This window comes from Pseudomonas sp. K2I15, from assembly GCF_002204795.1.
In the GTDB taxonomy this organism is placed as follows: Bacteria; Pseudomonadota; Gammaproteobacteria; order Pseudomonadales; family Pseudomonadaceae; genus Aquipseudomonas.
This window is the reverse complement of the sequence record NZ_NIXO01000012.1, coordinates 1-56,980: the sequence shown is the minus strand read 5'-3', so window position 1 is coordinate 56,980 and position 56,980 is coordinate 1. Positions and strand designations below refer to the sequence as shown.

At 61.1% G+C, this 56,980-nt stretch carries 52 protein-coding genes (1 of these 52 cut by a window edge); 36 read left to right on the top strand and 16 right to left on the bottom strand.

Annotated elements, in window-relative coordinates:
• On the top strand, window positions 1-238 hold the 3' portion of the coding sequence (locus CEC48_RS10340) for a DUF3509 domain-containing protein (protein ID WP_088423650.1). It extends 47 nt beyond the left edge of the window; the window shows 238 of its 285 coding nt (coding positions 48-285); the start codon falls outside the window, past its left edge; the stop codon is at window positions 236-238.
• A 171-nt stretch (window positions 239-409) separates the two neighbouring features.
• On the opposite strand, the gene CEC48_RS10335 is transcribed toward CEC48_RS10340, so the two are convergent.
• Together CEC48_RS10335 and CEC48_RS10330 are read right to left on the bottom strand one after the other, a co-directional pair.
• On the bottom strand, window positions 410-1,288 hold the full coding sequence (locus CEC48_RS10335) for a TIGR02285 family protein (RefSeq protein ID WP_088423649.1): 879 nt from the start codon (window positions 1,286-1,288) through the stop codon (window positions 410-412).
• Complete coding sequence (locus tag CEC48_RS10330; protein ID WP_088423648.1) at window positions 1,288-2,487, bottom strand: CaiB/BaiF CoA-transferase family protein; 1,200 nt, start codon at window positions 2,485-2,487, stop codon at window positions 1,288-1,290. The genes CEC48_RS10335 and CEC48_RS10330 overlap by 1 nt, the downstream gene beginning before the upstream one ends.
• A gap of 149 nt (window positions 2,488-2,636) precedes the next feature.
• Between CEC48_RS10330 and CEC48_RS10325 the strand changes: the two genes are divergently transcribed.
• From CEC48_RS10325 to CEC48_RS10305, 5 genes are all read left to right on the top strand, one after another.
• Window positions 2,637-3,179 (top strand): YaeQ family protein, encoded by a 543-nt coding sequence (locus CEC48_RS10325; RefSeq protein WP_088423647.1) that lies wholly within the window; start codon window positions 2,637-2,639, stop codon window positions 3,177-3,179.
• Window positions 3,180-3,365: 186 nt separating this feature from the next.
• Window positions 3,366-5,075 (top strand): single-stranded-DNA-specific exonuclease RecJ, encoded by a 1,710-nt coding sequence (gene recJ / locus CEC48_RS10320; protein ID WP_088423646.1) that lies wholly within the window; start codon window positions 3,366-3,368, stop codon window positions 5,073-5,075.
• Window positions 5,076-5,226: 151 nt separating this feature from the next.
• Window positions 5,227-6,333, top strand: coding sequence for an NADH:flavin oxidoreductase/NADH oxidase (locus CEC48_RS10315; RefSeq protein ID WP_088423645.1), 1,107 nt, complete (start codon window positions 5,227-5,229; stop codon window positions 6,331-6,333).
• 81 nt (window positions 6,334-6,414) lie between these two features.
• Complete coding sequence (locus CEC48_RS10310) at window positions 6,415-6,900, top strand: ATP-binding protein (RefSeq protein ID WP_088423644.1); 486 nt, start codon at window positions 6,415-6,417, stop codon at window positions 6,898-6,900.
• A gap of 222 nt (window positions 6,901-7,122) precedes the next feature.
• Window positions 7,123-7,308: a hypothetical protein gene (locus CEC48_RS10305; protein WP_088423643.1), complete on the top strand. Its 186-nt coding sequence runs from the start codon at window positions 7,123-7,125 to the stop codon at window positions 7,306-7,308.
• 45 nt (window positions 7,309-7,353) lie between these two features.
• Here CEC48_RS10305 and CEC48_RS10300 read toward each other — a convergent pair whose 3' ends face one another.
• The 9 genes from CEC48_RS10300 to CEC48_RS10255 all read right to left on the bottom strand — a co-directional run bounded on the left by CEC48_RS10300 (window position 7,354) and on the right by CEC48_RS10255 (window position 19,722).
• Entirely contained in the window at window positions 7,354-8,979 is a 1,626-nt protein-coding gene (locus CEC48_RS10300) for a glucan biosynthesis protein D (RefSeq protein ID WP_088423642.1), read from the bottom strand.
• A gap of 362 nt (window positions 8,980-9,341) precedes the next feature.
• Window positions 9,342-11,204 (bottom strand): FAD/NAD(P)-binding protein, encoded by a 1,863-nt coding sequence (locus CEC48_RS10295; RefSeq protein WP_088423641.1) that lies wholly within the window; start codon window positions 11,202-11,204, stop codon window positions 9,342-9,344.
• Between the two features lie 190 nt (window positions 11,205-11,394).
• Window positions 11,395-12,819: a gamma-aminobutyraldehyde dehydrogenase gene (locus tag CEC48_RS10290; protein ID WP_088423640.1), complete on the bottom strand. Its 1,425-nt coding sequence runs from the start codon at window positions 12,817-12,819 to the stop codon at window positions 11,395-11,397.
• A gap of 177 nt (window positions 12,820-12,996) precedes the next feature.
• On the bottom strand, window positions 12,997-13,806 hold the full coding sequence (locus tag CEC48_RS10285) for an ABC transporter permease (protein WP_088423639.1): 810 nt from the start codon (window positions 13,804-13,806) through the stop codon (window positions 12,997-12,999).
• On the bottom strand, window positions 13,796-14,725 hold the full coding sequence (locus tag CEC48_RS10280) for an ABC transporter permease (RefSeq protein WP_088423638.1): 930 nt from the start codon (window positions 14,723-14,725) through the stop codon (window positions 13,796-13,798). The genes CEC48_RS10285 and CEC48_RS10280 overlap by 11 nt, the downstream gene beginning before the upstream one ends.
• 1 nt (window position 14,726) lies before the next feature.
• Window positions 14,727-15,761, bottom strand: coding sequence for an ABC transporter ATP-binding protein (locus tag CEC48_RS10275; RefSeq protein ID WP_088423637.1), 1,035 nt, complete (start codon window positions 15,759-15,761; stop codon window positions 14,727-14,729).
• Window positions 15,762-15,995: 234 nt separating this feature from the next.
• A complete protein-coding gene (gene ydcS, locus CEC48_RS10265; RefSeq protein WP_088423635.1) occupies window positions 15,996-17,147 on the bottom strand; it encodes a putative ABC transporter substrate-binding protein YdcS in 1,152 nt (383 codons plus the stop codon).
• A 72-nt stretch (window positions 17,148-17,219) separates the two neighbouring features.
• Window positions 17,220-18,677, bottom strand: coding sequence for a gamma-aminobutyraldehyde dehydrogenase (locus CEC48_RS10260; protein WP_176438700.1), 1,458 nt, complete (start codon window positions 18,675-18,677; stop codon window positions 17,220-17,222).
• 133 nt (window positions 18,678-18,810) lie between these two features.
• Complete coding sequence (locus tag CEC48_RS10255) at window positions 18,811-19,722, bottom strand: LysR family transcriptional regulator (RefSeq protein WP_003209548.1); 912 nt, start codon at window positions 19,720-19,722, stop codon at window positions 18,811-18,813.
• A gap of 168 nt (window positions 19,723-19,890) precedes the next feature.
• Between CEC48_RS10255 and CEC48_RS10250 the strand changes: the two genes are divergently transcribed.
• The 16 genes from CEC48_RS10250 (at window position 19,891) to CEC48_RS30985 (ending at window position 37,427) form a co-directional block, all read left to right on the top strand.
• On the top strand, window positions 19,891-20,604 hold the full coding sequence (locus CEC48_RS10250; protein WP_088423633.1) for a tellurite resistance TerB family protein: 714 nt from the start codon (window positions 19,891-19,893) through the stop codon (window positions 20,602-20,604).
• Between the two features lie 956 nt (window positions 20,605-21,560).
• On the top strand, window positions 21,561-23,183 hold the full coding sequence (locus tag CEC48_RS10245) for a methyl-accepting chemotaxis protein (protein WP_088423632.1): 1,623 nt from the start codon (window positions 21,561-21,563) through the stop codon (window positions 23,181-23,183).
• Complete coding sequence (locus tag CEC48_RS10240; protein WP_088423631.1) at window positions 23,183-23,698, top strand: chemotaxis protein CheW; 516 nt, start codon at window positions 23,183-23,185, stop codon at window positions 23,696-23,698. The genes CEC48_RS10245 and CEC48_RS10240 overlap by 1 nt, the downstream gene beginning before the upstream one ends.
• A complete protein-coding gene (locus CEC48_RS10235; RefSeq protein WP_088423630.1) occupies window positions 23,695-24,957 on the top strand; it encodes a protein-glutamate O-methyltransferase CheR in 1,263 nt (420 codons plus the stop codon). Before CEC48_RS10240 ends, CEC48_RS10235 begins: the two co-directional genes overlap by 4 nt.
• The gene (locus CEC48_RS10230) at window positions 24,954-25,640 is read left to right on the top strand and encodes a chemotaxis protein CheW (protein ID WP_088423629.1); all 687 of its coding nucleotides are present in this window, start codon (window positions 24,954-24,956) and stop codon (window positions 25,638-25,640) included. The genes CEC48_RS10235 and CEC48_RS10230 overlap by 4 nt, the downstream gene beginning before the upstream one ends.
• Window positions 25,637-27,934, top strand: a complete 2,298-nt coding sequence (locus tag CEC48_RS10225) for a hybrid sensor histidine kinase/response regulator (RefSeq protein ID WP_088423628.1) — start codon at window positions 25,637-25,639, stop codon at window positions 27,932-27,934. The genes CEC48_RS10230 and CEC48_RS10225 overlap by 4 nt, the downstream gene beginning before the upstream one ends.
• Complete coding sequence (locus tag CEC48_RS10220; RefSeq protein WP_088423627.1) at window positions 27,931-28,941, top strand: chemotaxis response regulator protein-glutamate methylesterase; 1,011 nt, start codon at window positions 27,931-27,933, stop codon at window positions 28,939-28,941. The genes CEC48_RS10225 and CEC48_RS10220 overlap by 4 nt, the downstream gene beginning before the upstream one ends.
• Before the next feature lie 51 nt (window positions 28,942-28,992).
• Window positions 28,993-29,994 carry a diguanylate cyclase gene (locus CEC48_RS10215; RefSeq protein ID WP_088423626.1) on the top strand — a complete coding sequence of 334 codons (1,002 nt, stop codon included), beginning with the start codon at window positions 28,993-28,995 and terminating at the stop codon, window positions 29,992-29,994.
• Window positions 29,995-30,285: 291 nt separating this feature from the next.
• A protein-coding gene (prfB, locus tag CEC48_RS10210; protein ID WP_141099662.1) for a peptide chain release factor 2 occupies window positions 30,286-31,381 on the top strand; the annotation gives its coding sequence in 2 pieces (ribosomal slippage) (window positions 30,286-30,357 and window positions 30,359-31,381; 1,095 coding nt in all).
• A 78-nt stretch (window positions 31,382-31,459) separates the two neighbouring features.
• Window positions 31,460-32,962: a lysine--tRNA ligase gene (gene lysS / locus CEC48_RS10205; protein WP_088423625.1), complete on the top strand. Its 1,503-nt coding sequence runs from the start codon at window positions 31,460-31,462 to the stop codon at window positions 32,960-32,962.
• 151 nt (window positions 32,963-33,113) lie between these two features.
• Window positions 33,114-33,830 (top strand): TetR/AcrR family transcriptional regulator, encoded by a 717-nt coding sequence (locus CEC48_RS10200; protein ID WP_023659125.1) that lies wholly within the window; start codon window positions 33,114-33,116, stop codon window positions 33,828-33,830.
• 16 nt (window positions 33,831-33,846) lie between these two features.
• Window positions 33,847-34,395 (top strand): hypothetical protein, encoded by a 549-nt coding sequence (locus CEC48_RS10195; RefSeq protein ID WP_088423624.1) that lies wholly within the window; start codon window positions 33,847-33,849, stop codon window positions 34,393-34,395.
• 21 nt (window positions 34,396-34,416) lie between these two features.
• Window positions 34,417-35,694, top strand: a complete 1,278-nt coding sequence (locus CEC48_RS10190) for a flavohemoglobin expression-modulating QEGLA motif protein (RefSeq protein WP_088423623.1) — start codon at window positions 34,417-34,419, stop codon at window positions 35,692-35,694.
• Between the two features lie 175 nt (window positions 35,695-35,869).
• Complete coding sequence (locus CEC48_RS10185; protein WP_088423622.1) at window positions 35,870-36,775, top strand: alpha/beta hydrolase; 906 nt, start codon at window positions 35,870-35,872, stop codon at window positions 36,773-36,775.
• The gene (locus tag CEC48_RS10180) at window positions 36,772-37,098 is read left to right on the top strand and encodes a hypothetical protein (protein ID WP_088423621.1); all 327 of its coding nucleotides are present in this window, start codon (window positions 36,772-36,774) and stop codon (window positions 37,096-37,098) included. The genes CEC48_RS10185 and CEC48_RS10180 overlap by 4 nt, the downstream gene beginning before the upstream one ends.
• A 35-nt stretch (window positions 37,099-37,133) precedes the next feature.
• Window positions 37,134-37,427 (top strand): hypothetical protein, encoded by a 294-nt coding sequence (locus CEC48_RS30985; protein ID WP_141099661.1) that lies wholly within the window; start codon window positions 37,134-37,136, stop codon window positions 37,425-37,427.
• A 96-nt stretch (window positions 37,428-37,523) separates the two neighbouring features.
• On the opposite strand, the gene CEC48_RS10175 is transcribed toward CEC48_RS30985, so the two are convergent.
• The 3 genes from CEC48_RS10175 to CEC48_RS10165 all read right to left on the bottom strand — a co-directional run bounded on the left by CEC48_RS10175 (window position 37,524) and on the right by CEC48_RS10165 (window position 39,423).
• Window positions 37,524-38,309: an OmpA family protein gene (locus CEC48_RS10175; protein ID WP_088423620.1), complete on the bottom strand. Its 786-nt coding sequence runs from the start codon at window positions 38,307-38,309 to the stop codon at window positions 37,524-37,526.
• 55 nt (window positions 38,310-38,364) lie between these two features.
• Window positions 38,365-38,778, bottom strand: coding sequence for a DUF4398 domain-containing protein (locus CEC48_RS10170; RefSeq protein WP_371917757.1), 414 nt, complete (start codon window positions 38,776-38,778; stop codon window positions 38,365-38,367).
• A gap of 300 nt (window positions 38,779-39,078) precedes the next feature.
• Complete coding sequence (locus CEC48_RS10165; protein WP_010176787.1) at window positions 39,079-39,423, bottom strand: hypothetical protein; 345 nt, start codon at window positions 39,421-39,423, stop codon at window positions 39,079-39,081.
• A gap of 187 nt (window positions 39,424-39,610) precedes the next feature.
• Here CEC48_RS10165 and ppc point away from each other — a divergent pair, with 187 nt between their 5' ends.
• From ppc to CEC48_RS10130, 7 genes are all read left to right on the top strand, one after another.
• A complete protein-coding gene (ppc, locus tag CEC48_RS10160; RefSeq protein WP_088423618.1) occupies window positions 39,611-42,256 on the top strand; it encodes a phosphoenolpyruvate carboxylase in 2,646 nt (881 codons plus the stop codon).
• A 268-nt stretch (window positions 42,257-42,524) separates the two neighbouring features.
• Entirely contained in the window at window positions 42,525-43,172 is a 648-nt protein-coding gene (gene adk, locus CEC48_RS10155) for an adenylate kinase (protein ID WP_088423617.1), read from the top strand.
• An 89-nt stretch (window positions 43,173-43,261) separates the two neighbouring features.
• Window positions 43,262-43,948: a tRNA (adenosine(37)-N6)-threonylcarbamoyltransferase complex dimerization subunit type 1 TsaB gene (gene tsaB, locus CEC48_RS10150; RefSeq protein ID WP_088423616.1), complete on the top strand. Its 687-nt coding sequence runs from the start codon at window positions 43,262-43,264 to the stop codon at window positions 43,946-43,948.
• A 160-nt stretch (window positions 43,949-44,108) separates the two neighbouring features.
• Window positions 44,109-44,420, top strand: a complete 312-nt coding sequence (locus CEC48_RS10145) for a hypothetical protein (protein WP_088423615.1) — start codon at window positions 44,109-44,111, stop codon at window positions 44,418-44,420.
• Entirely contained in the window at window positions 44,420-45,280 is an 861-nt protein-coding gene (locus CEC48_RS10140; protein ID WP_088423614.1) for a DUF72 domain-containing protein, read from the top strand. Before CEC48_RS10145 ends, CEC48_RS10140 begins: the two co-directional genes overlap by 1 nt.
• Window positions 45,281-45,307: 27 nt before the next feature.
• Window positions 45,308-46,135, top strand: a complete 828-nt coding sequence (locus tag CEC48_RS10135) for an oxaloacetate decarboxylase (RefSeq protein ID WP_088423613.1) — start codon at window positions 45,308-45,310, stop codon at window positions 46,133-46,135.
• 6 nt (window positions 46,136-46,141) lie between these two features.
• Window positions 46,142-46,840, top strand: a complete 699-nt coding sequence (locus CEC48_RS10130) for an extensin family protein (RefSeq protein WP_088423612.1) — start codon at window positions 46,142-46,144, stop codon at window positions 46,838-46,840.
• 3 nt (window positions 46,841-46,843) lie between these two features.
• On the opposite strand, the gene CEC48_RS10125 is transcribed toward CEC48_RS10130, so the two are convergent.
• Window positions 46,844-47,464 (bottom strand): energy transducer TonB, encoded by a 621-nt coding sequence (locus CEC48_RS10125; protein ID WP_088423611.1) that lies wholly within the window; start codon window positions 47,462-47,464, stop codon window positions 46,844-46,846.
• Window positions 47,465-47,560: 96 nt separating this feature from the next.
• Here CEC48_RS10125 and CEC48_RS10120 point away from each other — a divergent pair, with 96 nt between their 5' ends.
• Window positions 47,561-48,343 (top strand): class I SAM-dependent methyltransferase, encoded by a 783-nt coding sequence (locus tag CEC48_RS10120; RefSeq protein ID WP_088423610.1) that lies wholly within the window; start codon window positions 47,561-47,563, stop codon window positions 48,341-48,343.
• Window positions 48,344-48,431: 88 nt separating this feature from the next.
• Here the strand turns inward: CEC48_RS10120 and CEC48_RS10115 are convergent, their stop codons facing one another.
• Window positions 48,432-49,202: a MipA/OmpV family protein gene (locus tag CEC48_RS10115; protein WP_088423609.1), complete on the bottom strand. Its 771-nt coding sequence runs from the start codon at window positions 49,200-49,202 to the stop codon at window positions 48,432-48,434.
• 229 nt (window positions 49,203-49,431) lie between these two features.
• Here CEC48_RS10115 and CEC48_RS10110 point away from each other — a divergent pair, with 229 nt between their 5' ends.
• The 6 genes from CEC48_RS10110 to CEC48_RS10085 are packed head-to-tail and all read left to right on the top strand — an operon-like array spanning window position 49,432 to window position 56,749.
• On the top strand, window positions 49,432-50,136 hold the full coding sequence (locus CEC48_RS10110; RefSeq protein ID WP_088423608.1) for an MtnX-like HAD-IB family phosphatase: 705 nt from the start codon (window positions 49,432-49,434) through the stop codon (window positions 50,134-50,136).
• Entirely contained in the window at window positions 50,129-51,523 is a 1,395-nt protein-coding gene (locus tag CEC48_RS10105; RefSeq protein ID WP_088423607.1) for an aspartate aminotransferase family protein, read from the top strand. The genes CEC48_RS10110 and CEC48_RS10105 overlap by 8 nt, the downstream gene beginning before the upstream one ends.
• Window positions 51,520-52,407, top strand: coding sequence for a carboxylesterase (locus CEC48_RS10100; RefSeq protein WP_088423606.1), 888 nt, complete (start codon window positions 51,520-51,522; stop codon window positions 52,405-52,407). The genes CEC48_RS10105 and CEC48_RS10100 overlap by 4 nt, the downstream gene beginning before the upstream one ends.
• A 52-nt stretch (window positions 52,408-52,459) precedes the next feature.
• Window positions 52,460-53,584: a GNAT family N-acetyltransferase gene (locus tag CEC48_RS10095; RefSeq protein WP_088423605.1), complete on the top strand. Its 1,125-nt coding sequence runs from the start codon at window positions 52,460-52,462 to the stop codon at window positions 53,582-53,584.
• On the top strand, window positions 53,584-55,362 hold the full coding sequence (locus CEC48_RS10090) for a HAMP domain-containing sensor histidine kinase (protein WP_088423604.1): 1,779 nt from the start codon (window positions 53,584-53,586) through the stop codon (window positions 55,360-55,362). Before CEC48_RS10095 ends, CEC48_RS10090 begins: the two co-directional genes overlap by 1 nt.
• The gene (locus CEC48_RS10085; protein WP_088423603.1) at window positions 55,352-56,749 is read left to right on the top strand and encodes a sigma-54 dependent transcriptional regulator; all 1,398 of its coding nucleotides are present in this window, start codon (window positions 55,352-55,354) and stop codon (window positions 56,747-56,749) included. Before CEC48_RS10090 ends, CEC48_RS10085 begins: the two co-directional genes overlap by 11 nt.
• Window positions 56,750-56,980 lie beyond the last annotated feature (231 nt).

Genomic DNA, 56,980 nt, shown 5'->3' with positions numbered 1-56,980 from the left:
GGTCACGCTGACCCCCTCGGGTGTGCAGGGCGAATGCCTGGTAACCGTAAAGAATCCGGCCGGTGCCATTGTGGTCGAGCGTGAGGTCGACCAGGCGCAATTGACCGACAAGCGTGCATTGGTGGATGTGGTGGACTGTTTGCACCGCGACCTGATGATTGCCGAAGGGCGTCTGGAACCCTCGGTCATAGTGGCGCTGCGCAACGCGGCCCTGACTCGGCCGATTGCTCGCGCATGAAGATTTATTTTTGTTGGGAACCTTCCTACGGTAAGGCGAGTCAGATTTTGTAACAGCGAGATCAAGCATTGTGCTCCGGTGCTTGTGGCTCGTTGTTACTGGTCTTTATAGGCCCTTATTAACCCCGAGTTGTCTCCCCACTGCTCGGGGTTTCTTTTTGCCCGCGATTTGTCATGGGCTGGGGGCATCCTGGAAAAACCTCGGGTTGTCTTTCAGGTATTGCTCACGCATGACCGGGTCGAGCCATGAGGCGTAGGACTGTCGCAGTTGCTCCTGCGGGATCTCGTGCAGCACCTGATTGATCCGCTCGATGGCCTTGCGGCCTGGTGCGTTGTCCGTGCAGGCAATACGGGTCAGCTGATAGGGCGGGGTGCCTTTGATGGGGTAGAAGATCAGGTCCTGGGGATCGATGTCCTGTTGCAGCGCCTGATAGCGGACTTCTGTCCAATAACCCAGCACCGCCTCCAGCCGGCCTTTGCGTTGCATTTGCAGCAGGCTGCCGAGGGCGTCATTGCCATAGTGCGGCGCCAGCTTGTGAGCACTGGCGTGGGTCAGCGATTCATCGATGATGGCGCCATAGCTGCGCTCGGCGATGATGCCAAGGCGCGCATCCCGCGCATTCAAAAACGCCTCCAGGTCAAACATGCCACCCACCACAAACGGCGCCAGCGCCGCCCGTTCACTTTGGCGGATCGTCACCCCATTAGTCAGTGACGCAAAGGCCTGGGCGGAAAATACGATGGTTTTCGCGCGTTCCGCTGTCCACAGCAGGGACGGGTCGCAGGTAAGCGTGCTGGGGTCGCTGAGCATTTGCATGCCGCGTGCGCGGTTTACGTGGAGGATCTGGTGCCGATACTCCGGCATGCGCTCGGCGAGTATTGGCAGCAGTTGGTCGAGCACGCCCTGGCCTTTTTGTGGGCCATCGAAAATCGTTACCGGCGGCAGGTCACGTAATAGCCAGATCAAGGTTTCCTGGGCCTGGCTCGACAGCGGCCACCCCACGAGCAGTGAACCCAGGAGGCAGAGTCGAATGATGAAGCGCCGGGCCATCAGATCGCGCCATCCTCACGCAGGCGTTTTACGGCCGCCGTGTCGTAGCCCAGTTCGTTGAGCAGCACGCCGTTGTGTTCACCCAACTGGGGGCCCACCCACTCACAACTGCCTGGCGTGTCTGAAAGTTTGGGCACGATGCCCGGCATCTTGAAGTCCTTACCGCCGGGGAGCTGCGCGCTGAGGAACATCTCGCGGGCGAGAAACTGCGGGTCTCCCAGCATGTCTTCGGCGCTGTAGATCCGGCTGGCGGGCACTTCGGCCTTATTCAGTTGCTCTACCACCTGATTCAGCGGCAGCGAATTCACCCACCGATCAATCACCCCGTACAACTCATCACGGCGGTTGTCTCGGCCATCGTTACTCGCCAGTTCCGGGTCATTGGCCAGGTCCTCCCGACCAATGGCCGACATGAAGCGCTTGAAGATCGCATCGCCATTGGCGCCAATCTGCACATGTTTGCCATCCTGGCTGGTGTGGATAGAGGAGGGCGTGATACCGGGCATGATGTTGCCGGTGCGCTCGCGGATAAAACCGAATACGTCGAACTCCGGGATCATGCTCTCCATCATCGCGAAGATCGCCTCATACAGCGCCACATCCACGACCTGGCCAAGCCCGCCATTCACTTCGCGATGACGCAAGGCCATCAGCGCACCAATCACCGCCCACAGCGCCGCGATCGAGTCGCCGATGGAAATCCCGGTGCGCACCGGCGGGCGATCCTCGAAACCGGTGATGTAACGCAGGCCACCCATGGACTCGCCCACCGCGCCAAACCCTGGCTGGTCCTTCATCGGCCCGGTCTGGCCAAAGCCCGAGAGCCGCACCATCACCAGCTTCGGGTTCAGGGCGTGCAAGGTTTCCCAGCTCAGGCCGAGCTTTTCCAGCACGCCAGGGCGAAAGTTCTCGATCAGGATGTCGGCGTCCGCCAACAGTTGCTTGAGAATCGCCAGGCCGTCCGGGTGTTTCAGGTTCAGGGTCAGGGACTTTTTGTTGCGCGCCTGCACAAACCACCACAGCGAGGTGCCTTCATACAGCTTGCGCCACTTGCGCAGCGGGTCGCCGCCATCCGGGGACTCGACCTTGATCACCTCGGCACCGAACTCGGCGCAAATGCGGGACGCGAACGGGCCGGCGATCAGGGTGCCGAGTTCGATGACTTTCAGGCCGGCAAGTGGTTTGGCGGTAAGCGACATGGGGGATCCTTTGAAGCGCAGTGCGGGGATGTGATGCCTTTTAACATAGGCGAGTGGCGCAGTGATAAGGATGATGCAGCGCAGGATTCGTTGAATCACCTCGCCATCGGTTAGACTTGCCGCCTTTCCCTGTCTCTAGAAGTCCGTTCATGGCCCAGCCGTCCACGACCTACAAGTTTGAACTCAACCTCACCGACCTTGATCGTTCGGTGTACGAGAGCGTCAAGCAGACCATCGCCCGCCATCCTTCGGAAACCGAAGAGCGCATGACTGTGCGTTTGCTGGCCTACGCGCTTTTCTACAGCGAACAGTTGGCTTTTGGTCGTGGCCTGTCGGATGTAGACGAGCCGGCGTTGTGGGAAAAAAGCCTGGATGATCGCGTTTTGCACTGGATCGAAGTCGGCCAGCCGGATGCAGATCGCCTGACCTGGTGTTCCCGCCGTACCGAACGCACCACCTTGCTGGCCTATGGCAGCTTGCGCGTGTGGGAAGGCAAAGTGGTACCGGTGGCGAAAAACCTGAAAAACGTGCACATCGCCGCCGTACCCCAGGAAATCCTGGAAACCCTGGCCAAGGACATGCCACGGGTGATCAAGTGGGACGTGATGATCAGCGAAGGCACGATCTTCGTGACTGACGACCGTGGGCAGCACGAAGTCCAGCTGGAATGGCTGGTCGGCGAGCGCGACTGAAACGTCGATAACTGATTGGACGCTGGTCGAGTGTGGGAGCTGTCGAGCTTTAGCGAGGCTGCGATGCAGGCGCTGCGGTCTGACAGGTACACCGAGGTGACCCTATCGCAGCCTCGCTGGGGCTCGACAGCTCCCACATGGGATCACCGTTAACTTTCAACATTAAAGAGAAGCTTCCGTCACCCCATGCGTATCGATCCTCGCCCGTTGCCTGCCGTCCTGCCATTCCTCGGTGAATTGCCACCGTTGTTGACCCGTCTCTACGCCGCACGCGGGGTGCAATCGGAAGCCGAGCTGGATAAAAGCCTGGCGCGGCTGATTCCGTATCAGCAGCTCAAGGGCATCGATGCCGCCGTGGACCTACTGGTGACGGCCCTGGAGCAGCGCCAGCGCATCCTGATCGTGGGTGACTTCGACGCCGACGGCGCCACCGCCAGCACCGTGGGCACGCTGGGCCTGCGCTTGTTGGGCGCAGCTCATGTCGATTACCTGGTACCCAACCGTTTCGAATACGGTTACGGCCTGACCCCGGAAATCGTCGCAGTGGCCCTGCAGCGCCAGCCACAGCTGCTGATCACCGTGGACAACGGCATCTCCAGTGTCGAAGGCGTGGCGGCGGCGAAAGCGGCGGGGCTCAAGGTGTTGGTCACCGACCACCACTTGCCGGGCGATGAACTGCCGGCGGCCGACGCGATCGTCAACCCGAACCAGCCAGGCTGTGAATTCCCCAGCAAGGCCTTGGCCGGTGTGGGCGTGATTTTCTACGTACTGATGGCCCTGCGCGCCCGCTTGCGCAGCCTTGGCTGGTACGAGAACAAGCCGCAGCCGAACATCGGCGAACTGCTGGATCTGGTGGCCCTGGGCAGCGTGGCCGACGTGGTCCCGCTGGACGCCAACAACCGCATCCTCGTCTACCAGGGCCTGGAACGTATTCGTGCCGGTCGTGCCCGCCCGGGAATCAAGGCGATCCTCGAAGTGGCCAAGCGTGATCACGCCCGTATCACCTCCACCGACCTCGGTTTTATCCTCGGCCCGCGCCTGAACGCCGCCGGTCGCCTGGATGACATGAGCCTGGGCATCGAATGCCTGCTCACCACGGATTTTGCCGCCGCCCGGGAAATGGCCGCGCAACTGGACGGCATGAACCAGGACCGTAAATCCATCGAACAAGGCATGCAGCGCGAGGCCCTGGCCCAGCTCAAGGACTTGCCGGTGGAATCGATGCCGTATGGCTTGTGCCTGTTCGACCCGGAATGGCACCAAGGCGTCATCGGCATCCTCGCCTCGCGGATGAAAGAGCGTTACTTCCGCCCGACCATTGCCTTTGCCGATGCCGGCGACGGCCTGCTCAAGGGCTCCGGGCGTTCCGTGCCAGGCTTTCATATCCGTGACGCGCTGGCGGTGGTGGCCAGCCAGCATCCGACGTTGATCGCCAAGTATGGCGGCCACGCCATGGCGGCGGGCCTTACCTTGCCCGAGGCCAACTTCCCACTGTTCGCCGAGGCCTTTGACGCCGAAGTGCGCCGGCAACTGCGAGAAGAAGACCTGACTGGCCGGCTGCTGTCCGACGGCACCCTGGCGGTTGAAGAGTTTCACCTGGAACTGGCCCGCGCCCTGCGCAATGCCGGGCCGTGGGGCCAGCATTTCCCCGAGCCGTTGTTCCACGGGGTGTTCCAGTTGGTGGAACAGCGTGTCGTCGGCGAACGGCACCTGAAAGTGGTGCTCAAGAGCGAATGTGGTTCGGTAAAGCTTGATGGCATCGCGTTCGGCATCGACCGGGATATCTGGCCCAACCCGACCATTCGTTGGGTGGAACTGGCCTACAAGCTCGACGTGAACGAGTTCCGTGGCCAGGAAACCGTGCAACTGATGATTGCCCATATCGAGCCGCGCTGAACCCTGTGCAATCCTCTGTTGTCGACTAGTCTCTAAGCACTGTGTGATCGGTCTTGTGACCTTGTCTTATTTCAGCCCGCCGGGGACGGGTTTTTCGTCGACCGTTCAAACAGAACCCTGGAGCCAGCCCACTGCATAAAAGAGGTGCCCCATGAGTCTGCTGCTTGAACCCTATACCCTGCGCCAACTGACCCTGCTCAACCGCATCGCCGTGTCACCGATGTGCCAGTATTCCAGTGTCGATGGCCTGGCCAACGACTGGCACCTGGTGCACCTCGGCAGCCGTGCCGTGGGCGGTGCCGGGCTGATCTTTACCGAAGCCACCGCCGTCACCGCCGATGGCCGCATCACGGCCCAGGACTTGGGCCTGTGGAACGACGAACAGATCGAACCCCTGCAACGCATCACGCGTTTTATCAGCGCCCAGGGCGCGGTGGCGGGTATTCAACTGGCCCACGCCGGGCGCAAGGCCAGCACCCATCGGCCATGGATCGGCAAGCATGGCAGCGTCAAGCCGGAAGACGGCGGATGGGTGCCGGTGGGGCCGTCGCCGATTGCCTTTGACCCGCAGCACACCTCACCCAAACAACTGGACGAAGGGCAGATCCAGCAAGTGATCGCTGACTTTGTCGCCGCCGCCAAGCGTGCGCTGACCGCCGGTTTCAAAGTGGTGGAAATCCACGCCGCCCATGGCTACCTGTTGCATCAATTTCTGTCGCCCCTGAGCAATCAACGTCAGGACCAGTACGGCGGCTCGTTCGAAAACCGCATCCGCCTGGTGCTGCAAGTGACCACGGCGGTACGTGAAGCCTGGCCGCAAGAGCTGCCGCTGTTTGTACGGGTGTCGGCCACCGATTGGGTCGAAGACGGCTGGAACCCGGATGAAACCGTGGAGCTGGCGCGCCGCCTGAAAGACCTGGGCGTGGACCTGATTGACGTCTCCTCCGGTGGCACCGCCGCCAATGCGGAAATCCCTACAGGCCCCGGTTACCAAACCCGCTTCGCCGAGCGCGTGCGCAAAGAGTCGGGGATCGCCACCGGCACCGTGGGCATGATTACCGAGCCTGCCCAGGCCGAGCACATCCTGCGCACCTGCCAGGCCGACATCATCTTCCTCGCCCGTGAGCTGTTGCGAGACCCGTACTGGCCACTGCATGCCGATGATGACCTCGGTGGGCGCAAGGCGATCTGGCCGGCGCAATACCAGCGGGCGACTCATAGGGACCAGCCGATTCATGAGTCGGATTTGCGCGATTGATCTGCACAGCAATCGTGGTAAACATAAAAGCCCGCCCTTGAACCGGCGGGTTTTTTATTGGCCTCAACACTGGAGAAACCCATGTTGCACCTGATCTGCGGCAAAATTGCATCCGGCAAATCGACCCTGACCCGGCAGTTGTCGCAGGATCCCCTGGCGGTATTGATCAGTGAGGATGAGTGGCTGTCACGCCTCTATCCGGGGCAGATCAACGCCCTCGGCGACTATGTGCGCTGCACTGGCTACCTGCGTGATGCGCTCACGGCGCATATCATTTCGTTGCTCAAGGCCGGCATCTCGGTGGTGCTGGATTTTCCCGCCAACACCTTGGCCAGCCGCCGCTGGATGCGGTCTTTGTTTGAGGGTGCGGGCGCTGACCATCAATTGCATTACCTGGATGTGCCGGACGAGGTCTGCAAGGCGCGCCTGCGTGCGCGCAACGCTGCCGGCACCCACGCGTTCGAAACCAGCGACGCCCAGTTCGACTTGATTACCGGCTATTTCGAAGCGCCAACGCCTGCAGAAGGCTTCAACCTTGTTCACCATCGGCCCTCGGCCGAGACGTGATAGGTACCGGCCGCTTGTGGGATAACGCTGTAGGTCATTGCCCTATAAGCGTTTTTTAAGTGATTACTCTAAAAAAGTCTCACGCCCGGCAAGATAGTTTCTACGCTTACAGTAAGTCTGACTTCTGGCCCAGGAAGTCAGCCTGATGACCCTCGCAGGTCGCATCGCGGGATGAGGTTATGGGCAATCAGGAAGCAGTTGATTGATACGAGGAGACAGTCCATGGCCAAGTCTTATGGTGTTGCGGGGTTTTTGTCGTCCTTTCTGGCCCGCAGGATGTCACTGCGCAGCCGACGCTTGAGTTCGGACGAGGCGCAGTTGCTGGAACAGTACCGCGCCCTGACCGAGAGTGATCAGGTGGCGATGCGGTACTTGATTGGGGCAATGAAGAGTATTTCGCGGTTCTGAAAGCACCGAAGGGGCGTTCCCACGCAAGCGTGGGAACGTTCGGTATCAGGTGTACTTGCGCTTGTCTGGAGCCGGTGGGAAGTACTGGTACAGCCAGGTTTCACTCAGGGTGCGGTCCTGGGTGCGGATGAACAGTCGCAGTTCAACCGGCTCGACACTGTCGCTGGTCGGGTACCAGTCAAACAGAATTCGATAGCCCTTGATGGCATCCAGCACCAATACGCTGAAGTCTTTGACCTCACCGTGGGAGCACGTCACCACTGGTTCGATTCCGGTGCCTTCGGGTAAACGGTCCAGGCCGCCGCCGTTGAAGTCCACCGCAAAACGCCGCGCCCACACTTCTGGGTAATGCTCGCCCGGTGCCCAACCTTCGGTAAAACCGCCCATGCCCGAACGGGTGGCGTTGACCTGTGCCAGTGGTGTACTGACCGGCGGCAGGGCGCTCCAGTAGAGCTTGTAGCCGTAGTTCAGGGACTCACCGGCAGCCACGGGCTTCTTTGGTGTCCAGAAGGCCACGATGTTGTCCAGGGTCTCGCCAGTTGTAGGAATTTCCAGCAGGTCGATAGAGCCTTCGCCCCACGCAGTTGTAGGTTCTACCCACAGGCTTGGACGCTTGCTGTACCAGTCCACGGTGTCCTGGTAGCTGGCGAATTCATGGTCGGTCTGCACCAGGCCGAAGCCTTTCGGGTCGGTGTCGGCAAATGCGTTGAATTGCAGGGTGGCCGGGTTGTTCAGCGGGCGGCAGATCCACTCGCCATTGCCGCGCCACATGGCCAGGCGATCCGAGTCGTGGATTTGCGGGTGGATGGTGTCGCACATCCGCCGTTCAACGGTACCGCAGCTGAACATGCTGGTCATCGGTGCGATGCCCAGTTGCTCGATGGCGGTGCGCGCGTTGATATGAGCGTCGATGGCCATCACTACCTGGTTGGCCTGGCAGTCGATGTCGAAGCGGTAGGCACCGGTAGCGCTTGGCGAGTCCAGCAGGGCGTAGACCACGAAGCGGGTGCTGTCCTTGTCCGGGGTTTCGAACCAGAACTTGGTGAAGTCCGGGAATTCCTCGCGCTTCTTCGCGTAGGTGTCGATGGCCAGGCCGCGTGCGGAAAGGCCGTACTGGCCGCTGGAATCCACCGCACGGAAGTAGCTGGCGCCGAGGAAGGACAGCACGTCGTGGCGGTCCAGTTCCGGGGCCTTGAACAGCTTGAAGCCGGAGAAACCCAGGTCGCCGGTCAGCTGTTTGGTGTCCACCGTGGTTTTTTCATAGTTGAACAGCGAAGGGCGGAAATGCACCTCGCGGGCCTGGCGGGTCTTGGGGTCGACACTGTACATGCGCACCGGCGTCTTGAAGCCCATGCCAACGTGGAAGAACTGCACGTCCAACTGGCCGTTCAACTCTTTCCACAGCGAATGCTTGCCGTCGTAGCCGATGGCGTTGAAATTTTGCGGGGTCATGGTCGCCAGGGTAGGCGGCAGCACCTGCTTGGTGTCCTGGTAGCGATTGCCGGCCAGTTGCTTGGCCTGGATCTTCAACGCCTCGAAATCGAAGGCCTGGGCCTCGCCATCAGCGGCGCGATTGCCCGCCCAGGCTCGGGCGGCCAGCAGGCCGCTGGCCGATAGACCGGTGTAAGCCGCAATGGCCATGGACGCTTTGAGCAAATTCCTGCGGTGCATAAATACAACCTGTCGTGAACAATCCCGCGCCGTTCCTGGCACGTGCTGGATCAAAGAAAACGGTTCGGACATGCCTTCGGCCAAACGCAACGGACATTAAACAGATGCCAAATAGCTTAAGCGGTTCGGTGCGGAAGGAAAAATGATTGATGGCGGGTTGATGGCGTTGCATGTGAAACAAGACATTTCTACGGGAACTTTGGGGCGAGGGAGCTTGCTCCCGTTGGGTTGCGAAGCAACCCCAGGTCAGGCGATCGAGATCTTTCAGGGAGATATCGATCGCCTGGTTTTGGGGCTGCTGCGCAGCCCAGCCGGAGCAAGCTCCCTCGCCACAACAACCTCTTCCTCCTGGAAAGTCGGGATTAGCCCACTTCGCCTACCGCCCGATACGCCTCATCAATCGCCGCATGTGCATACGCGCTCCACGCCGCATCCGAGTTGGCGATGCTCACATGCCCCAGCGGCTTACGCGCCAGGTCCTTCAGTTTTTCGCTTTCATCGGCATCGTCAAACAAGCTGTTGGAGAAGGTCGCATAGCCGTGTGACCAACGGTTGACAGTGATCGCCAAAATATCGGTCTGGTGGTTGAAACCGCCCGGGCCTAGCATGCGTTGCAATTGATCGCGCAGTTGCGCTTCCAGTTGTTCAAACGTCTGCCCATACAATTTGCCCCGCCCGGCGCGAGCCTGATCGCGGCCGTTCATGCCGCTGTTGGGGCTGGTGGGCACGTACACCATGTGCAAGCCAATGGGCTGCGTCGGGTCACGCGGGTGATCGTAACCGCCCATGCTCACCGGGTAGTCCAGCTTGATCCGGCTGTAGGGCTGGGTTGCTGCATAAATCTCATGCACCCCAAGCTTCTGGAACGACGTCCAGTTGCGCACCACCACTTTGGTGTAAACCAGCGGGTACTTCACGTTCTGGCTCAGGGCCTGAGCCTGTGCTGTCGGCAGGTCGCGCAGCAGGTACGGGATCATCATGTTGTAGCACGCCAGGATGCAGCGTTTACCGCGCACCTGTGCGAGTTGGCCGCCACGGCTGTAGCCGATGTGCACACCGTCACCGACGTTACGTACGCTGACGGCGGTGCTGTTCAAACGCACCCGCACCGGCGTCTTGGGTTGATCGAGCTTGGCGTAGTCAAACGGCGCCAGCACGATGTCTTCCATGGTGTGCCCGGGCGCCACCGCCGGAATCAGGCTGCGTACCAGCAACCGTGCCAGCGACGCGTTGCCGTCGGGGAAGTGGTAGATGTAGGGCTCTTCCATTTCCGCTGCAGCTTCTTCGCTGATGGGCGCGAGGTTCATTCCGCCGAAGCCCGGGAAACCCACGCTGTAGGCGTCGGCCGAAGCCACGGCATCGATGCTCAAGGCCATGAAGTCGTTGGTGCGACTCTGAAAGTACTTCACCGCGCCTTCCGAAAGCCCTACGTCCTTGAGCAGGAAATCGCGGTAGCTGGTGGCCGCCAGGTACTCGGCCTTTTCGTCGGAGGACTTGCCCGGCAGGTAGTCCTTGGGCGCAACATGCAGGGCAATCAATGCCTGACGGTCGGTTTCCGGTAGCGGGAAGTCATTGATGAAATCGCTGATAGAGCGTGCGTGCAATTGGTCTGGGGCGATGTCGTCGGCGACCATCGGCGTCGGGTCGCCGGTCACCAGTTTGTCTTCGCCGAAGTTTTCCTTGTCGAAGAATACCCCGCGCGACAGGCCCAGGCCCGGGTAGAACTGACGGTCAAACGCAGTCTCGAAGCGCTTGATGTTCACCCCGAGTTTCTTCAACAGTCCGTTTACTTCTTTGCTGTAAAGATGATTCGGCGACTGGAACGCTTCGCTGCCGCCGTAGCCGATGATCAGCCGGCCACCGGCCTGGAACTCGTTGCGCTTGGCATGGCCGCCGAAGTCGTCGTGGTTCTCCAGGATCAGGATCTTCGCCTTCGGGTGCTTCTCACGGTAGAACCACGCCGCCGACAGACCGCTCAAGCCGCCTCCGACCACCACCATGTCGTAGTCTTCGGTGATCGGCAGTTTATCGGTGTCGAATGCCTTCTTTTCCCAGCCCATCTGGTGGGCAACTTCGAACGAACCGACATGGCTGCCACGCAAGCCGGTGAGGGCGGGCGGGTAGTAGCGGCCGTCGGGCGCAGCTTGGAGAATTTGCAGCGGCGTCATGCCTGCGGCAATAGTAATGGCGACGCCGTTGAGGAAGTCGCGGCGGGTGATGTCCATGGGAACCTGCGAATTATTTATTGTTATGAGATCCCTGTAGGAGCGTGCTGTTGTGGCGAGGGAGCTTGCTCCCGCTGGACCTGGCTGGCGCTCCAGTGCGAAGCGCTCCCAGGATTTTTGGGGCCGCTACGCAGCCCAGCGGGAGCAAGCTCCCTCGCCACAGTGAGCTCGCTTCGACAGGGGTAAAGGGTCAGTGCTTGAACATCACATGGCGGACGGTGGTGTAGTCCTCCAGGCCATACATGGACATGTCCTTGCCATAGCCAGACAGTTTCTGACCGCCGTGAGGCATTTCGCTGACCAGCATGAAGTGGGTATTCACCCAGGTGCAGCCGTACTGCAGGCGCGCAGCCAGGCGATGGGCGCGGCCGACGTCGGCGGTCCAGACGGATGACGCCAGGCCGTAGTCCGAGTCGTTGGCCCAGGCCAATACCTGCGCCTCGTCGTTGAATTTGGTTACCGACACCACCGGCCCGAACACCTCACGGCGCACGATCTCGTCGTCCTGCTGCGCGTCGGCCAATACTGTTGGCTCAAAGAAGAACCCGTTGCCTTCCACCGCCTTGCCGCCGGTGATCAGGCGGATATGGGATTGCGCCACGGCGCGCTCCACAAACCCGGCCACACGGTCACGGTGCTGCGCGGTAATCAGCGGGCCCAGCTCGGTGGCCGGGTCATCCTGCAAACCGTATTTGATGCTGGCCACGGCCGCGCCGAGCTTCTCGACGAACGCGTCGTAGATATCAGCCTGTGCATAAATCCGGCATGCAGCGGTGCAGTCCTGGCCTGCGTTGTAGAAACCAAAGGTGCGAATACCTTCCACGGCCGCGTCGATATCAGCGTCGTTGAAGATGATTACCGGCGCCTTGCCGCCCAGTTCCATGTGCATGCGTTTGACGCTGTCGGCGGTGCTGGAAATGATAGTGGCGCCGGTGGCAATCGAACCCGTCAGCGACACCATGCGCACTTTCGGATGATTCACCAGCGGGCTGCCCACGCTCGGCCCACGGCCAAACACCAGGTTAAGTACACCGGCCGGGAAAATTTCAGCGGCCAGCTCCACCAAACGCAACGCGGTCAGCGGGGTTTGTTCCGACGGCTTGAGCACCACGGTATTACCGGCGGCCAGGGCCGGGGCGATTTTCCAGGCAACCATCATCAGTGGGTAGTTCCACGGCGCGATGGAGGCGATCACGCCCACCGGGTCGCGACGGATCATCGAGGTGTGGCCTGGCAAGTATTCACCGCCGGCCGAACCGCTCATGCAGCGGCTGGCGCCGGCGAAGAAGCGGAACACGTCGGCCACCGCCGGGATCTCGTCGTTCAGCGCGGCGCTGTAGGGTTTGCCGCAGTTGTCCGACTCAAGCTTGGCCAGCTCTTCGCCGTGGGCTTCGATGGCGTCGGCGAGTTTGAGCAGCAGCAGCGAGCGGTCTTTGGGCGGGGTTTGCGACCAGCCTTCAAAGGCGCTGTCGGCGGCACGCACGGCGGCGTCGACCTGGGCTTCGCTGGCTTCCTTGATCTCTACCAGCACCCGGCCCAGCGCCGGGTTGAACACCGGCTGCGCCGGGCCTTCACCTTCGACCAGATGGCCGTTGATCAGCAGTTTGGTTTGCATGGTTCAGTTCTCCTTGAAGCTATCGCGTTTTCCCTGAAAAAATCGGCTCAACTGTGGGAGCGGGCTTGCTCGCGAAAGCGGTGTGTCAGCGAAAAAGTTGTGCCTGATCCACCGCTTTCGCGAGCAAGCCCGCTCCCACATTTGAATCTCATTCCTTCAGTGGCAATGTGTTGTCAGTTATTTACCGCCGCTACCGGCCACGCTTTCGCCGCCGCGGGTGAGGTAATAGGCACCCAGAATCGGGAACATCGTCACGATCATCACCAGCATTGCCACCACGTTGGTCACCGGCACATCCCGTGGCCGGCTCAACTGGTTAAGCAGCCACAGCGGCAAGGTGCGCTCGTGGCCGGCGGTGAAGGTGGTGACGATGATTTCGTCGAACGACAGCGCAAACGCCAGCATGCCGCCGGCCAGCAACGCCGAGCCGAGGTTGGGCATGATGATGTAGCGGAAGGTTTGCCAGCCGTCGGCACCAAGGTCCATCGAGGCTTCGATCAGGCTGTGGGAAGTGCGGCGCAAACGCGCAATCACGTTGTTGTAGACGATCACCACGCAGAAGGTCGCGTGGCCGACGATGATGGTGAACATCCCCGGCTCAATGCCCAATGTCTTGAAGGTGGCCAGCAGCGCGATACCGGTGATGATCCCCGGCAGTGCAATCGGCAGGATCAGCATCAGCGAGATGCCTTGCTTGCCGAAAAACTCCCGGCGATACAACGCCGCCGAGGCCAGGGTGCCGAGCACCATGGCAATCAGCGTCGCGATCGAGGCGATTTGCAGCGACAGCTTGATCGCTTCCAGTACGTCCGGCCGCGAGAAGGCCACGCTGAACCACTTCAGGGTGAAGCCCTGGGGCGGAAAGCTGAACGCCGCTTCTTCGGTGTTGAAGGCGTAGAGGAAGATGATCAGGATCGGGAAGTGCAGGAAAACCAACCCGCCCCACGCCGCGATTTTCAGGCTCCACGAAGCTTTTTCAGAGTGCATCGAAGGCCCCCAGGCGTTTGACGATGGACAGGTAAACCGCGATCAGCACGATCGGCACCAAGGTGAATGCAGCGGCCATGGGCATGTTGCCGATAGCGCCTTGCTGCGCGTACACCATGCCGCCCACGAAGTAGCCGGGCGGGCCCACCAGTTGCGGCACGATGAAGTCGCCCAGGGTCAGCGAGAACGTGAAGATCGAACCCGCTGCAATCCCCGGCACCGACAGCGGTAAAATCACTTGCATGAAGGTCTGGCGCGGTTTGGCGCCCAGGTCTGCCGAGGCTTGCAGCAACGACGGCGGCAAACGCTCAAGTGACGCCTGGATCGGCAAAATCATGAACGGCAGCCAGATGTACACAAACACCATGAACCGCCCCAGGTGCGAGGTGCTCAAGGTGCTGCCGCCCACGCCGGGGATGCCCATGATGAATTGCAACACCGGCTCCAGGCCCAGGTGCTGCACGAACCACTGCGCCACGCCGCCCTTGGCCAGCAGCAAGGTCCAGGCGTAGGCCTTGACGATGTAGCTGGCCCACATCGGCATCATCACCGCGATGTAGAAAAACGCCTTGGTCTTGCCCGTGGTGTAGCGCGCCATGTAATAGGCGATGGGGAACGCGACGATGGCGCTGGCGATCGACACCACAATCGCCATGCTCAAGGTGCGCACGATGATGTCGAAGTTCGACGGCTGGAACAGCGCGGCGAAGTTGGCCAGGGTCAGGTCCGGTGTGACGGCCATGGTGAAGTCGTCAAAGGTATAGAACCCTTGCCACAGCAGGGTCAGCAACGAACCCAGATAGATTGCGCCGAACCAGATCAGCGGCGGCACCAGCAGCAGCGACAGGTACAGGTTGGGCTTCTTGTACAGCAGGTTGGAGAACCTGCGCATCGGGGGTTGGGACAGGGCCAGGCTCATGTCACACCTCGCCTGCGATGTCGGTCAACGGCGTCATGGCTTCCCGCGCCCAGCGCGCGGTGATGGACTGGCCGACTTGGTGCCCGGCGGTGGTGTCCAGCCATTGGTTGTTGGCCTGGCTGATGTTCAGGGCCTGGCCGTTTTCCAGTTTCAGCTCATAGCGGGTGGCGCTGCCTTGGTACTGGATGTCATGCAGCAGGCCGCTGACTTCCACTTCGCCAGTGCCCAGCGGGCCTTCGGCGAAACGCACGTGTTCCGGACGGATCGAGAACGGCTGCGGGTTACCGCTCAAGCGTTGCGCCAGCTCGCCCTGAATCACGTTGGAGGTGCCGACGAACTCGGCGACGAAGGTGGTGGCGGGTTTCATGTACAGGTTGCGCGGGGTGTCGACCTGTTCGATGCGGCCCTTGTTGAACACGGCCACGCGGTCGGACATCGACAGCGCTTCGGTCTGGTCGTGGGTCACGAAAATGAAGGTGATGCCGAGCTGGCGTTGCAGCTTCTTCAGCTCGCTTTGCATCTGTTCGCGCAGCTTCAGGTCGAGTGCGCCGAGCGGCTCGTCGAGCAGCAGCACGCGAGGGCGATTGACCAGTGCACGTGCCAGGGCCACACGTTGACGCTGACCACCGGAGAGTTGCACCGGCTTGCGGTCGCCGTAGCCGCCGAGGGCAACCATGCCCAGGGTTTCTTCGGCACGCTTGAGGCGTTCGGTCTTGCCCACGCCTTTGACTTTCAGGCCGTAGGCCACGTTGTCCCGCACGTTCATGTGGGGGAACAGCGCGTAATCCTGGAACACAGTGTTCACGTCACGCTGATAAGGCGGCAAACCGGCGGCTTCTTCACCGTGAATACGGATGGAGCCGGCACTCGGTTGCTCGAAGCCGGCGATCAGGCGCAGGCACGTGGTTTTGCCCGAGCCGGAAGGGCCGAGCATGGAAAAAAACTCGCCGTCCTGGATATCGATGGAAACCCGGTCAACGGCTTTCACTTCGCCGAACTGACGGGAAACGTGGGTGAATTGGACTGCAAGCGTCATGGTGCGGTGCTCCAAAAAGGTACGGGTCGTCGCAGCGGCCCGGCCTGGACTTCTGAAAAAATTAACGCGGTGTTGAGGGCGACCCGGTTCAAATGTGGGAACTCTTGTGTGGGAGCCGGGCTTGCCCGCGATGCAGGCTCCTCGGTCTTTCAGCTAGACCGAGGTGATGCTATCGCAGGCAAGCCAGCTCCCACATAAGCCCTCCCACATGGGGCCTGTGTCGCCTGGGAGTGCTTAGCGGCCGCCCATGATCGCGATGTAATCCTGGGTCCAGCGGCTGTACGGCACGAACTTGCCGCCTTCAGCCTGCGGGGTTTTCCAGAAGGCGATCTTCTCGAACTGGTCGAAACCGTTGGTCTTGCAACCCTCGGCACCCAGCAGCTCACTTTCTTTGCACGCGGCGGGCACCGCCGGCAGCGAACCGAACCACGAGGCCACATCACCCTGGACCTTCGGCTGCAGCGACCAGTCCATCCACTTGTAGGCGCAATTCGGGTGTTTGGCATCGGCGTGCAGCATGGTGGTGTCTGCCCAGCCGGTGGCGCCTTCCTTCGGAATGGTCGAGGCAATCGGCTGCTTCTCGTTCACCAGGCCGTTGACCTGATACGGCCACGCGCTGGAGGCCACCACGCCTTCGTTCTTGAAGTCACTCATTTGCACGGTGGTGTCGTGCCAGTAGCGGTGGATCAACGGTTGCTGGGCGCGCAACAGGTCGAGCACGGCCTTGTACTGGGTTTCGGTCAGCTCGTACGGGCTTTGGATGCCCAGTTCCGGCTTGGTGGCCTTGAGGTACAGCGCCGCATCGGCGATGTAGATCGGGCCGTCGTAGGCTTGCACACGGCCTTTGTTCGGCTTGCCATCGGGCAGGTTCTGCGCTTCAAACACCACGTTCCAGCTGGTGGGCGCGGTCTTGAACACGTTGGTGTTGTACATCAACACGTTCGGGCCCCACTGGTACGGCGTGCCGTACGTCTGCTGGCCGACCACGTACCACGGCGCGTCCTTGAGGCGCGGGTCGATGTTCTTCCAGTTGGGGATCAGCGACGTGTTGATCGGCTGTACGCGCTTGCCACCGATCAGCCGCAACGAGGCATCGCCCGACGCGGTGACCAGGTCGTAGCCGCCCTTGGCCATCAAACTCACCATCTCATCGGAGGTGGCGGCGGTCTTGACGTTGACCTTACAGCCGGTCTCTTTCTCGAAACCGGTGACCCAGTCGTAGTTCTTGTCGCTTTCGCCACGTTCGATATAGCCGGGCCAGGCGACGATATCCAACTGGCCTTCACCGGCACCCACCGCCTTGAGCGGTTCGGCGGCCTGGATGCTGACACTGGCCAGCAGCGCGGTGGTCAGGGCACTGAGCAGTGCGGTCTTGTGCGCAGACATGGGGGTTCCCTCTTCTTTAATTATGGTCGGGGCAGTTTTTGCAGCTGGTGGTGCGTGAGCGTAGTTGTTGTTTTAAAGATGCTGGCCGTGGCGCGCCATGATGTGCCGCACCACGCTGTAGTCCTGTAGCGAATCACTGGACAGATCTTTCCCATACCCCGAGCGCTTCAAGCCGCCGTGGGGCATTTCGCTGACCAGCATGAAATGACTGTTGATCCAGGTGCAGCCGTATTGCAGGCGCGACGCCACCTGCATGGCCTTGTCCAGGTTCTGGGTCCAGACGGAGGAGGCCAGGCCGTATTCCGAGTCGTTGGCCCAGTCCACCGCCTGCTCCAGCTCGTCGAAGCGGGTCACGGTGACCACCGGGCCGAACACTTCGCGCTGCACGATTTCATCATTCTGTTTACAACCGGCCAGCAACGTTGGCTGGTAGAAGAAGCCTGCGCCGGAATGCACGGCAGCGCCGGTGATGCGTTCGATATGCGGCTGGCCGAGGGCGCGCTCGACAAAACTGGCCACCCGGTCGCGCTGGCGCGTGCTGATCAGCGGACCGAGTTCGTTGTCGGCATCGCGCTTGCCGGCAAAGCGCAGGCTGCTGACGGCGGCGCCGAGGTCGGCCACCAGCTTGTCGTGAATCCCGGCCTGGGCGTAGATGCGGCACGCGGCAGTGCAGTCCTGGCCGGCGTTGTAATAACCGTAGGCGCGCACGCCTTCGACCACGGCTTGCAGGTCGGCGTCGTTGCACACGATCACCGGGGCCTTGCCGCCCAGTTCCAGGTGGGTGCGCTTGAGTGTCTTGGAGGCGGCCTGGAGGATTTTTTGCCCGGTGACGATATCGCCGGTCAGCGAGACCATGCGCACCTTCGGGTGGCTGACCAAATGGCTGCCGACGCCTTCGCCGCCGCCACACAGAATGTTGATCACCCCGCGCGGCAACAATTGGCTCAGTACGGGCGCCAGGGCCAGGATCGACAGCGGCGTATGTTCCGACGGCTTGAACACCAGGGTATTGCCGGCGGCCAAGGCCGGGGCGATTTTCCAGGCGGCCATCATCAACGGGTAATTCCACGGCGCAATCGAGGCGACCACGCCAATCGGATCGCGGCGCACCATGCTGGTGTAGCCCGGCAGGTATTCACCGCTCAGTTGCCCGGTCTGGCAGCGCACGGCACCGGCGAAGAATCGGAACACATCGACGGTGGCGCTCAAATCGTCCTGGCGTGCCAGGTGCAACGGCTTGCCGCAATTCAGCGATTCGAGGCGGGCGAGGTAGTCGGCTTGTTTTTCGATGGCATCGGCGATGCCCAGGAGAATATTCGAGCGCTGCTGGGGCGTGGTCCGCGACCACCCGGCAAAGGCGCGGTGGGCGGCGAGGATCGCGGCTTCAACCTGCTCGGTGCTGGCTTCGGCGATATGGGTGAGGATTTCACCGGTGGCCGGGTTGATGATCGGCTCGACAAAACCCTGGCCCTGGACCAGTTCGCCGTCGATCAGCAACGCAGTGAGCAGCGGTGTGGGCGCGCCAGACATTTTTCGCGATCTCTTTTCTTGTGTGGTCATGGCTGTTCTCGTGCGAGGCGCCTGACCTTCTCTTGTGGGATGAGCAGAGACTAGAGGTCAGGCGCGAGGTCAACAAATACTAAATACTGAAAGCCGCATTCGATTAAATAGATGGCTTGCGTGGGTGGGGCTGTTCACGGGCCACCGTCAGGAACGGGTCCACCAGCGCCGGGCGCGCCGTGCCCCGGCGCCAGGCCAGGCCCACGTCGAGGGTTTGGCTGAGGTCGGCAATCGGTCGGGCCTCGATGATGTCGCCCTCCAGGGACCAAGGGCGGTAGGTCATGTCTGGCTGGATCGACACGCCCAGGCCTGCGGCGACCAGGCTTCGTACGGCTTCCGTCGAGGCTGTGCGCAAGGTGACGCGCGGTTGTAGTCCGGCGCCGGTCCACATGCGTTGGGCGTTGTGGCCCATTTCATCGACGTTCAACTGAATCAATGGCTCGCGGGCTACATCGGCGAGGTTGATGCTGTCGTGTTCCAGCAACGGATGCTGGGCCGGCAGCCACAGGCGGTGGGGCGAGTGGGTGAGCACTTCGGTTTGCAGGGCGTGGCGGTCTTCGAGGTTGGAGAGGATCAGCACGCCGACGTCGATTTCACCGCTGACCAACAAGTGTTCGATGTAGGGGCGTTCGTCTTCCATCACGCGGATTTCGACATTGGGGTAAGCGCGCTGGAAGCGGGTGAGCAAATCTGCCAGGTAGTAACCGGCGACCAGGCTGGTTACGCCGATGATCAACTGCCCGGCGACCTGGTCGGTGCTCTGTTGCAGGCTGCGCTTGGCGTTGTCGACCGTGGCGAGTATCAGGTGCGCCTGGCGCAGGAACTGGTGGCCCTGGTGGGTCAGGGTCATGCCCTTGGCATGGCGGTTGAACAGGTTGACGCCGATTTCCTGTTCCAGTTGCTGGATCGCCAGGGTCAGGGTGGACTGTGAGATGAAGGCGGTCTGGGCGGCGGCGGAGATCGAGCCGGTCTCGGCCACGGCGATGAAGTGACGGATCTGACGCAAGGTCATCATGCTGGAATTACCAGTGGGGTGTTTTTATAGATTTGTTCGAGTGTATATCGTTTTAATTGAGGGGTAAGCGCGTTACATCTGGAAGCACTCTAGATCGGGGGTTTTTGGCACTTAGTTTTACGCTGGGGGCCTATTGGTCCTGTGAACTTGAGTTTCTGGAGGCTGTGAATGAATACCCGTGGATTGCTTGATCAACTGCTCAAATCTGGCCAGGACATGTTGCAAAACAAGGCTGGTGGGCAGCGTAAAGGTGAGGAAAAAGGTGCCCTTGGTGGCTTGCTCGGTAGCGGTGGGTTGGGCAGTTTGCTCGGCGGTGCGGGTGGTGGTGCCCTGGCAGCCGGCGCCATGGGTCTGCTGCTGGGCAACAAGAAAGCTCGCAAGTTTGGCGGCAAGGCGCTGACGTATGGTGGGTTGGCGGCTTTGGGGGTGATTGCCTATAAGGCGTATGGCAATTGGCAGGCGCAGCAGGCCAGTGCGCCCCAGGGTGAGCCGCAAACCATCGATCGCTTGCCGGCGGCGCAGGTTGAGCTGCACAGCCAGGCGATCTTGAAGGCGTTGGTAGCGGCGGCCAAGGCGGATGGGCATGTGGACGAGCGTGAGCGGGCGTTGATCGAAGGGGAGTTTGTGAAGCTGGATAATGATCAGGAGTTGCAGCATTGGTTGCACGCTGAACTCAACAAGCCGCTGGATCCGGCTGATGTGGCGCGGGCGGCCAGTACGCCGGAGATGGCTGCCGAGATGTATATCGCCAGTGTGATGTTGGTGGATGAGGAGAGCTTCATGGAGAAGTCTTACCTTGATGAGCTGGCGCGGCAGCTTAAGTTGGAGCCGGGGTTGAAGGTGGAGCTTGAGAAACAGGTGAGGCAGGCTGTGCTGGGGTGAATGTGTACATATCCGTTGCTGCGGTAACGGCGTCTTATGGTTCCGCTCTTACAGCGGGTCACTTTTGGCAAACGCCCGGAATGCCGGCCCAGCCAAAAGTAACCAAAAGGTCTTTGCCCCACCACTCGGTGCCTCGCCTAGGCTCGGCATGCCGGAACGAAGGCCCGATTCCGCGGGTCGCCGCGATGGGCCATCCCTGGCCCAGCGCGGCTAAATCGGCATCCTTACCGATTTACCCGCTCCACCGTGCCTACTTGCGGCCATCGTGGTTGACGGGGCCCGTAGATCAAGATCAAAAGCAGATCAAGAGCACGGCGGCCTGAAAGCCGACCTGAGTGTTAGAAGCAAGGGCAAGGTCCAGAGCGAAAGCAGAGCTGCTTTTATGTGGGAGCGGGCTTGCTCGCGAAAAACCTGAGAACGCCGCGTTCATTCAGGATGCCAGCGTCATCGTTAACGACCTTCGCGAGCAAGCCCGCTCCCACATTTGGACCGCGCCCGCTTTTGCTTTTGATTTTGCTTTTGATCTACACCACTCAAGCCGGCCGGTAGGCCGCTGTGCTCTTGTTCTTGATCTTGATTTTGATCTTAGGCGCCCCGTTAAACCACGCTGGCCGAACGCAGGTAGTACGGAGCGGGTAAACCGGCAGGACGCCGGTTTAGCCGCGACGGGGCAGGGACGCCCCGTCGCGGCGGCCCGCGTAGTACTACCGGAGCTGAGGGCACACCGAGCCCAAGCGAGGTGCCGAGTGGTGGGGCAAGAGCGTTTTGCTTACTTTTGCGCTGTTCAAAAGTGAGCCGCTGTAAGAGCGGAACCAATAGCGGCCCTCACCACAGCAACGGATATGCCCCCCCAAAACTTTTCCCCCCGCGTGACCCAGATCCCACAACCCATTGATTAATGATGCCACCCGCTCAGCTATACTCCCCTCCATTTGAATGGCCCTCGAGGAATTACTGTGAAGAACTGGACCTTGCGCCAACGGATTTTGGCGAGCTTTGCGGTCATCATCGCGATCATGCTGCTGATGGTAGTGGTCTCGTATTCACGCCTGCTGAAGATCGAACTCAGCGAAGAATCGGTTCGTGACGACGCAGTCCCCGGGGTGTACCTAAGCTCGATGATCCGCAGCGCCTGGGTCGACAGCTACCTGCAAACCCTCGACATCATTGGCTTGCGCGAAGACAAGGGCCTCACCGACGCCGACAAGGCCGAATTCAAGTCCTTCGAAGCGCGCATCCTCACCCAGATCGCCAATTACAAAGAGACCATCTACGGCGGCGACGATCAGGCCGAGTTCGATAAATTCGAAGCCCTGCACCAGGCCTATAACAAGGCCCTGTCCGGCGTCCTCGACCACCTGCAAAACCACGACGTGGCCGCCGCCCGCAAGCTGTTCGACGCCGAGCTGACCCCGACCTGGATCGCAGGCCGCATGAAGCTGAACGACATCATCACCGAAAACAAAAGCGTCGCCGATCATGCCACCAACGCCATCGACGACGCCGTATCCGCTGCAAAAATCAGCATGGGCGTCTCACTGATCCTCGCGATCCTGGCCGCCGGCCTCTGCGGCCTGCTGCTGATGCGCGCGATCATGGCGCCGATGAAACGCATCGTCGACATCCTCGAAACCATGCGCACCGGCGACCTGAGCAAACGCCTGAACCTCGAACGCAAAGACGAATTCGGCGCGGTAGAAACCGGCTTCAACGACATGATGACCGAGCTCACTGCCCTGGTGTCCCAGGCCCAGCGTTCCTCGGTACAGGTCACCACCTCGGTCACCGAGATTGCCGCCACCTCCAAGCAACAACAGGCCACCGCCACTGAAACCGCCGCGACCACTACCGAGATCGGCGCCACTTCGCGCGAGATCGCCGCCACTTCCAAGGACTTGGTCCGCACCATGACCGAAGTCTCCACCGCTGCCGACCAGGCCTCGGTGGCCGCCGGTTCCGGCCAGCAAGGCCTGGCACGTATGGAAGAAACCATGCACTCGGTGATGGGCGCGGCCGACCTGGTCAACGCCAAACTGGCGATCCTCAATGAGAAGGCCGGCAACATCAATCAGGTGGTCGTTACCATCGTCAAGGTCGCCGACCAGACCAACCTGCTGTCCCTCAACGCCGCCATCGAGGCCGAGAAGGCCGGTGAATACGGTCGCGGGTTTGCCGTGGTAGCCACCGAAGTGCGCCGCCTGGCCGACCAGACCGCCGTGGCCACTTACGACATCGAGCAGATGGTGCGCGAGATCCAGTCGGCGGTGTCGGCTGGCGTGATGGGCATGGACAAGTTCTCTGAAGAAGTGCGCCGTGGCATGTTCGAAGTGCAGCAAGTGGGCGAGCAGCTGTCGCAGATCATCCACCAGGTGCAGGCGCTGGCGCCGCGGGTGTTGATGGTCAACGAGGGCATGCAGGCCCAGGCCACCGGCGCTGAGCAGATCAACCATGCGCTGGTGCAGTTGGGCGATGCCAGCAGCCAGACCGTGGAGTCCCTGCGCCAGGCCAGCTTTGCCATCGATGAGCTGAGCCAGGTCGCGGTCGGCCTGCGCAGCGGCGTGTCGCGTTTCAAAGTCTGATGAACGACCTCGCGGCTAAACGCGGTGCCGTTGCGGCAGTGAAAAAAGCACTGTTCCTGGTGTTTCACATCGGTAGCGAACGGTATGCCCTCAAGGCCACGGAAGTCGCCGAGGTGCTACCACGCCTGCCGCTCAAGCCCATCGCCCATGCGCCTGCCTGGGTGGCCGGGATCTTTGCTCATCGCGGGGTGATGGTGCCGGTGATCGACCTCAGTGCCTTGACCTTCGGCACACCGGCCCAGGCCCGCACCAGCACGCGCCTGGTGCTGGTCAATTATCAGCCGGATGCACTCATCCCGGCGCGCTGGCTGGGGCTGATCCTCGAACAAGCTACCGACACGCTGCGCTGTGACCCGGCGGAGTTCCAACCTTACGGCCTGGACAACCGCCAGGCCCGCTACCTGGGCCCGGTGCGCGAAGACGAGCGTGGCCTGATGCAATGGATCGGCGTGGCCGACTTGCTGACCGCCGAGGTGCAGGCGCTGCTGTTTGCCGCCGGCGAGGAGGATCGATGAGCAGTGATCAACGCTTCTTCGACTTCCTGAAAGAACGCATCGGCCTGGATGTTGCCTCGGTGGGCGAAGCGATCATCGAGCGTGCCATACGCCAGCGCAGCATGGCCCTCAATGCGCAGACGGCAGATGAATACTGGCAGCGGTTGCTGGCCTCGACCGACGAACAGCAAGCGCTGATCGAAGCGGTGATCGTCCCCGAAACCTGGTTTTTTCGTTACCCCGAATCCTTCGCTACCCTGGGCCGGTTGGCCATGGCACGCCTGTCCGAAATCAAGCATAGGCGTGCCCTGCGGATCCTCAGCCTGCCGTGTTCCACCGGCGAAGAACCCTATTCGATTGCCATGGCTTTGCTCGACGCGGGGCTGGCGCCGCATCAGTTCAAAGTTCAGGGCATGGATGTCAGCCCGTTGTCGGTGGAGCGCGCCCGGCGCGGGGTGTACGGCAAGAATTCGTTTCGCGGACAGGACATCGAGTTTCGCGAGCGCCATTTCACTGAGCAAAGCGACGGCTATCTGATTGCCGAGCGGGTGCGCGAACAAGTGCGCCTGCAAGTGGGCAACCTGCTGGACCCCAAGCTGCTGGCCAACGAGCCCGCCTACGATTTTGTGTTCTGCCGCAACCTGCTGATCTACTTCGACCAGCCGACCCAAAAGCAGGTGTTTGAAGTACTCAAGGGCCTGACCCACGTTGACGGCGTGCTGTTTATCGGCCCGGCCGAAGGCAGCCTGCTGGGGCGCCTGGGCATGCGTTCGATTGGTGTGCCGCAGTCCTTTGCCTTCAGTCGCCACGCGGAACCTGCGCCAGAGCCGGTATTTGTGCCGATGCCCGCGCCGATCCCCCAGCGCAGTGCCGCGCCGATTCCGAGCAAACCCCGGCCGTTCAGTACGGTTAGTGCTCAAGTGCTGCCGATCAAACCTGCGCCCGTGCAGTCGGACGCAGCCGATCTGCTCAGCCAGATCGCGACCCTGGCCAATGAAGGCAAAAGCCTTGAGGCCCGTGCTGCCTGTGAGCGCTATTTGCAGAGCCATCCGCCGGCGGCCCAAGTGTTTTATTGGCTGGGCCTGCTCAGCGATGTGGCCGGCAGCGCCCTGGAAGCCCAGGGTTATTATCGAAAAGCCTTGTACCTTGAACCCCAGCACCCGCAGGCCTTGATGCACCTGGCCGCGTTGCTTGAATCCCAGGGCGATGTCGCCGGCGCCCGCCGCTTGCAGGCCCGTGCCGCGCGCAGCGTGCGAGCTGACAGTGAGCGTAAATCATGACCCTGGATCCCACGCTGAACCTGACCCTGGCCGACACCCAGGCCATCGACGACTGCTGGAACCGCATCGGCATCCACGGCGACAAGTCCTGCCCGCTGCTGGCCGAACACATCCATTGCCGCAACTGCTCGGTGTATTCCGCCGCCGCCACACGCCTGCTCGACCGCTATGCCTTGCAGCAGGACGATCATCGGCCAGTGGCGGCGCCGGAAGTGGAGGGCGATGTCGTCACCCGTTCGCTGCTGATGTTCCGCCTCGGTGAAGAGTGGCTGGGCATCGCCACTCGCTGCCTGGTGGAAGTGGCGCCGCTGCAACCGATCCATTCCTTGCCGCACCAGCGCTCCCGCGCGTTGCTCGGCGTGGCGAATGTGCGTGGCGCACTGGTGGCGTGCTTGTCCCTGGTGGAATTGCTCGGGCTGGACGGCGCCAGCAGTGGCCCAGGTGGTGGGCGAATCATGCCGCGCATGCTGATCATCGCGGCGCAGGACGGCCCGGTGGTGGTGCCGGTGGACGAAGTGGACGGTATCCATGCCATTGATGAGCGCACCTTGAACGCAGCGTCTGCCTCCGGCACCCAGGCCAGCGCCCGCTATACCCAAGGCGTGTTGCAGTGGAAAGGCCGCAGCCTGCGCTGGCTGGACGAGGCGCAATTGTTGTCTGCCGTGACCCGGAGCCTCACATGACCCCCGACCAGATGCGCGATGCCTCGCTGCTGGAGCTGTTCGGCCTGGAAGCTGACGCCCAGACCCAGGTGCTCAGCGCCGGCCTGCTGGCCCTGGAGCGCAACCCGACCCAGGCCGACCAGCTCGAAGCGTGCATGCGCGCGGCGCATTCCCTGAAGGGCGCGGCGCGAATTGTCGGGGTGGACGCCGGTGTCAGCGTTGCCCACGTGATGGAAGATTGCCTGGTCAGCGCCCAGGAAAGCCGGTTGTACCTGCTGCCGGAGCATATCGACGCGCTGCTGCAAGGCACCGATTTGCTGATGCGCATCGCCACGCCGGGCAACACCGTGGGCCCGGCGGACATCGAGTCCTACGTGGCCCTGATGGAGCGCTTGCTCGACCCGTCGCAAAAAGTCGCGCCGCCCGCTGCTCCAACGCCGCCGCCAACACCCGTGCCAGAACCCGAATTGTCGATGGAAGCGCTGCTCACCTTGCCACCGGAGCCTGAACCCGCGCCTACCGTCAGCGCCGAGCTGCCACGCCAGAACAAGCGCATGACCGAAGGCGGCGAGCGCGTATTGCGGGTCACCGCCGAACGCCTGAACAGCTTGTTGGACCTGTCCAGCAAATCTCTTGTGGAAACCCAGCGGCTCAAGCCTTACCTCGCCAGTTTGCAGCGCCTCAAACGCATTCAGAGCAACAGTGCCCGCGCCCTGGAAAACCTCGACGGCCACCTCAAGACCGTCGAACTGAGCCTGGAGGCCCGGGAAGCCCTGGCCGACACCCGCCGTTTGCTGAGCGAAGCCCAGGCGCTGCTCGCGGAAAAAACCGCCGAAATCGATGAGTTCGGCTGGCAGGCCGGGCAGCGTGCCCAGGTCTTGTACGACACCGCGCTGGCGTGCCGCATGCGCCCGTTTGCGGATGTGCTGGCCGGGCAGGTGCGCATGGTCCGCGATTTGGGCCGCAGCCTCGGTAAACAGGTGCGCCTGGAAATCGAGGGCGAGAAAACCCAGGTCGACCGTGACGTGCTGGAAAAGCTCGAAGCGCCCCTGACCCATTTACTACGCAATGCCGTCGACCACGGCATCGAAATGCCCGAGCAGCGCCTGCTGGCGGGCAAACCGGCTGAAGGTTTGATCCGCCTGCGGGCTTCCCACCAGGCTGGGCTGCTGGTGCTGGAATTGAGCGACGACGGCAACGGTGTCGACCTTGAGCGCCTGCGCGGCACCATCGTCGACCGGCATTTGTCGCCGGTGGAAACCGCCCTGCGCCTGAGCGAGGAGGAGTTGCTGACGTTCCTGTTCCTGCCGGGTTTCAGCCTGAGGGACAAGGTCACCGAGGTCTCCGGGCGCGGCGTCGGGCTGGATGCGGTGCAGCATATGGTTCGCCAGTTGCGCGGCGCGGTAGTGCTGGAGCAGACGGCGGGGCAGGGCAGTCGCTTCCATCTTGAGGTGCCGTTGACCCTGTCGGTGGTGCGCAGCCTGGTGGTGGAAGTGGGCGAAGAGGCCTATGCCTTCCCGCTGGCCCATATCGAGCGTATGTGCGACCTGGAACCAGAAGACATCGTGCAATTGGAAGGCCGCCAGCATTTCTGGCACGAAGGCCGGCACGTCGGCCTGGTCGCCGCCAGCCAGTTGCTGCAACGCCCGCCGGGGCAGGGTAATCAGGAAACCCTTAAAGTCGTGGTGATCCGCGAGCGCGATGCGGTTTACGGGATTGCCGTGGAGCGTTTTATCGGCGAGCGCACACTGGTGGTGTTGCCCCTGGATGACCGGCTGGGCAAGGTCCAGGACATCTCCGCCGGCGCCCTGCTGGATGACGGCTCGGTGGTGCTGATCGTCGACGTCGAAGACATGCTGCGTTCAGTGGACAAACTGCTGAATACCGGCCGTCTGGAGCGTATCGCCCGGCGCACCCAGCAAACCCTGGAAGCCCCGCGCAAGCGTATTCTGGTGGTGGATGACTCGCTGACCGTACGCGAGCTGCAACGCAAGTTGTTACTTAATCGCGGTTATGAAGTGGCCGTGGCGGTCGATGGCATGGATGGCTGGAACGCGCTGCGCTCCGAAGACTTCGACCTCTTGATCACTGACATTGATATGCCTCGTATGGACGGTATTGAATTGGTCACACTCTTGCGCCGTGATACTCGCCTGCAATCCTTGCCGGTGATGGTTGTTTCCTACAAGGATCGGGAAGAAGACCGCCGCCGTGGACTGGACGCCGGCGCCGACTATTATCTAGCCAAGGCCAGCTTCCATGACGACGCGCTGTTGGATGCGGTGGTGGAGCTGATTGGAGGAGCCCGGGCATGAGGATTGCGATCGTCAATGACATGCCCATGGCCGTGGAGGCCTTGCGCCGGGCGTTGAGCCTTGAGCCGGCCCATGAAGTGGTGTGGGTCGCGAACAACGGCCTGGAGGCGGTGCAGCGCTGCGCCGAACTGACGCCCGACCTGATTCTGATGGACCTGATCATGCCGGTGATGGACGGTGTGGAAGCCACCCGGCAGATCATGGCCGAGAGCCCTTGCGCGATTCTGATCGTCACCGTCGACCGCCAGGCCAATGTCAGCCGTGTGTTCGAAGCCATGGGCCATGGCGCCCTGGACGTGGTCGACACGCCTGCGCTGGGCGTGGGTAATCCGAAGGATGCCGCCGCGCCGCTGCTGCGCAAGATCCTCAACATCGGCTGGCTGATCGGCCAGCGTGGCAGCCGCGTGCGGGCCGAGCCTGCACCCCATCGGGTCACGGGTAAACGCCAGAGCCTGGTGGCCATCGGTTCGTCTGCGGGTGGCCCGGCTGCCCTGGAATCCCTGCTCAAGGGCTTGCCCCGGGACTTTTCACCGGCCATCGTGCTGGTGCAGCATGTGGACCAGGTATTCGCCGCCGGCATGGCCGAGTGGCTGAGCAGCGCCTCGGGCCTGCCGGTGCGTTTGGCCCGGGAAGGCGAGCCACCACAAAGCGGCGTGGTGCTGCTGGCCGGCACCAATCATCATATTCGTCTGCTGAAGAACGGCACGCTGTCCTACACCGCAGAGCCCGTGAACGAGATTTACCGACCGTCCATCGACGTGTTTTTCGAAAGCGTCGCCAGTTACTGGAACGGCGATGCTGTCGGCGTGCTGCTGACCGGTATGGGGCGCGACGGCGCCCAGGGACTTAAAACGATGCGTCAGCAAGGCTACCTGACCATCGCCCAGGACCAGCAAAGCTGTGCTGTTTACGGCATGCCCAAAGCGGCAGCGGCGATCGACGCGGCTGTTGAAATTCGCCCATTGGACAGAATTGCGCCACGCTTACTGGAGGTGTTCGCAAAATGACCGATATCACACGCTGTCCTGGCCTGCAGGTAGTAATTCAGGTGACTGCAAATGAATGATTTACAGCTCGACGACTTCAAGACCGACGAAAACGCCGCCATGGTGTTACTCGTCGACGACCAGGCAATGATCGGCGAAGCCGTGCGCCGGGGCCTGGCCCATGAAGACAACATCGACTTCCACTTTTGCGCCGACCCGCACCAGGCCATTGCCCAGGCGATCCGTATCAAGCCGACGGTGATCCTGCAGGACCTGGTGATGCCGGGCCTCGACGGCCTGACCCTGGTGCGCGAATACCGCAATCACCCGGCGACGCAAAACATCCCGATCATCGTGCTTTCGACCAAGGAAGACCCGCTGATCAAGAGCGCGGCGTTTGCCGCCGGGGCCAACGATTACCTGGTCAAGCTGCCGGATAACATCGAACTGGTGGCGCGCATCCGTTACCACTCGCGCTCCTACATGACCCTGTTACAGCGGGACGCGGCGTATCGTGCGCTGCGGGTCAGCCAGCAACAGTTGCTGGACACCAACCTGGTGCTGCAACGGCTGATGAACTCCGACGGCCTGACTGGGCTGTCCAACCGCCGGCATTTCGACGAGTACCTGGAACTGGAGTGGCGCCGTGCCATGCGCGACCAGACCCAGCTGTCGTTACTGATGATCGATGTGGATTTCTTCAAGACCTACAACGACAGTTTCGGTCACCTGGAAGGTGATGAGGCGTTGCGCAAGGTTGCTGCGACCATTCGTGATGCCAGCAGTCGCCCTTCGGATTTGCCGGCGCGTTACGGTGGTGAAGAGTTTGCTTTGGTGCTGCCCAACACCTCGCCGGGGGGGGCACGGCTGGTGGCCGAGAAATTGCGCCAGGCCGTGGCCGCGCTGAAAATCCCGCACATCAGCCCGGCTGAAGGGGCGAGCCTGACCATCAGCATCGGCCTGTCGACCATGACCCCGGTGCAGGGCACCGATTGCCGGCAGTTGATCTCGGCGGCGGACAAGGGCTTGTACCTGGCCAAGCACAATGGGCGCAATCAGGTGGGTATCGAGTAACGACGGCAAACGCTGATTGTGGGCAGAGCGCTTGTTGTGGCGAGGGAGCTTGCTCCCGCTGGGCTGCGAAGCAGCCCCAAATCAGCCACCGAGTACTGCCTGACACACCACCACGACGTCGCAAGGGGCTGCTGCGCAGCCCAGCGGGAGCAAGCTCCCTCGCCACAGGGTTCTCTTGAACTCGCACTTGCTGATGCAACCCTGCCTTTTCGGCCAAGCGGACTGCCGTTACCAGCCGTTTGTCGTTATACTCGTCGGCTTTCAAAAGTTCGCCAACGAGTGCTGCCCGCCATGGAAATCAACCCGATCCTTAACACCATCAAGGACCTGTCCGAGCGCTCCGAAACTATTCGGGGGTATCTTTGACTACGATCAAAAGCATGAGCGTCTGACCGAAGTCAATCGCGAGCTTGAAGATCCGGCTGTCTGGAACAAACCTGAATACGCCCAGGAACTGGGCCGCGAGCGCGCTGCGCTGGCGCAGATCGTCGAGACCCTCGACGAATTGAACACCGGTCTGGGCGATTGCCGTGACCTGCTGGACATGGCCGTAGAAGAAGACGACGAAGGCGCAGTGGGCGATATCGTCGCCGAGCTGGCCCGTCTCGAAGAGAACCTCGCCAAACTCGAATTCCGCCGCATGTTCAGCCACGAAATGGACCCGAACAACGCCTACCTGGATATCCAGGCCGGTTCCGGCGGCACCGAAGCCCAAGACTGGGCCAACATCCTGTTGCGCATGTACCTGCGCTGGGCCGACAAACGCGGTTTCGACGCCACCATCATGGAGCTGTCGGCCGGTGAAGTGGCTGGCATCAAAGGTGCGACCGTGCACATCAAGGGCGAATACGCCTTTGGCTGGCTGCGTACCGAGATCGGTGTTCACCGCCTGGTGCGCAAGAGCCCGTTCGACTCCGGCAACCGTCGCCACACCTCGTTCTCTGCGGTTTTCGTCTCGCCAGAGATCGATGACAAGGTGGAAATCGAGATCAACCCGGCAGACCTGCGGATCGACACCTACCGCTCCTCCGGTGCCGGTGGCCAGCACGTAAACACCACCGACTCGGCCGTACGGATTACCCACGTACCGACCAACACCGTGGTCAGCTGCCAGAACGAACGTTCCCAGCACGCGAACAAGGACACCGCCATGAAAATGCTGCGGGCCAAGTTGTACGAGCAGGAAATGCAGAAGCGCAACGCCGCGTCCCAAGCGCTGGAAGACACCAAGTCGGATATCGGCTGGGGTCACCAGATCCGTTCGTATGTGCTCGATGCGTCGCGGATCAAGGATCTGCGCACTAACATCGAACGCAGCGACTGCGACAAGGTGCTCGACGGCGACATCGACGAATACCTGGAAGCCAGCCTGAAATCTGGCTTGTAAAAAACTCTGTAGGAGCCGGCTTGCCGGCGATCCCCGGCCTACGCCTGGGACAACGAACCTGATGGAAAATTTAAAGACATGAGCGACCAACAACTCGACCCGCAAGCCCTGCAACAGGAAGAAAACTCCCTGATCGCCCTGCGCAAGGAAAAGCTTGCTGCCGAGCGCGCCAAGGGCAACGCCTTCCCCAACGACTTCCGTCGCGACGCTTACTGCGAAGACTTGCAGAAACAGTACGCGGACAAGACCAAGGAAGAGCTGGCAGAGGCTGCGATCCCGGTCAAGGTGGCAGGTCGCATCATGCTCAACCGTGGCTCGTTCATGGTGATCCAGGACATGTCCGGCCGCATCCAGGTCTACGTCAACCGCAAGACCTTGCCGGAAGAAACCCTGGCCGCGGTGAAAACCTGGGACCTGGGCGACATCATTGCGGCCGTTGGTACCCTGGCCCGTTCCGGCAAGGGCGACCTGTACGTTGAAATGACCAGCGTGCGCCTGCTGACCAAATCCCTGCGCCCGCTGCCGGACAAGCACCACGGCCTGTCCGACACCGAGCAGCGTTATCGCCAGCGCTACGTTGACCTGATCGTCAACGAAGACGTGCGCCACACCTTCCGCGTGCGTTCGCAAGTGATTGCCCACACCCGCGCCTTCCTGATGAAGCGTGACTTCCTGGAAGTGGAAACGCCGATGCTGCAAACCATCCCCGGTGGCGCTGCAGCCAAGCCTTTCGAAACCCACCACAACGCGCTGGACATGGGCATGTACCTGCGTATCGCGCCAGAGCTGTACCTCAAGCGCCTGGTGGTTGGCGGCTTCGAAAAAGTGTTCGAGATCAACCGCAACTTCCGTAACGAAGGCGTTTCGACTCGTCACAACCCTGAATTCACCATGTTGGAGTTCTACCAGGCTTACGCCGACTACGAAGACAACATGGACCTGACCGAAGAACTGTTCCGCGAGCTGGCGCAGCTGGTTCTGGGTACCACCGACGTGCCTTACGGCGACAAGGTGTTCCACTTCGGCGAGCCGTTCGTGCGCCTGTCGGTGTTCGATTCGATCCTCAAGTACAACCCTGAGCTGACCGCCGGCGACCTGACCGACATCGACAAGGCTCGCGCCATCGCCAAGAAAGCCGGCGCCAAGGTGCTGGGCTTCGAAGGCCTGGGCAAATTGCAGGTGATGATTTTCGAAGAGCTGGTGGAGCACAAGCTGGAACAGCCGCACTTCATTACCCAGTACCCGTTCGAAGTCTCGCCGCTGGCCCGTCGCAACGATGACAACGCGAACGTCACCGACCGTTTCGAGCTGTTCATCGGCGGGCGCGAAATCGCCAACGCCTACTCCGAGCTGAACGACGCGGAAGACCAGGCCGAGCGCTTCATGGCCCAGGTGGCTGACAAGGACGCTGGTGATGACGAGGCGATGCACTACGACGCCGACTTCGTACGCGCCCTGGAATACGGCATGCCGCCTACCGCCGGTGAAGGTATCGGCATCGACCGGTTGGTGATGTTGTTGACCAACTCGCCGTCGATCCGTGACGTGATCTTGTTCCCGCACATGCGGCCACAAGCGTAACCGTAGCAAAATCCGAAGCCGCCTTTTATAAGGCGGCTTTTTTATGTGGCGTCTATAAGCGTCAAGCAAACAGCGCCAGGTTATCGTTCCCACGCTCCGCGTGGGAATGCAGCCCGTGACGCTCTGCGTCACCCTGAAAGGAAGAACCGTCGTGAACCGCGTAATGGCTCAAAAGGGTGCTGCCGGCATTGCCGCTGCCGTGGCTGAAAGCGTTCAGTACCAGGGCCGCAAGGCCAGTCGCCGGGGCAGTGAGCAACGCAGGCAGGACATTCTCGATGCGGCGATGCGCATCGTCGTGCGTGAAGGCGTGCGTGCCGTGCGTCACCGCGCGGTGGCGGCCGAGGCCGGCGTGCCGTTGTCGGCCACCACCTATTACTTCAAGGACATCGACGACCTGCTTACCGACACCTTCGCCCAATACGTGGAGCGCAGCGCCGCGTTCATGGGCAAGTTGTGGGTACGTAATGAAGGGCTGCTGCGGGAGATGGTCGCTTATGGCGACGGCAGCCCACAGTCGCGCTCGCAACTGGCCGATGATATCGCGCGCCTGACCGCTGATTACGTGCAGCGCCAATTGCTCAACCGCCGGGAGCACCTGATGGCCGAGCAGGCCTTTCGCCAGGAAGCGCTGTTGAACCCGCGCCTGGCCGAGTTGGTGCGCTCACACCAGCAAATCCTGCTGCAGGGCACTTGCCAGTTTTTCCAGGTATTGGGTTCGCGCGAACCGCAACAGGATGCCAAAGTGTTGACGGCGATTATCGGTCGGATGGAATATCAGGGCCTGCTGGGCGGTGCAGAGCCGCTGACCAGCGAAGAAATGCTTGAGATCCTCAAGCGTTACATGCATTTGGTGTTGGCTTCGGTCTGACACAGGGGAGTGTCCAATGAAAGCCTGGCGTGTCGTTGTGATCGCCTTGTCGTTCCTGTTGCTCAGCGGTTGCCTGGTGACCTTCAAGGACCCACTGCCGGCCAGTGAGGCTGCGCCGGATGCCCTGTTGGGCAAATGGGCCAGCAAAAATGCCTGGGGCGAGCCGCTCAACCTGCAAATCAGCCGCGTGGGTGAGCACCGCTACAAAGCCGTGAGCTACCCTAAAGCCAAGCCGGGCCAGCGTGATGAATACCTGTTCACGGTTTCCCGACATGGCAGCCGCTGGTATTTGTCGGCGCCGTTGCCGGCCAGGTTCGGCGGGCATTACATCCTCGCCGGGTTCGAATTGAATGATGAACACGAACTGGTGGTCTACAACCTCGACCTGGATCAGATCCACCAGGCCATAGGCCAGAAGACCTTGAGCGGCAGCACCGTCGAAACCGTCGAAGGCGCCGGTGTGCTGGTCGACAGCCCCATGGCCCGGGTGTTTGCCTACCTGGATGACCCGGCCAATGCCGACGTGTTCGTCGAAGCCGTGCGCTACCAGCGCGCGGGCAAATAATGTTTAAAGAGGAAGCACCGGGTGGACGATTACCAGCAGACGATACGCACGTTGTCCGATCGCATTGTGCTGGCGCAAACACCGATTCGCGTCCTCGACGCTGTGAAGTGGGACGAGAACATTCGCCAGGGATTCCTCAAGGCCAAGGGCAAGGAAATGCCGGCGGTAAACCGCGACTACTACCTGACCCGGCCATTGTCGTTCGATTCCAGCGCGGTGAAGCTGGAGTTCCAGAACATCGAGCGTGACATCACCCGCCAGCTCGGCCAGTTCAACCCGGTCGGGCAGATCATGCGGCGCATGTGCAAGGAATACCGCATGGTGGTGCGCATGCTTGAAGCGCGCGGCACCGAGGATTTCGGCCTGATTTCCCAAGAGCTGTACGGCGCCGCCTCCGATGCGTTCCACGCCGGTGACCCGACCCTGGCCGACCTCGGCCTGATGATGTCGGACTACCTGAACAATATCGATGGCCGTGGCGACCTCAAGGACGAAGCCAAGACCCTGACCGCCAAGGACGCCGTCAACCTGCTGCAAAGCCGCTTGAACAAGGTGTTTGGTGAGGCCGAGGAAACCATTCGGGTGTTCGAGTCTGACGGTATCGTGGCGGACGCGGCGGCGGGCGCCGACTACATCAAGATCCGCGCTGACGCGATGTTCAACGACCGCGACGTGCGCGCCCTGGAAGTCCATGAAGGCCTGGTGCATGTGGGCACCACCCTCAATGGCCAGAACCAGCCGATCTGCACCTTCCTGTCCAAGGGCCCGCCCTCGTCGACGGTGACCCAGGAAGGCCTGGCGATTTTGATGGAAATCATCACCTTCGCCTCCTACCCCAGCCGCTTGCGCAAGCTGACCAACCGCACCCGCGCCATCCATATGGTGGAGCAGGGCGCCGACTTCCTGCAGGTGTTTGAGTTCTTCCGCGAGCAGGGTTTTGAAATGGCGGAAAGCTACGGCAACGCCAGCCGGGTTTTCCGTGGGTCGACGCCTACGGGTCTGCCGTTTACCAAGGATTTGTCCTACCTCAAGGGCTTTATCATGGTTTACAACTACATTCAGTTGGCGGTGCGCAAAGGCAAGCTTGAACAAGTGCCGCTGCTGTTCTGCGGCAAGACCACCCTGGAAGACATGCGCACCCTGCGCCAACTGGTGGATGAAGGCCTGGTGGTGCCACCCAAATACCTGCCGGAGCAGTTCCGCGACATGAATGCGTTGGCGGCGTGGATGTGTTTCTCCAACTTCCTCAACCATTTGAGCCTGGACCGGATCGAGGCGGATTACTCCAATATCCTCTGAGGGATTTCCCTTGAAGGAACCGGGTCAAAATGTGGGAGCGGGCTTGCTCGCGAAAGCGGTGTACCAGCAACAGATGTGTTTACTGACCCACCGCATTCGCGAGCAAGCCCGCTCCCACCTTTGATCTCCATAGGTCTTCAGGATCGTTCCCAACCCATTCACGAGGCTTCAACGGATGAGAATCCTCGGCATTCTTTGCCTGCTACTGGCCCTTAACGGCTGCAGCTCCCTGCTGTTTTACCCCGAGCGCGGCTTGCCGTTCACTCCGGAAAAGGCCCACCTGCAATACCGTGATGTCACGCTGACCACCGCCGATGGCCTCAAGCTGCACGCCTGGTGGCTACCGGCCAAGGCCGGCGTGCCACTCAAAGGCACGGTGCTGCACCTGCACGGCAACGGCGGCAATCTCGCCTGGCACCTCGGCGGCAGTTGGTGGCTGCCGGAGCAGGGCTATCAAGTACTGCTGCTGGACTATCGCGGTTACGGCCTGTCCGAAGGCGAACCTTCGCTGCCGGCGGTTTACCAGGACATCGACGCGGCCTTCAAGTGGATCGACAACGCCCCCGAAACCCAGGGCCAGCCGTTGATCGTGCTGGGCCAAAGCCTGGGCGGCGCGCTGGTGGTGCACTATCTGGCGGCGCATCCCGAACGTCAGCCGCAGCTCAAGGCGCTGGTGCTCGACGGTGTGCCGGCCAGTTATCGTGACGTAGGACAATTCGCACTGAGCACCTCTTGGCTAACATGGCCGTTCCAGGTGCCGTTGTCGTGGCTGGTGCCGGACGCCGACAGTGCGATCAACGCCATGCCCCGGCTGACCGGCGTGCCGAAATTGTTATTCCACAGCCTGGATGATCCGATCGTGCCGCTATCGAACGGCATTCGCCTGTATCAAGCTGCGCCGCCACCAAGGGTGTTGCAACTGACCCGGGGTGGCCACGTGCAGACCTTTGCCGACAAGACCTGGCAAACCGTGATGCTGCGCTACCTCGATGACCCTCAGCATTTCAACGGGCTGCGCCGCCTGGGGGAAATCCCCAATTACCCGACGGCCCCGAACTCCAACGCAGAGAACCCGCAATGAGCGAAGAACGCAACATGATCCCCCTGATCCTCACTGGCATCGGCACCATCATCGGCACCGTCGGCTGCCTGTGGTACTACGGCTATTTGCACTTCGCCAAGCCTGAGGATGCGTTGCTGCTCAGCGACTTCACCATGCTCAAGACCGTGCCGGGCGAAGACTACAAAATCTCCCTGACGCCGGCCGCCCAGGTTGCGCAGTGCGTCGATGGCGTGCTGGTGATGTTCGACACCGAGCAGAAAGGCCTGAGTGGCGTGCTGGTGAATAACAAGAAACAGGCGGTGCGGTGCTTGGGGCAGGAAACGCCGCAACTGGAGCAGTAAGAAAGGGGTGTGAGCAACGCTGGAACTATTCTGGATTGATTACCACAGATTTCAAACTGGTCAGCGTCGCTGATTCGGTTACTTATTGTGGAGTCATCTATATGCGAGTTAATGATTCATCTTATCCAGTGGGTGGCAATTTTGGCACTCAGGGGATTCAGGATTCAGGTTCTCCCCAAGCAGTGGCTGGCCAAGGCGCAGGCGGAGAGGATCTGTTGGAATTGCTCAAGAAATTGCTGATGCAAGCCGAGCAACAAAGCGGCCAAGGCCAAGGCCAAGGGCAAGGTTCGCAGGCTGGCAACGGTGGTGGCGGGCAGATTCAGTTTTGAGTGTGTGAAAACCCTGGGGATATCGCTTTGATCCACAGGTACCTCCAAACCAAGAACCCCGCCAATAGGCGGGGTTCTTTATGGTGCATCAGTCGATCAGTTGGCCATCGACGAACGCGGCTTGACCGGCTGGTTGTCGTTGGAGATGGTCACTTCAACGCGGCGGTTCATGGCACGGCCCGAAACGCTGGTGTTATCGGCAACCGGGTATTCCTTGCCATAGCCTACGGTCACGATACGCGAGATATCCACACCCTGGTTGGCCAGTGCGCGCTGTACGGAAGCGGCACGGCGCTCGGACAGGCTCTGGTTGTACGAGTCGGAACCGGTGCTGTCGGTGTAGCCTTCAACAATCACTTTACGGTCCGGGTTATCGCGCAGGAACTGCGCCAGCTTGGTGATGTTCACCAGGCCGCTGGACTTCAGATCCGACTTGTTGGTCGCGAACAGCACGTCACCAAAGGTCACCAGCGTGCCGCGATCAGTCTGCTTGGCGTTCAAGCTGTCTTGCAGTTGCTTGATCTGCGCGTCACGGGCTTCCAGCAGGGCGCGGGCACGTTCGTCGCCGGCGTTTTTCAGCTTGGCTTCGGACTCACGCAGGACGATGGTGTCCTTGGCCACTTCAACACGCTGGTTGGTCAGGTAGGCCAGTTGGTCGACTTTCTTCTGGTCTTCCTTGTCGCGGTAGGCTTTGTCAGCCTTGTCCAGCCAGTCGCTGGCGTCTTTGGTTTCCAGCGCCGCTACTTTGGTGGCTTGCGGGTTGGCTTGCAGGGCCGAGAAGTTGGTCCGTGCGCTTTCGAGGTTCTGGTTCGGCGGGGTGGAGCACGCCGCCAGAGCAACGCTCATCGCCAGCAGGGCAGGGATCATCAATTGTTTACGCATAGTCGTGTCGTCCTTTCAATTCGGTTTCGGGTGCAATGCAGTCAGGGGTAGCGGCTTATTGCTGTGGCTTGATCACAGCCGGGCGCATGCCTTCCTGACGCAGCTCCTGAACAGCTTTCTGGGAATCCTTCACAGCCAGTTCGGCCTTGGCAGCCTGGGCTTTACGCTCTGCTACGCGAGCGTCCCACTCGGCTTGTTCGGACAGGCGACGGGCCTCGTCATAGTTCTTGTCGTGCATGGCGATTTCGGCTTGTTTCAGTTTGTCCTGAGCCGACTTCATTTCCACGGCTGCGTACTCGGTACCACCGGCGCTGACGGCACTGTTCACCGCAGATTGGGTCACCGCGTATTGCTCGGTCGGCGGGTTGCCGGCGCAGCCAGCCAGTACGAAGCTGGTGCCGATTGCCAGCGCGGCCAATTTAAGCCCGCGCAGGTGGTTAAACGTGGTTTTGGCAGTGCTGGTCTTCATCGTCTTCAACTCCATTGGGTAACTCCTGAAAAACATCAAATCCATCTCCGGTTTGCAGTGTCTGCGGGGCCCGGCGGCAAAGCTCAGGACGCCTATTCAAACGGCTGTTCCAAGTGATGGCTTACTGGCTGTGACCGGAGGCTTTTTTGAATAGTTCAGCGAAGATGGCGATTTGCCTAAAAAAATATTTGACTGAACGGTCAGTGTTTAAAAGTTGGAACTTTCGCAATGCGCAGCGGTATTCCGGGCCTCTGGGAGGCCCGGAATACAGGGGGTGGCGGTTTTTTTAGCGGAGGTTGACTAGTGTTTTTGCTTGTCGGACTGAGCTGATAAATCGTGCAGATAACGCCGTGACAGCGTGAGAAAGCGTGGGGTAGGGCCGACGTCTTCGTACAGCGGGTCGCCTTCCTCATCGGTGGCGATTACCTGTTTGCCCTTGATGTAGGGAAAGCTCGCTTCCAGCTCTTCGAGGGCCGCGCCGATCAGTTCACCGAGCAGTTCTTCGGTATGGCGTTTGGGGTACATTTCAGAGATCGCCGCCAGCCTGGCGGCGGCCTCTACATCCAGGTGAATGGCGTATTCGGTTTTGGTCAGGCGACCCTTGGCGTTTTCTTCCCAATGCTGGGCCAGTTCTCGGATTTTCATGGCAACCTCAATAGAGCCCACGGTAGGCGGGCGATGATCAGTGACCAGCCGACCAGCGCGGATAACGCTGCGGCTTACTGTTGAGACTAGCTGCAACTCACAAGGTTTAAAGTTCCTTGTAAGACGCCGCCGTGGGCGGCACTCTTGAAGATCAAAGCGTCCCGGATTTTCTGCTGGAGATTGGCTGATGAGCGATATCGATGCACGTTTGCGTGAGGATGTTCACCTGCTGGGTGAGCTGTTGGGCAACACGATTCGAGAGCAGTACGGCGATGAATTCCTCGACAAGATCGAGCAGATCCGTAAAGGCGCCAAGGCCGACCGCCGTGGCGCGGCTTCGGAGCAGGTCGCCGGCGAAGAGCTGAGCGCCAGCCTCAATCAACTCAAGGAAGACGAACTGCTGCCGGTGGCGCGGGCCTTCAACCAGTTTCTCAACCTGGCCAACATCGCCGAGCAGTACCAGTTGATCCACCGCCGCGATGAATCGACGCCTGCGCCGTTTGAGTCACGGGTACTGCCGGAGCTGCTGGCACGTTTACAGAGCGAAGGCCACAGCAGCGAATCCCTGGCGCGCCAGTTGGGCCGGCTGGAAATCGAACTGGTGCTTACCGCGCACCCCACCGAAGTTGCCCGCCGCACGTTGATCCAGAAATACGACGCCATCGCTGCACAACTGGCCCTGCAGGATCATCGCGACCTCACCACCGCCGAGCGCGAGCAGATCCGCAATCGCCTGCAACGCCTGATCGCCGAAGCCTGGCACACCGAAGAAATTCGCCGCACCCGGCCCACGCCGGTAGACGAAGCCAAGTGGGGCTTTGCGGTGATCGAGCATTCGCTGTGGCACGCTATCCCGAACTATTTGCGCAAGGCCGATCACGCCTTGCACGCCGCCACCGGCCTGCATTTGCCGCTGGAAGCCGCGCCGATTCGCTTCGCGTCCTGGATGGGCGGCGACCGCGACGGCAACCCCAACGTCACCGCGCCAGTCACCCGCGAAGTATTGCTGCTGGCGCGCTGGATGGCTGCCGACCTGTACTTGCGTGATATCGACCACCTGGCCTCTGAGCTGTCGATGCAACAAGCCAGCCCGGCGTTGTTGGCCAAGGTGGGTGACAGCGTTGAGCCTTACCGCGCGCTGCTCAAGCAACTGCGCGAACGCCTGCGCGCTACGCGCCAGTGGGCCCATACCTCGTTGACCACGACCACCCCGGCGCCTGCCGACGTGCTGCAAAACAACCGCGACCTGCTTGACCCGCTGGAGCTGTGCTACGAGTCGCTGCACACCTGTGGCATGGGCGTGATTGCCGACGGGCCGCTGCTCGATTGCCTGCGTCGGGCGGTCACGTTTGGCCTGTTCCTGGTGCGCCTCGACGTGCGTCAGGATTCGTCCCGTCACTGCGCGGCCATGACCGAAATCACTGATTACCTGGGCCTTGGCCGTTATGAGGATTGGGACGAAGAGGCGCGCATCAGCTTCCTGATGAAGGAACTCGCCAACCGCCGCCCCTTGTTGCCGGGCTACTTCAAACCTTCGGCAGACACCGCCGAAGTGCTGAACACCTGTAAGGAAATCGCCGCCGCACCTGCTGCATCCCTCGGCTCATACGTCATCTCCATGGCCGGTGCCGCGTCGGATGTGCTGGCCGTGCAATTGCTGCTCAAGGAGTCCGGCGTACAGCGGCCGATGCGCGTGGTGCCATTGTTCGAGACCCTGGCGGACCTGGACAACGCAGGCCCGGTGATCGAGAAACTGCTGCTGTTGCCGGGCTATCGCGCGCGCCTGCAAGGCCCGCAGGAAGTGATGATCGGCTACTCGGATTCGGCCAAGGATGCGGGCACCACCGCCGCCGCCTGGGCGCAATACCGGGCCCAGGAACGGTTGGTGGAAATCTGCCGAGAACAACAAGTCGAGCTGCTGTTGTTCCACGGTCGCGGTGGCACCGTGGGCCGTGGCGGCGGCCCGGCCCACGCGGCGATTCTGTCGCAGCCACCAGGCTCGGTGGCCGGGCGTTTCCGCACCACTGAACAAGGCGAGATGATCCGCTTCAAGTTCGGCCTGCCGGACATCGCCGAGCAAAACCTCAACCTGTACCTGGCGGCGGTGCTGGAGGCGACCTTGTTGCCACCGCCACCACCGGAACCGGCGTGGCGCCACTTGATGGACGAATTGGCTGCCGATGGCGTAAGTGCTTACCGCGCCGTGGTGCGGGAAAATCCCCAATTTGTCGAATACTTCCGCCAATCCACTCCGGAGCAGGAGTTGGGACGCTTGCCACTGGGCAGTCGCCCGGCCAAGCGTCGGGCCGGTGGTATTGAGAGCCTGCGGGCGATCCCGTGGATCTTCGGCTGGACCCAAACCCGCCTGATGCTGCCGGCCTGGCTCGGTTGGGAAGCGGCATTGAGCAAGGCGCTGGAACGCGGCGAAGGCGAGTTGCTGGGGCAGATGCGCGAGCAGTGGCCGTTCTTCCGCACCCGCATCGATATGCTGGAAATGGTGCTGGCCAAGGCCGACGCCGACATTGCCCGCCTGTATGACGAGCGTCTGGTGCAGCCCGATCTGCTGCCATTGGGCGCGCACTTACGCGACCTATTGTCGCAGGCGTGCAGCGTGGTGCTTGGCCTGACTGGCCAGTCGCAACTGCTGGCCCATAGCCCCGATACGCTTGAGTTCATCCGCCTGCGCAACACCTACCTGGACCCGTTGCACCTGTTGCAGGCCGAGTTGCTGGCCCGTTCGCGACAGCAGGAAGCGGCACAGGACAGCCCTCTGGAACAGGCGCTGCTGGTGTCTGTGGCCGGTATTGCGGCCGGTTTGCGCAACACCGGCTGACATTTATGGCGTGTTCTCAATAGCTTGCAGACACACCGCGCCGGTCGCCGTAAAATTGGCGACCGGCGTTTTGCTGTCAGGGTTGCACCCGCCTATAAAGCCAGCGCGGCGCGGGTTTCTCCTACTTTCGGCGGCTTGTGTGGTTTGGGCCTGCTGTGTATCTTGATCAGCCTTTGGCCGTTTGTGCGGCCTGGACCCAAAATTTCCGAGATTGGCCCCACGCGGCGAATCCGAGCGTCATCTCTATAAAAAATTGAGGAGCACATCGATGCGCGTCATTCTGCTGGGAGCTCCCGGGGCCGGTAAAGGTACTCAGGCAAAGTTCATCACTGAAAAATTCGGCATTCCACAAATCTCCACCGGCGACATGCTGCGTGCGGCCGTCAAGGCCGGCACCGAGCTGGGCCTGATCGCCAAGAGCGTGATGGACAGCGGCGGCCTGGTCTCCGATGACTTGATCATCAACCTGGTCAAGGAACGCATCAGCCAGGACGACTGCAAGAACGGTTTCCTGTTCGACGGTTTCCCGCGCACCATTCCCCAGGCTGAAGCCTTGGTGAAGGCCGGCGTCGAGCTGGACAACGTGGTGGAAATCGCCGTTGAAGACGAAGAGATCGTGCAGCGTATTGCCGGTCGTCGTGTTCACGAAGCCTCGGGCCGCGTTTACCACATCGTCTACAACCCGCCGAAAGTGGCCGGCAAGGACGATGTCACCGGCGAAGAGCTGGTACAGCGCAAAGACGACACCGAAGAAACCGTGCGTCATCGCCTGTCGGTCTACCATTCGCAGACCAAGCCACTGGTGGACTTCTACCAGAAGCTGGCCGATGCCCAGGGCAAACCGAAGTACAGCCACATTGAAGGCGTTGGCTCGGTTGAGTCCATCACCGGCAAGGTACTGCAAGCGTTGAGCTGATGGTTCATCCGTTTGATTGACAACGGCCCGCTTGCGGGCCGTTGTTGTTTATACTGACGCACTTTTTTTCAACGTGGATGCATACACCGATGAGCACCTTGCTGGCCCTGGACACCGCGACTGAAGCTTGCTCCGTTGCCCTGCTGCACGATGGCAAGGTCACGAGCCACTACGAGGTGATCCCGCGCCTGCATGCGCAGAAGCTGTTGCCGATGATCAAGCAATTGCTGCTGGACGCGGGCACCACCTTGTCGGCAGTGGACGCCATCGCGTTCGGCCGTGGCCCGGGCGCATTCACCGGTGTGCGCATCGCCATTGGTGTGGTCCAGGGCTTGGCGTTTGCGCTGGAGCGTCCGGTATTGCCGGTGTCCAACCTGGCGGTGCTGGCGCAGCGGGCGTTTCGCGAACACGGCGCAAGCCAGGTCGCGGCCGCCATCGATGCGCGCATGGACGAAGTGTATTGGGGCTGCTACCGCGAAACCGCTGGCGAGATGCGCCTGATCGGCGCTGAAGCCGTACTGCCGCCTGAAGCTGCGGCCTTGCCGGGTGATGCCAGCGGCGACTGGTTCGGTGCTGGCACCGGCTGGGGTTACGGCGAACGCATTGGCGTTACGCTTACCGGCCAGGATGCCGGGATGTTGCCCCACGCCGAAGACCTGCTGACCCTGGCACGCTTTGCCTGGGCGCGGGGCGAGGCGATTGCGGCCGATCAGGCGGCACCCGTGTACTTGCGCGATAAAGTGGCGCAAACCAAGGCCGAACGCGGGATTATTTGACGTCAAAAATGTGGGCAATTTCAGCTAAAAAACGCCAATCGTCAGAATTTGCCCCTGCTTTTAAACCTTTTTCAAATTATGTGTTCTAGTTATCACCAGAGCATTTGCGCGCGACGGAAAGCGCCACTAAAATGCCATCACCGATACCGAGTTCGCATGTATGCGCATAGACGGCTTTTCATCACAGTCCTACCCCCTCAAGCGTAAGCCTCGCAAGGCGAACGTGACGGTAGACGACTCCGTCGAAGACTCGCCCGACTTTGTTGAAGTCCACTCCGACTCAACGGCTGTTTCTGCTCGTTCCCAAGGCTCCGGCGGCGAACGCATCAGCGGTGTTCCTGCCCGTCAGCAAGACATGGTCTTCCCGCGCTCCATGAGCAAAAACGTCGCCACGGCCCTGGCCAGCTACCTGACCACCGCCGGCTTTGTCGAATGGGATATGGAAGTGCTGGGCCTCGATATCCATATCTGATGCTGCTGCCTTACTACCTTGGTTGCCCGTCCTGGAGTGAAAACGCCTGGCGCGACTACCTGTATCCCGCCGACGCACGCTCCAGCGATTACCTCGCCCTGTATTCCCAAGTCTTCAACGCCGTTGAGGGCAACACTACGTTCTATGCCCGCCCCTCCGTCGCCACCGTGCAGCGCTGGGCTGAAATCATGCCCGAGCATTTTCGGTTCACCGCCAAGTTTCCGGGTGATATCAGCCACAGCGGCAACTTGATTGAGCAGTTGCCGGCGGCGGAAAGTTTTCTGGGGTTGATGAGCCCGTTGGGCGAGCGTATTTCGCCGTTGTGGCTGCAACTGCCGGCCAGTTTTACCCCGCAGCGCCTAGGTGAGCTGGCCGGGTTTATCGACGGGTTGGAGCGACCGCTGGCGGTGGAAGTGCGCCACTTGGAGTTCTTTGCCAAGGGCGACGCCGAGCGCAGCCTCAACCGCTTGCTGCGAGACCGCGGTGTCGAGCGCATCTGCCTGGACCCGCGGGCGCTGTTCAGTTGCACGTCCACCTCGGCAGCCGTGCTGCACGCCCAATCGAAAAAACCCAAGGTGCCGCCTCGCCCGGCGGCGCTGACGCAGTTTCCGCAGGTGCGCTTTATTGGCCATCCGGAGCTGGAAGCCAATGACCCGTTCCTGGTGCCCTGGATTGAAAAGGTCGCCGGCTGGATCGAGGAGGGCCGTACGCCCTACGTCTTTCTTCACACTTCCGACAATCGCCTGGCCGCCCAACTGGCCCTGCGCTTTCATGACAAGTTGATGGCGCGGTTGCCTGGTTTGCCGGCATTGCCCACGCTGCATAGAGAACCCGAAGCGGAGCAACTGGGGTTACTCTAAGGCTCCTTTTCCCGACAGGAGTCAGTCATGGATGCCCAAACCCTTCGCGCCGAAACCTTCAAGGCCTTGCATGAGCGTGACCGTGCCTTTGTGATGCCCAATCCTTGGGATGCCGGTTCCGCAAAAATGCTCGCCAGCCTGGGTTTCGAAGCCCTGGCCACCACCAGCGCGGGCTTTGCCTTCAGCCTCGGCCGCCCGGATGCCGAAGGGGCGTTGTCCCTGGAAGACACCCTCGGCAATGCCGGGATGATCGTCCAGGCAACCTCTCTGCCCGTCGCCGCCGACCTGGAAAACGGCTTCAGCGACACGCCGCAAGGTTGCGCCGAGACCATCCTGCGCGCTGCTGCCACCGGGATTGTCGGTGGCTCCATCGAAGACGCCACCGGGATTGTGGTCGACCCCATCTATCCGTTTGATCTGTCCGTCGAGCGCGTCGAAGCTGCCGTTGCTGCGGCCCGCAGCTTGCCGTTCCCCTTCACCCTGACCGCCCGCGCAGAAAACCTCCTGCATGGCCGGCTGGATTTGCCCGACACCATCCGCCGCTTGCAGGCCTACGCCGAAGCCGGTGCCGACGTGCTCTATGCACCGGCCTTGCGCAGTGCCGAGGAAGTGTTGGCCGTCGTGAAGGCGGTAGCGCCCAAGCCTGTGAATATCTTGATGTCCGGTGCGCTGAAACTCAGCGTGGCGCAGTTGAGCGAGATGGGCGTCAAGCGCATCAGCGTCGGCTCGGCCATGGCCCTGGCGGCTTATGGCGAATTCTTCAGGGCGGCCAAGGAGGTTCATGAGCTGGGCACGTTTACCTTCACCGAGCGCTCGATGCCGTTCAGCCAGGCCAATCAATTGTTCAAAGGCTGAGGCGTCGTGCGTTTCTTCAAGGTGCTGGGTGTGCTGCTGGTGTTGGCAGGTGGTGTGCTCGTTGGCGTGTGGCGTGGCTGGGTGCCGCTGCCCGATGAGTGGAACCCGTGGGCGCCGCTGGACGTGCGCGCAAGCCCGAACCTGTTGACCCGATTCAAACTGGGACGCTTGCAGGATGACCCCGTGCTGTGTGACCAGGTGCTGAAAACATCCGGGCTGCGGGTCAGCCATCAGGCGGACAGCCCCGTTGATGCCGCTTGCCCATTGCGCAACACCTTGCGCGTCCAACGCGCAGACGTCGGCTTGAGCAGCAGCTTTCTCGCCAGTTGCCCGTTGGCCGTGGCCTTCGCCCTGTTCGAGCGCCACAGCCTGCAACCGGCGGCCCAGGCGGTATTTGGCCAGGCGGTGACCCGGGTCGATCACCTGGGCAGCTTTGCCTGTCGCAATATCTACAACCGCGCCGATGGGCGACTCAGCCAGCACGCGTCGGCCAATGCGTTGGATATCGCCGGGTTTCGCCTGGCGGATGGGCGCAGCATCAATGTGCTCAAGGATTGGCCGGGCGAGGGCGAGGGCGCGCGTTTTCTGCGTCAGGTGCGCGATGGCGCCTGCAAGGATTTCAACGTGGTGTTGAGCCCGGATTACAACGCGGCCCACCGTAATCACTTTCATGTGGATATGGGGCGTTGGTGGGTGTGTCGCTGAGGGTCAGGCGGCCAGGCGCAGGTTGTGGAGGATCAGCGGGCGAGCCCAGCGGCTGTCGAAGTCCAGGGCTTTCTGTTGCTCAACCAGCTCTTCTGCCGGGAATGGCGGCGGCGGCGGTGGCAGCAGGTCCAGTTCGAACTCGGCAATTGGCAAGTGCAGCGGCCGTGGTTGCGGCGCCGGGCCCGGAATAGGCACTGGTTGGCCGGCGGTGAGGACGATAGGGCGCACCCAACCACTTTCGAAGTTCTGCTGCTTTTGCTGGGCGACCACTTCTTCGGCCGGGTACGGTGGCGGAGCCGGTGGCAGCAGTTGCAGTTCGAATTCGGCGATGGGCAGGAACAGCGGTTCCGGCGGGGCTATTTCGGTGTCTTTCACGTCACACGCGCGCTGGGTGACGATCTGCGACAGCAGGTCACTGCCTTCGCTCGGTTCAACCGACGGATCTACCGGCTTTGCCACAGACTTGGCGAGCGCGCCTGGCGTGTCGCCAAGCTGTTCGGCCAACGCCTGGGCGAAGAAGTCCTGCCACACATGACTGACGCCGGCCAGCGCTTGGGTATTGCGCAGGCCGAAGTGGTTGTGGGTCGGCAGTACACCGGTGAATAGCGAAGGAATGTCTGACATTTCTCTCGATCGTCGCTCAGCTCTGGCAAAATGCCGGATCCTTTTTTTTATCGGCCGCTTTTCGCCGATCCTTAATATTTTTGAGCGTAGTCACCGATGAGCGAACAACCAGCGGCCAGCCGCATTCGGGTCGAGGCCTTGGCCGAAGTTTTTCAGGCGCGTGCCCAGCACTGGGCCGAGCAGCTTGGGTTGCCGTTGCAGCTGGATGAGGCGGATTTTGCCTTGCAGGTGGGTGAGCAGGGGTTGCAGTTGCAGCAACTGGGGCCTGACGCGCCTGGGCCGGTGCGGGTGGATTTTGTGGAAGGTGGTGCGGCGCACCGGCGTTTGTATGGTGGTGGCAGTGGGCAGATGATTGCCAAGGCGGTGGGCGTGGCTCAGGGCGTGCGACCGCGGGTGTTGGACGCTACGGCGGGGTTGGGCAAGGATGCGTTTGTGCTGGCCAGCCTGGGGTGTGAGATGAGCCTGATTGAGCGGCAGCCGTTGATTGGCGCTTTGCTGGAAGATGGATTGGTGCGCGGGGCCGAGGATTTTGAGGTGGCACCGATTGTGGCGCGGATGCGGTTGCTCAAGGGCAATTCGATTGAGGTGATGCGCAATTGGGAGGGGGAGCCGCCTCAGGTGATTTATCTGGATCCGATGTTTCCGCATCGGGAGAAGACCGCGTTGGTGAAGAAGGAGATGCGGTTGTTTCGGCCTTTGGTGGGGGATGATCCGGATGCACCGGCGCTGCTCGCCGCTGCGTTGGCACTTGCCAGCCACCGGGTGGTGGTCAAGCGTCCACGCAAGGCGCCGTGCATTGACGGCCCCAAGCCAAGTCACGCGCTGGATGGGAAATCCAGTCGGTATGATATTTATCCGAAGAAGGCGCTGAAGTCCTGAGGCTGGTTTGGGTGTGTATATCCGTTGCCGCTGTAAGAGCGGAACCAATATCAAAAATCACCCAAAACGGATATGCCCCACCCCCAGCTCAATCAAACTTATAGCTGATAGCCCCCTGCACCTGCCCCTGATTCACATCCCCGGTTTCCTTGACGATGCTGCTATTAGCCGCCGACCCCACCAGGTGAATCCAGCTGGCACTGGTCAACAGTGACCACTTCGCATCCAGGGGAAACTCAAAACTCTGCGTCAACGTCAGGTTCTGAAACCCTGCACTGGCGTTATAAGGCCGAAACCCCGAAGCCGCAGCCTCATTGGCATCCACCCCAAAAAACGTCTGCGCCTGCCGCGCATCGGCAAAATGCGCCATCAAGCCGGTGCTGCCGATAATGCCGCCGCCCAACGGATAACCCAACTCACCGCCGAGCTTACCCACCACACCACTTTGATCACGCCCACCGCCCACGGCCTGACCCACCTGCGCATACACTCGCCAAAACTCAGCCGGAGCGTACTGAATAAAACCCCCGATCTCCGCCATATCCGAAACGTCGCGCAAGCCCCGCAACGAACCGTTCGCCGACCGCCCCGGCAAGTAATTGATGTAAGGGCCGGCCGTAAAACCATGGGTATTCAGGGCACTCCAGGTCAGCCCATCGTCGCTACCCAGGCTGACACTCCCCCAATCCAGATCGAAATAAGGAATAGGCTGCGTTTCGTAGCGGCTACCCGTCGGGTCATGCGGCTGATAACTGACACCCACGCCCGCTTCACCGGTAATCCCGTCTGCCAGCGCAGCGTTTGAAACGCCCCACAGCCCCAGCAAACCGGCGAATACAGCAAAAGTAACCCTGAACATGGAGCCATTTCCTTTTGTGAACATGCGCGCATGAACGCGCAAACACCCGACCTTAGGCAAGCACTCATCTAGGTTGTAGCAACCTACAAAAATTGTAGCCAGTTCCGGTACAGCCGTAAGGAAATACCTACATAAGCCCCGGAATATATGGGTTAGAGGCACTTGGCACACTCCATGCTCTATCCCCTGCAAGCGCAACAGCGCGTTCCTACTTCATAGGTAAATGCAGATGATCCACTGGCATATCGTGTGTGACTTCGACGGGACCATCACCCCCACCGACGTTATCGACAACGTCCTCCAACGCTTCGCCGGCCCCGAGTGGGAAACCATCGAACAGGAATGGCTGGATGGGCACATCGGTTCGCGCGAATGCCTGAGCCGTCAACTGGCGCTGATCAAGGCGACCCCGGCCGAGTTGCTGGCCTACTTCGACAGCGTTGAGATCGACCCGGACTTCCCGGACTTCGTCGACCACGTCATGGGCCTGGGCGCTTCCATTGAAGTGGTCAGCGACGGCATCGAACAAGGCATCGCGCGGATTCTGTCGCGCAACTACGTGACCTTGCTGCCGATCCTCGCCAACCGCCTGCGCCAGGTCGACCAGAACAGCTGGCGCATCGACTTTCCGTATTCCAGCGATGCGTGCCGTGCTGCTTCCGGCAACTGCAAGTGCAAGTCCACCCCGCGCAACAAGCGCGTGCTGGTGATCGGCGACGGCAAGTCCGACATGTGTGTGGCCTCCACCGCCGACTTCGTCTTCGCCAAGGCCAGCCTGGCTGACTACTGCGAAACCAACAACATCCCTTACGTGCGGTTCGACACCTTTGCCGAACTGCCTGCATTGCTGGCCAAGCTGCCTCAGGGCATCGCCGCCAACGCCAATTCTTTCAGCACCTCTTCCGACAATCAGGAACTCTTCCACCATGTCTGATATCCGTATTGCCAGCGCAGAAGACCAGGTTCTTCTGGATAAAGAAGCCAAGTACTGCTCCTACGGCGACACCGTTCACTACATCGACCCTCCGCGCATTTTCAGCCGTTGCGAAGGCTCCTACGTGTGGGACACCGAAGACCAGGCTTATCTCGACCTGCAAATGTGGTACTCGGCCGTTAACTTCGGTTACGCCAACCCACGCCTGAACAACGCGCTGAAACAGCAGATCGATACCCTGCCGCAAATCGCCAGCCAGTACCTGCACAAAGGCAAGATCGAGCTGTCGGAAATGATCGCAGTCGACGCCAAGAAAAAATTCGGCCTCGACGGTCGTGTGCACTTTAACGTCGGCGGTTCGCAGTCCATCGAAGACTCCTTGAAAGTGGTGCGTAACGCTTCCAACGGCAAGAGCCTGATGTTCGCCTTCGAAGGTGGCTACCACGGCCGTACCCTCGGCGCGTCGTCGATCACTTCGAGTTTCCGCTACCGTCGCCGCTACGGCCACTTCGGCGAGCGTGCCAATTTCATCCCGTTCCCGTACCACTTCCGCGGCCCTAAAGGCATGACCAAGGAAGAATACGGCAGCCACTGCGTGCAGCAGTTCGCCCGTCTGTTCGAAACTGAATACAACGGCGTTTGGGACCCGAAAACCAACCAGTGCGAATACGCAGCCTTCTACGTCGAGCCGATCCAGGGCACCGGCGGCTACGTGATCCCGCCGATGAACTTCTACAGCGAGCTGAAGCAGGTCCTGGACCAGCACGGCATCCTGATGGTCGTTGACGAAATCCAGATGGGCTTCTGGCGTACCGGCAAGCTGTGGTCGATCGAACACTTCGACGTCAAACCTGACGTGATCGTCTTCGGCAAGGCACTGACCAACGGCCTGAACCCGCTGGGCGGCATCTGGGCCAAGGAAGAGTTGATCAACCCGAAAATCTTCCCGCCAGGCTCCACTCACTCCACCTTCGCCTCAAACCCATTGGGTACTGCGGTAGGCCTGGAAATGTTCAAGATGACCAGCGAAGTCGACTACGGCGCGATGGTCATGGCCAAGGGCAAATACTTCCTGGCCGGCCTGCAAGAGCTGCAAAAACGCTTCCCGATCATCGGCGACGTCGATGGCCTGGGCCTGGCCCTGCGCTGCGAAATCTGCGGCCCGGACGGCTTCACCCCGGACAAGGCCACCCTGGACTACATGGTCGAGGAAGGCATGAAGGGGGACATGGTGGTTGACGGTCAGAAACTCGGCCTGATCCTCGACGTGGGCGGCTACTACAAAAACGTGATCACCCTGGCACCGTCGCTGGAAATCAGCTACCCGGAAATCGACCTGGGCCTGAAACTGCTCGAGCAACTGCTTGTGCGGGCGACCAAACGGTGAACCTGCACGAGATCGACCTCGGTGAAGGTGATGCCGGCTTCGTTCTCGGTAGCGGTCCGATCGGGATCCTGTTGATCCACGGCCTGACGGGCACCCCGACGGAACTCCGTCGGGTGGCCCAGGGCTTGGCCAAAGTCGGCAACTGCACGGTGTACGTGCCGACCCTGGCCGGGCACTGCGGGGACAACAGCGACCTGCAAGCCACCGGCTGGCAGGACTGGTACGAAGGCGTGCGCAAGACGTTCGTGGCGGTGAAACAGCGCCACGAGCAGGTGTTTGTCGGCGGTTTGTCGATGGGCGCGGTGATGTCGATGTACGTGGCGTCGCAGTTCCCCGGCCAGGTCGCTGGCTTGTTGATGTACTCCACCACCTTGAAGTACGACGGCTGGAGCATCAACAAGATGGCGTTCATCACGCCCTTGCTGATCCGTATTCCCTTCGGTGTGCGCCTGTTCCGCTTCACTGAAAAACCGCCCTACGGCATCAAGAACGAGCGCCTTCGGGCCATCGTCGAGCGGCAGATGAAGGAAGGGGAGAGCAGCCAGGCGGGGCTATTGACCATGGAGGGCGTCACGGTGCGCGAGTTGCACTGGATGAACGCCGTGGTGAAGAAACTCATGCCATCGATCAAGACCCCAGCCCTGGTACTGCATTCCATCGAGGATGACATCACCAGCCGCTGGAACGCCGATTACGTGGAACGCCACCTCGGCGGCCCCGTGACCAAGATCCTGCTGGACAACTGCTACCACATGATCACCGTCGACCTGCAGTACCGTCGTGTGATCGAACTGAGCGCCGAGTTTGTCGAACAACACGCTGTTCCTGTAGGAGCGAGCTTGCTCGCGAAGGACGTGAACGAACACGCGTTCTGTCTGGTTTAACGCGGCGCGCTTGAGTTTTTCGCGAGCAAGCTCGCTCCTACAAGGAAACGTTGTGATTATCGCCCAAGCCTTTTCGACCATTCGGGCCATCGAACGCAGTGCCTGGAACGACTGTTTTCCCGGTGCCCTGGAGGATTGGGACTATTACGTGGCCGTGGAAAACGCCGCCATTGATGACTTTCAATGGCGCTACCTCGCGGTGTTTGACGATGCAACGCTGGTGGCGGTCGCACCCGCGTTCATCACGCGTTATCGCCTCGACACGACCGTGTCGGGCATGGGTAAGCGCTTTACCGAGCGCCTGGAGCGACTGTGGCCGGGTGTTTTGAAGTTGGGCCTGTATGCCATCGGCTCGCCGGTGGCAGAACAGTGCAATGCGGGTATCGCCAGCCACGTTCCCGAATCAGGGCGCCAGGCATTGCTTGCGCAGTTGCTCGCCGCTGCGCGCCAGGATGCCGATGTGTTCGGCGTTGGGCTGGTGGCGGTCAAGGACGCACCGACCAAGGATGAAGGCTGGTCAAACAGCTGCCTTGGCGCGGGCTTTCAGAGCATGCCCAGCCTGCCGACGGCATTATTGCCGATCCCTTTTGGTTCAGTGGACGCCTACCTGGGTTCCCTGGACAAAGCCACCCGCAAAGACCTGCGCCGCAAACTGCGTGCGCCGGGCCCGCGTGTTGAGTGGCGACGTAATATCGACGACGTACTGCCGCGAATCATGACGTTGTATGAGGCCACCCTGGAACGCTCCGATTTGCAGTTCGAACGACTGCCGGCGGACTATTTCACCGGTATCCTTGAACAGCTGCAAGAACGTGCGGTCTGTGTGCTTTATTGGGTGGACGAGCAACTGGTGGCGTTCAACCTGATCCTGCTGAACCAGGATCGCCTGATTGACAAGTTTTTCGGTGAAGACATTGATTACAGCCGTGAGTACAGCCTGGCCGTGCGCAGTTGGTTAACCAATGTCGACTACTGTATTCGCAACGATATTGCGTTATATGAGTGTGGTCAGGCCGGCTATGCCAGCAAGTTGCTGCTGGGCTGCGAGTTCCAGGGCAACAGCATGTTTTTCCGCCACCGTAACTGGCTGGTCAACCGTGCGCTGTTCGTTGCAAAAGTGTTTCTTCGACCGGATCGATCCGACCCTGCCATGGCTGCTGCGATAAGCGAAACCTGATGATCAACAAGACCCGCCAAAAAGCCCGCCCCTTTGCCATTTCGCGTTGGAGCGTCCAGCGCAAGCTGGTGTTGGCGTTCTGGCTGGTCACGGTGATTCCGACGATGATCGCGGCGGAGCTGGCGGCGACGACGTTGTCGCAGATCTTCGACAGCAACGTGCGTATCTGGCTGCAGGAGTCGACCAAGATCGTCAAGGACGAGATTGGCGACATCCTCCACGACAACGCCCGGGTCGCCCAACTGTTCCTGCGCTACACCAAGCCGCCGTCGTCGCGCCAGGCCGCCAAGCACGACAAACTGACCGCCGACATTGCTGCCGCCACCGACATCGACGTGGTTGCGCTGATCCGCAGCAGTGACCACAAAATTGTCTTCACTACGGCTGCCGACGACATCGTCAAGCAAATCAACCTGGCGAGTAATGCGGTGTTGCAGACCGTCCAGGTGGCGGGCGTGACTACCGGTGTGGTGGTGTCCACTTTTGAGACCAGCGAGGACGGCGTCGACTATCAACTGCTGGTGGCCACGTACCTGGACAGCAGTTTCCTGACCAGCGTGGCCGACGTGCATTCCCTCGACCTGCGTTTGTACCTGGCCAACCCCAGCGGTTTCTCGGAGATTTTCTCCACCCAGCGCTTCGTCGATCACCCCAACCGGATTCCGTCGAGTATCGAAGCCGCGCTGCGCAGCACCAAGCAGCCCAGCGAACAGTTCACCAGTAACTACAGCGGTTTGTACTGGCCGATATTCAACGATGCCGGCGAGCTGCAAGGGGTGATTTTCAGTGGCTTGCTGCGGCACACCAGCCTGGTGGGCCTGGTGAACCAGAGCAACCTGTTCGTGTTGATCTTCCTGCTCAGCTCGGCATTGTCCCTGGGCGCCGGCATGTTGGTGTCCCAACGCCTGACCCGGCCGCTGCGGGATTTGTCCGAAGGCGTCAGCGCGGTGATCTCGGGTAACTATCAGCACCGCGTGGCGGTCAGCGGCGGTGACGAACTGGCGCAACTGAGCAGCACCTTCAACCACATGACCGAGCGCCTCGGTGAGTTGCATCACCTGGAAGCGCAACTGCGCCGCCGCGACCGCCTGCATGCGTTGGGCGAAGTCGCCATGGGCCTGGCCCACGAAATTCGCAACCCACTGGGCATTATCAAGACCGCCACCCAGTTGCTGCACCGCCGCGCCGATCTGCCGGAAACGGACAAGCGCCACCTCGAATACGTGATCAGCGAAGTCAGCCGGATCAACGACCTGATCACCGAATTCCTCGACTTCGCCAAACCCAGCGCACCGTTGCGCACGGTGCAGGCGGCACGGCCGGTGGTGGAAGAAATCCTCGGCTTCTGCGGGCCAGAGCTGTCGACCCATAACATCGACGCGCAAATTGACGACCAGGCTCCCGGCGCAACGATTTACGCCGATGCCAAGCAGCTCAAGCAGGCCTGCCTCAACCTGATTCTCAACGCCATCGACGCCATGCCCGGAGGCGGTCGCCTGACGCTGGGCATCCACAGTGTGGGCGGCAACACGGTGATCAGCATTGCCGATACCGGCGAGGGTATTCCGTCGGACATGATGGAGCGCATCTTCACACCATTCGTCACCACCAAGGCCTCGGGCACGGGCTTGGGTCTGGCCAAAGTCTTCTCGATCATGGAAAGTCATGACGGCAGCATCGAATGTGTCAGCGAGAAAGATGCCGGCGCCACCTTCAGCCTGTACATTCCGGCCCAGGGTGCAGACGACGGCGATGATGAGGATGGTGATGACGCATAACGTATTGGTAGTCGACGACGAGCCCAAGCTCTGTGATTTGCTCTCGTCGGCCTTGAGCCAGAGCGGGATCCAGGTGTTTACCGCCGGCAACGGCCTGCATGCGCTCAAGGTGCTGGAGCAGGAAGACATCGACCTGGTGATCAGCGACTGGCGCATGCCCGGCATGGACGGGCCGGCGCTGCTGGCGGAGATCAAGGTGCGCTACCCGCAGCTGCCGGTGATCGTGATGACCGCCTACAGCACCGTGAAAAACGCCGTGCAATCGATGCGCAACGGCGCCTACGACTACATCGCCAAGCCGTTCGATATCGACGAGCTGGACATCACCGTGGCCAAGGCCCTGCAGTTTCGCGACATCATGCGCGACAACGCGCGCATGCGCGCCGAGCTGGATGAACACGCGCAGTTCGATAGCCTGGTGGGCGACAGCCCGGCGTTTCGCCGGGTGCTGCACGCCGTGGACTCGGTGCGCGACAGCAACGCCACGGTGCTGCTGACGGGCGAAAGCGGCACCGGCAAAGAGATGGTCGCCCGTGCCATCCACAAACACGGCAACCGCGCCGACAAGCCGTTTGTGGCGGTCAACTGCGCGGCGATTCCCGAAGGCTTGCTGGAAAGCGAGATGTTCGGCCACCGCAAGGGCGCCTTCACCGGTGCCGTGGCGGACCGGGTCGGGCGCTTCATGCAGGCCGACAAAGGCACGTTGTTTCTCGATGAAGTGGGTGACATGCCGTTGGCGTTGCAGGCGAAAATCCTGCGGGCCTTGCAAGAGCGGGTGATCGAGCCGGTGGGCGACCCGCGCGAGCGCAAGGTGGACGTGCGGGTGATCGCCGCCACCAACAAGAATCTGCTGGATGCGGTAGCGAACAAAGAGTTTCGTGAAGACCTTTACTACCGCCTCAACGTATTTCCGATTCCTCTGCCGGCCCTGCGCGAGCGGGTCGAAGACATTGCACCGCTGGCCCGCCATTTTGCCCAGACCTTGAGTGCGACGGCTGGCAAGCGCATCACCGGCTTCAGCCCCGAGGCGTTGCAGGCGATGGCGGCGTATTCCTGGCCGGGCAATATTCGTGAGCTGCAAAATTGTGTGGAGCGCGCGACGATTGTCGCGGCGACGCCGGTGATTGAGGACATTGATTTGCCGGCGTATCTGTTTGCCTCCAAACCGGCTGAGGATGGGGTGGGCGTGATACTCAGCAACGGGCCGGGTGTGCCGCACGATCTGGACGCGGCGCTGGCCGAGGTGGAGAAGGCGTACATCATGGCCGCGTTGCAGGAGAGCAACGGGGTGCAGGCAGCAGCAGCCCAGAAGATCGGGATTTCCGAGCGCAGCTTTTGGTACCGGTTGAAGAAGTTGGGGATTCAGGTGGACAAGATCGTTCGGTGAGAGGGCTGAGGCAGCGCTGATCAGTTGTGGCTGAGTACATATCCGTTATTTAGGTAACGGCAACTTAGGGTTCCGCTCTTACAGCGGGTCACTTTGCAAAAGCGTGTACGGACCGGACACATGGTGGACACATGTGCGGGGACATGGTTGACACATTATGAACCGTAATCAGGCTGTTTCACGTCGATCGTTCGCAAAAAATGATGGCAAAAATAAACGTCAAACAGCCCG

What these genes read in the sequence shown, in the direction of transcription:
- CEC48_RS10305 (WP_088423643.1), top strand. Translation starts at nt 7,123, where the DNA reads ATGGCCAAGTCTTATGGTGTTGCGGGGTTTTTGTCGTCCTTTCTGGCC.
- CEC48_RS10230 (WP_088423629.1), top strand. Translation starts at nt 24,954, where the DNA reads ATGACCCTGGATCCCACGCTGAACCTGACCCTGGCCGACACCCAGGCC.
- CEC48_RS10330 (WP_088423648.1), bottom strand. Translation starts at nt 2,487, where the DNA reads ATGTCGCTTACCGCCAAACCACTTGCCGGCCTGAAAGTCATCGAACTC.
- CEC48_RS10300 (WP_088423642.1), bottom strand. Translation starts at nt 8,979, where the DNA reads ATGCACCGCAGGAATTTGCTCAAAGCGTCCATGGCCATTGCGGCTTAC.
- CEC48_RS10135 (WP_088423613.1), top strand. Translation starts at nt 45,308, where the DNA reads ATGGATGCCCAAACCCTTCGCGCCGAAACCTTCAAGGCCTTGCATGAG.
- ppc (WP_088423618.1), top strand. Translation starts at nt 39,611, where the DNA reads ATGAGCGATATCGATGCACGTTTGCGTGAGGATGTTCACCTGCTGGGT.
- CEC48_RS10235 (WP_088423630.1), top strand. Translation starts at nt 23,695, where the DNA reads ATGAGCAGTGATCAACGCTTCTTCGACTTCCTGAAAGAACGCATCGGC.
- recJ (WP_088423646.1), top strand. Translation starts at nt 3,366, where the DNA reads ATGCGTATCGATCCTCGCCCGTTGCCTGCCGTCCTGCCATTCCTCGGT.
- ydcS (WP_088423635.1), bottom strand. Translation starts at nt 17,147, where the DNA reads ATGTCTGCGCACAAGACCGCACTGCTCAGTGCCCTGACCACCGCGCTG.
- CEC48_RS10195 (WP_088423624.1), top strand. Translation starts at nt 33,847, where the DNA reads ATGAAAGCCTGGCGTGTCGTTGTGATCGCCTTGTCGTTCCTGTTGCTC.
- CEC48_RS10220 (WP_088423627.1), top strand. Translation starts at nt 27,931, where the DNA reads ATGAGGATTGCGATCGTCAATGACATGCCCATGGCCGTGGAGGCCTTG.
- CEC48_RS10170 (WP_371917757.1), bottom strand. Translation starts at nt 38,778, where the DNA reads ATGAAGACCAGCACTGCCAAAACCACGTTTAACCACCTGCGCGGGCTT.
- CEC48_RS10115 (WP_088423609.1), bottom strand. Translation starts at nt 49,202, where the DNA reads ATGTTCAGGGTTACTTTTGCTGTATTCGCCGGTTTGCTGGGGCTGTGG.
- CEC48_RS10085 (WP_088423603.1), top strand. Translation starts at nt 55,352, where the DNA reads ATGACGCATAACGTATTGGTAGTCGACGACGAGCCCAAGCTCTGTGAT.
- lysS (WP_088423625.1), top strand. Translation starts at nt 31,460, where the DNA reads ATGAGCGACCAACAACTCGACCCGCAAGCCCTGCAACAGGAAGAAAAC.
- CEC48_RS10255 (WP_003209548.1), bottom strand. Translation starts at nt 19,722, where the DNA reads ATGATGACCTTGCGTCAGATCCGTCACTTCATCGCCGTGGCCGAGACC.
- CEC48_RS10310 (WP_088423644.1), top strand. Translation starts at nt 6,415, where the DNA reads ATGTTGCACCTGATCTGCGGCAAAATTGCATCCGGCAAATCGACCCTG.
- CEC48_RS10240 (WP_088423631.1), top strand. Translation starts at nt 23,183, where the DNA reads ATGAACGACCTCGCGGCTAAACGCGGTGCCGTTGCGGCAGTGAAAAAA.
- CEC48_RS10280 (WP_088423638.1), bottom strand. Translation starts at nt 14,725, where the DNA reads ATGAGCCTGGCCCTGTCCCAACCCCCGATGCGCAGGTTCTCCAACCTG.
- CEC48_RS10295 (WP_088423641.1), bottom strand. Translation starts at nt 11,204, where the DNA reads ATGGACATCACCCGCCGCGACTTCCTCAACGGCGTCGCCATTACTATT.
- CEC48_RS10165 (WP_010176787.1), bottom strand. Translation starts at nt 39,423, where the DNA reads ATGAAAATCCGAGAACTGGCCCAGCATTGGGAAGAAAACGCCAAGGGT.
- CEC48_RS10120 (WP_088423610.1), top strand. Translation starts at nt 47,561, where the DNA reads ATGAGCGAACAACCAGCGGCCAGCCGCATTCGGGTCGAGGCCTTGGCC.
- CEC48_RS10225 (WP_088423628.1), top strand. Translation starts at nt 25,637, where the DNA reads ATGACCCCCGACCAGATGCGCGATGCCTCGCTGCTGGAGCTGTTCGGC.
- CEC48_RS10105 (WP_088423607.1), top strand. Translation starts at nt 50,129, where the DNA reads ATGTCTGATATCCGTATTGCCAGCGCAGAAGACCAGGTTCTTCTGGAT.
- CEC48_RS10175 (WP_088423620.1), bottom strand. Translation starts at nt 38,309, where the DNA reads ATGCGTAAACAATTGATGATCCCTGCCCTGCTGGCGATGAGCGTTGCT.
- CEC48_RS10260 (WP_176438700.1), bottom strand. Translation starts at nt 18,677, where the DNA reads ATGTCTGGCGCGCCCACACCGCTGCTCACTGCGTTGCTGATCGACGGC.
- tsaB (WP_088423616.1), top strand. Translation starts at nt 43,262, where the DNA reads ATGAGCACCTTGCTGGCCCTGGACACCGCGACTGAAGCTTGCTCCGTT.
- CEC48_RS10145 (WP_088423615.1), top strand. Translation starts at nt 44,109, where the DNA reads ATGCGCATAGACGGCTTTTCATCACAGTCCTACCCCCTCAAGCGTAAG.
- CEC48_RS10110 (WP_088423608.1), top strand. Translation starts at nt 49,432, where the DNA reads ATGATCCACTGGCATATCGTGTGTGACTTCGACGGGACCATCACCCCC.
- adk (WP_088423617.1), top strand. Translation starts at nt 42,525, where the DNA reads ATGCGCGTCATTCTGCTGGGAGCTCCCGGGGCCGGTAAAGGTACTCAG.
- CEC48_RS10090 (WP_088423604.1), top strand. Translation starts at nt 53,584, where the DNA reads ATGATCAACAAGACCCGCCAAAAAGCCCGCCCCTTTGCCATTTCGCGT.
- CEC48_RS10140 (WP_088423614.1), top strand. Translation starts at nt 44,420, where the DNA reads ATGCTGCTGCCTTACTACCTTGGTTGCCCGTCCTGGAGTGAAAACGCC.
- CEC48_RS10125 (WP_088423611.1), bottom strand. Translation starts at nt 47,464, where the DNA reads ATGTCAGACATTCCTTCGCTATTCACCGGTGTACTGCCGACCCACAAC.
- CEC48_RS10180 (WP_088423621.1), top strand. Translation starts at nt 36,772, where the DNA reads ATGAGCGAAGAACGCAACATGATCCCCCTGATCCTCACTGGCATCGGC.
- CEC48_RS10275 (WP_088423637.1), bottom strand. Translation starts at nt 15,761, where the DNA reads ATGACGCTTGCAGTCCAATTCACCCACGTTTCCCGTCAGTTCGGCGAA.
- CEC48_RS10185 (WP_088423622.1), top strand. Translation starts at nt 35,870, where the DNA reads ATGAGAATCCTCGGCATTCTTTGCCTGCTACTGGCCCTTAACGGCTGC.
- CEC48_RS10325 (WP_088423647.1), top strand. Translation starts at nt 2,637, where the DNA reads ATGGCCCAGCCGTCCACGACCTACAAGTTTGAACTCAACCTCACCGAC.
- CEC48_RS10250 (WP_088423633.1), top strand. Translation starts at nt 19,891, where the DNA reads ATGAATACCCGTGGATTGCTTGATCAACTGCTCAAATCTGGCCAGGAC.
- CEC48_RS10335 (WP_088423649.1), bottom strand. Translation starts at nt 1,288, where the DNA reads ATGGCCCGGCGCTTCATCATTCGACTCTGCCTCCTGGGTTCACTGCTC.
- CEC48_RS10285 (WP_088423639.1), bottom strand. Translation starts at nt 13,806, where the DNA reads ATGCACTCTGAAAAAGCTTCGTGGAGCCTGAAAATCGCGGCGTGGGGC.
- CEC48_RS10290 (WP_088423640.1), bottom strand. Translation starts at nt 12,819, where the DNA reads ATGCAAACCAAACTGCTGATCAACGGCCATCTGGTCGAAGGTGAAGGC.
- CEC48_RS10315 (WP_088423645.1), top strand. Translation starts at nt 5,227, where the DNA reads ATGAGTCTGCTGCTTGAACCCTATACCCTGCGCCAACTGACCCTGCTC.
- CEC48_RS10215 (WP_088423626.1), top strand. Translation starts at nt 28,993, where the DNA reads ATGAATGATTTACAGCTCGACGACTTCAAGACCGACGAAAACGCCGCC.